The organism is Spongisporangium articulatum (assembly GCF_044465595.1).
In the GTDB taxonomy this organism is placed as follows: Bacteria; Actinomycetota; Actinomycetes; order Actinomycetales; family Kineosporiaceae; genus Spongisporangium; species Spongisporangium articulatum.
The window spans coordinates 321,472-377,554 of the sequence record NZ_JBITLV010000006.1; the positions used below are offsets into that span (position 1 = coordinate 321,472).

Genomic DNA, 56,083 nt, shown 5'->3' on the forward strand with positions numbered 1-56,083 from the left:
GAGCGTCAGGCCGGCCACGGCCACGGGGGCCAACGGCCACCACCCGAGCGAGGGGAAGGCGGCGGCGAGCAGGGCGCCGGAGGCGACGGAGAGGGCGAGCCGTCCGAGCCATAGCCGTGTGCCGTCTGCGCCCATCGGCGAAGCGTACGACAGCGAGATGGGGCCGCGGACCCGGCCGAGACCCGACCGGGACCCGACCGAGACCTGACAGGGACCCGACCGGGCCCGCCCAACCCTTCGGACCACCGTCCGACGCACAGGCTGCACGCCGCACGGTGTTGTCTACTGAGCCGGCGGGCCCGGTCAGAGTCCCTGGCCGGTGGCCCCCCAATGCGTCGCCACCACCCCCACGGCTCTGGCCGCAGCGGAAACGTTAGCCACCCCGCGCGCGGCACCTCAAGTGACCTCCGACCTGCGGCGTTTCACGTCTTCGCAGGTCAGACGGGACCCTTCCGAGGGACAGCCGCGCTCGTCCGAACGGCGGGTTATCGATGCACCTACGGCGCGTCGGCGCGACAGGTTCGGAGCGAAACGGGCAAGCCGTCCGCGCCGCCGACGGCCCACAAACGCACCAAGGGGCATCGGGCTGTGGAGCCGACCGTCAGGGTGTGGTGGCTGAGAAACCAAACCGAAGCGGGCATCGGGCTGTGGAGCCGACCGTCAGGGTGTGGCGGCTGAGAAACCAAACCGAAGCGGGCATCGGATCGGCGACCGTCAGGGTGTCGCCGAGCCGATGCCCGCGCCCCCCGGCGGTCCACGTGTGCCCCGTCACGAGCCTGTGACCTGGACCACACGATTTGGCTACTGAATAGTAACCTCGGCGCGCACCGCTGTAAAGACTCCCGGAACCGGCATGTCGCCCTCACCGTCGGACGTCAGCAACTCCTCCAGATCGGACTGCGGGCGCCGCCCGATCACGCCCGTCACCGAGAACTCCTCGGGCATCTCCCAGGCCACGAGGTCGGCCGGGGCCCCGACCCGCGGGACCAGCCCGACGCCCGGCGTGACATGTGCCCGCAGGGCGTCGCCGAGCGCGATCCGGTGCTCCTCGGTGCCGTGGCGCACGGCGGCCCGCACCGTCTGCCAGGGCGCGAACGGCGTCACCGGACTGTCCGACCCGAAGAGCACCCGCACCCCGGCCCGAACCATCGACGCGAACGGGTTCAGCCCGGCCGCCCGCTCGGGGCCCAACCGCTGCGCGTACATCCCCTCCGGACCGCCCCAGCGCTCGTCGAACCCGGGCTGGACGCTGGCGGCCAGCCCGAGGCGGGCCATGGTCTGTACGCCGCGCTCGTCGATCGCCTCGACGTGCTCCACGCGGTGCCCGGCGTTGCGGATCGAACGCTCCCCCGTGATCGCGGCAGCGGCCTCGAACCCGGCCAGCACGCACGCGACCGCGTCGTCGCCGATCGCGTGGAACCCGGCCTGCAAGCCGGCCAGGGTGCAGGCCACGACGTGGTCGCGGACCTGCTCCTCGGACAGGTAGCGGTGACCGCGGTGCCCGGGGGCGTCGGCGTAGTCGGAGATCAGCGCCGCGGTCCGCGACCCGAGGGAACCGTCGGCCATCAGGTCACCGGCCAGCCCGGCCACCGGCCCGAGGCGGGCCACCAGGTCCTGGGCTTGCAGGACCGACGTGACCGCCTCGCCGTGATAGCCGACGACCCGGGGCAACCCACCCCCGGTCAGCGACATGGCCCCGCGCAGGTCCTCCTCGGGGGCCACGTGCGGCGCCGACATCTCGTGCACCTCGGTGATCCCGGCGGCGGCCGCCGCCCGCAGGGCGAGGATCTGCAGCCGGCGCCGCTCGTCGGCGCCGATCGAGTAGCGGGTCAGTCGCCGGACGACGTGGTGCGCGTCGCGCTCGACCCGCCCGGTGTCGTCCCAGCCGTCCTGAACGGGGGCCCCGGCGCGCTCGGCGAGCGCACTCGAGACGACGGCCGAGTGGACGTCGACTCGGGCCAGGTAGACCTCTCCCCCGTCGGCGGCGCGGTCGAGCTCCGCGCGGGACGGCGGGCGCTCCTCCGTCAGCCGCAGCTCGTCCCAGCCGTGTCCGAGCACGGTCCGGCCCCTCCCCGAGCGCGCGGCGGCCGCGACGGCGTCCAGGATCTCGGTCACCGACCGCGCCCCGGTCAGGTCGAGACCCTCCATCAGGAGCGCGGTCTCGGTCAGGTGGACGTGCGCGTCGACGAAGGCGGGCAGGAGCAGGCGCCCGGCGACGTCGACCGCCGGCAGATCCTCGACGGCGACCGGTTCGCTGTCGGCCGGGCCGATCCAGGCGACCGTCCCGCCGTCCACGACGAGGGAGGCCAGCCGCCCGTCGAGCAGGCGGGCGTTGCGCAGCAGCTGTGTCACACCGGCGTTTGTCTCACACCTGGGTTCACACCGGCAAGCGTCACCCCGGCTCGCGTCATACCGGCAGGGACCGCGCCTCGAAGGACGTGCTGAGGACGATGGTGGTGCGGGTGGTCACCCCGACGTCGGAGCGGATCCGTCCGAGCAGGAGTTCCAGTGCCGCCGTGTCCCGGGCGCGCAGCTTGATCAGGTAGCTCTCGTCGCCGGCCACCGAGTAGCAGGCCTCGACCTGCTCGAACTCGGCCAGCAGCTTCGGCAGGCCGTCGTGCGCGGCCGGGTTGAGCGGGCTGACCGCGACGAACGCGGTCAGCGGCAGGCCGAGGCTGCCGGGGTCCACGTCCGCGTGGTAGCCGCGGATCACCCCGCGTTGCTCCAGCCGGCGCACGCGCTGGTGGACCGCCGAGGTCGACAGGCCGGTCTGGCGGCCGAGGTCGGTGAAACTCATGCGGCCGTCGGCGGCCAGCAGCCGCAAGATCTGACGGTCGAGGTCCTCCACGCGCGAAGGTTATCCGCGCGTTTGCTACCAACCAGTAGCCGAATTCGTTACCCACGTCACGTCTGCGACATCCCCCGTGGGGCTGGCAGGATCGCCGCGTGCCCGGACTGATGCTGCTCGACTCGGCCTCGCTGTACTTCCGCTCGTTCTACGGCGTGAAGGGTGAGGTGGTCTCCCCGCAGGGGGAGCCGGTGAATGCGGTCCGCGGCTTCCTCGACACGATCGCGTACCTGGTCTCGACCCGGCGCCCGGCCCGGTTGGTCTGCTGCTGGGACGAGGACTGGCGCCCGGCGTTCCGGGTCGCGGCGATCCCGTCGTACAAGGCGCACCGGGCCACGTTCCCCGGCGGTGACGTCGAGCTGGTGCCGGACGAGCTGGCCCCACAGATCCCGGTCATCGTGGAGGCGCTGGAGCTGCTCGGCCTGTGCCGGACGGGCGCCGCCGGGTACGAGGCGGACGACGTGATCGGCACCCTGGTCGCGCAGGAGGTGACGGCGGGGCGCTCGCCCGTGGAGGTGGTCACCGGCGACCGGGACATGTTCCAGGTGGTGGACGACGCCGCGGGCGTCACCGTCGTCTACGTGGGCAAGGGGGTGCGCAACGCCGAGGTCGTCGACCAGGCGTGGCTGCGGGCGAAGTACGGGGTGCCCGACGGCCGCGGCTACGCGGACCTGGCCGTGCTGCGCGGCGACCCGAGCGACGGGCTGCCCGGCGTGGCGGGCATCGGCGAGAAGACCGGGGCCGGGCTGCTGTCCCGGTTCGGGGACCTCGACGGGCTGCTGGCCGCGGTGGCCGACCCGGCGACGGACCTCTCCCCGGCCCAGCGCCGCAAGCTGGTCGAGGCCGCCGACTACCTGGCCGTGGCGCCCGCGGTGGTACGCGTGGCGCCGGACGCTCCGGTCGAGGCGACCCTGGACGACGACACGCTGCCCGACACCCCGCCGGACCACACGGCGCTGGTCGCGTTCGCCGAGCGCTGGGGCCTGAACAGCTCCGTCACCCGGGTCGTGCAGGCCCTGGGCCGCTGACCCACAACCGCGTCAGACGAGGGATGAGTAGGCGATGACCCCGCGGCGCACCGCGTCGACGGCCTGCTCGGCGGTCCGGCGTAGCGGCGACTTCGGGTCGGCGGCCAGGGACAGCTGACCGAGCAGGTCGACGACCTGCTTGCCCCAACGGACGAAGTCACCGGCCGCGAGATCGGCGTCGCGCAGCACGTGCTCGAGGGACTGGCCGCTCGCCCAGCGGTGGATCGCCCAGGCCAGCCCGGCGTCGGGCTCGGGCGTCACGTCGAGCCGGTGGGCCCGTTCCTGGTCGTCGAGCTGCGACCAGATCCGGTCCATCTCCTGCAACGCGCCGCGCGGCGCTCCGGCCGGGACCCGGGGCGTGAAACCCCGATCGTCGCGGCGGGATTCGTACACGACCGCGCTGACGACGGCGGCCAGCCCGGCGGCGTCCAGCCCGTCCCAGACGCCGGTGCGCAGGCATTCGGCGATCAGCAGGTCGGACTCCGAGTACAGCCGGCGCAGCCGGGCCCCGGCGGGGGTCACCGTGTCCCCGGCCAGGTAACCGCGTTCGGTCAGCACGTCGCAGACCCGGTCGAACACCCGGGCGATCGTGTTGGTGCGGCCCTCGATCCGGGAGACGAGCGAGTCGGTCTCGCGGCGCAGCTTCCACCAGCGTTCGGCCCACCGGGCGTGGTTCTCCCGGTCGGCGCAGCCGTGGCAGGGATGCGACCGCAGCTGCCGCCGGAGGCGGTTCAGCTCCTCGTCGTCGGCGGCGTTGGACCGTCGCTTGCCCCGGGGCCCGTGGCTGCCGGTGCGCGCGACCCCCGCGTCGTCGTCCGCGAACGCCCCCAGCGCCGCGCGCAGCGCGGAGGCCAGGTCCCGGCGGGCGGCCGGGTCGCGGCCGGTGAAGTTCTTCGGCACGGTCACCTTGCCCGCGGCGGCCACCGGCACCGGGACGTCCATCAGGGACAGCCGGCGCACCTGCCGGCCGATGGTGAGCACCGTCGTCCGCGGGCCGTCCGGACCGTTCGATACTCCCGGGTCGATCACCACGGCCCAGCCCGGACGACGCCCGCCCGGCACCCGGATGATGTCGCCGCGGCGCAGCTTCTCCAGCGACTCGATCACCTCGGCGCGCTGGTCCCGCCCGGCCGAGCGGGACAGCGCCGTCTCGCGTTCGCCGATCCGGCGGCGCAGGGCGGCGTACTCGCGGAAGTCGCCGAGGTGGCAGGTCATGGCCTGCGCGTACCCCTCGAGGGCCTCCTCCTGCTTGCGGGCCTGCTTGGCCAGCCCGACGACGCCCCGGTCGGCCTGGAACTGCGCGAACGACGTCTCGAGGATCTCCCGGGCCCGGGCCCGGCCGAACTGTCCGACCAGGTTGACGGCCATGTTGTAGGTGGGCCGGAAGCTGGAGCGCAGGGGGTAGGTACGGGTCGAGGCCAGCCCGCCCACGGCCTCGGGGTCGAGGCCCGGCTGCCAGAGGACGACGGCGTGCCCCTCGACGTCGATGCCGCGCCGCCCGGCCCGGCCGGTCAGCTGCGTGTACTCCCCCGGCGTGATGTCGGCGTGGGTCTCGCCGTTCCACTTGACCAGCTTCTCCAGGACGACGCTGCGAGCGGGCATGTTGATGCCGAGAGCCAGGGTCTCCGTGGCGAACACGACCTTCACGAGGCCGCGGGAGAACAGCTCCTCGACGACCTCCTTGAAGGCCGGCAGCAGGCCCGCATGGTGCGCCGCAATGCCCCGGCTGAGCGCCTCGACCCACTCCCAGTAGCCGAGGACCGTCAGGTCCTCCTCCGGGATCTCGGCGCACCGGGCGTCGACCAGGCGGCGGATCTCCTCCTGCTCCTCGGGCGTCGTCAGCCGCAGGCCGGAGTACAGGCACTGGGCGACCGCCGCGTCGCAGCCGGCCCGACTGAAGACGAACTCGATCATCGGCAGGAGCCCGGCCGCGTCGAGCGTCAGCACGGTGTCGGCGCGGCTGGCGGTCGGCGGCCGGCCCCGGCGCGGGCGGTCGGCCCCGCCGCGGCCTCGCGGGTGCCGCCGTCCCGGGCCGCCGCGCGAGGCCATCCGGTCGCGTTGGGTCGCCTCGCGGGCCAGCCGGACGAGTGCGGGGTTCACGTCCTCGTCGGCGAACAGGTCGTACAGCGTGCGCCCGACCATGACGTGCTGCCACAACGGGACGGGCCGCTCCTCCGAGACGACGATCGCGGTGTTGCCGCGCACCGTGTCGAGCCAGGCGCCGAACTCCTCGGCGTTGCTGACGGTCGCCGACAGCGAGACCAGGAGGACGTCGTCCGGCAGGTGGATGATGACCTCCTCCCAGACCGCACCGCGGAACCGGTCGGCGAGGTAGTGCACCTCGTCCATCACCACGTAGCCCAGCCCGGCCAGCGCGGGTGAGCTCGCGTAGAGCATGTTGCGCAGCACCTCGGTCGTCATCACCACGATCGGCGCGTCGCCGTTGACGCTGTTGTCCCCGGTCAGCAGGCCGACGTTCTCGGCGCCGTGCGCCTTGGCCAGGTCGGCGTACTTCTGGTTCGACAACGCCTTGATCGGCGTGGTGTAGAAGGCTTTTCGACCCGTGCTCAGGGCGAGGTGGACGGCGAACTCGCCGACCACCGTCTTGCCCGAGCCGGTGGGGGCGGCGACCAGGACGCCGCGGCCGGCCTCGAGGGCCTCGCAGGCCTCGAGTTGGAAGGCGTCGAGCTCGAACTCGTACCCGGTCCGGAACGCGCCGAGCGCCGTGTCCGCCGAGCGACGCGAAGCCGCATAGCGCTCGGCCGGGGAGGGTTCGCCGCTCACCCCCTCACGCTACCCGCCGGGTGTGACGGGTGCGCGCTTCACGCCAGGACGGTCACCGCGCCCGGGTGGGTGATGCAGGTCAGGGGCAGTTCGGCGATCCGCTCGCCGTCGGCGTAGGCCACGATCTTGCGCCCGCGCACCGGTTCCACGTCCAGGCGCACACGCCGGGCCCGGTGGACGACGACGCGCGGGTCGCGCACGTGGCTGCCGGAGTAGACCCGGGGGAAGATCCGCAGGAACGTCGGGACCGGCACCTCCCGGACCAGCACGACCTCGGTCAGCCCGTCGTCCATGGAGGCGTCCGGGCAGACCCGCATCCCGCCGCCGTAGCTCGGCCCGTTGCCGAGGGCCACGAGCATCGCCTTCTCGACCGCCGCCGCCTCGTCGTCCAGGGTGACGGTGTACGTCCGGGCCGAGAACCGGGGCAGTTCGGCGAGCATGGCCAGCACGTACTTGGCGCGCCCCCGCGGCCGGTTCCAGCCGTTGGCCCGCTCGTTCACCACGGCGTCGAACCCGGCGGCCAGGACTCCGGCGAACCACCGCGGCGCGCCGTCCCCGGCGGTCTCCTCCGGTCGCACCTCCACGGCGTCGATGCGCCGCCCACCGGTGGCCAGCTTCTCCAGCAGGACGGTGGCGGCGGCCTGCGGGTCACGCACCGGCAGGCCGAGGGTGCGGGCGATGTCGTTGCCGGTGCCCGCCGCCACGATCCCGAGGGGGACGTCGGTCCCGACCACGGCGGCCACCCCGAGGTGCACCATGCCGTCCCCGCCGACGACCACCAGGGCGTCGACGTCCTCGTGGTCGAGCGACGCCGCGATGCGGGCGGCGAGGTCGGCGGCGCTCGTCCCCTCCAGCCGTTGCACGCTCGCGCCGAGGGTGCTCAGCGCGGCCACCGCCGCGTCACCGAGCGCGGCCCCGCGGCCCTGCCCGGACGTCGGGTTGACCGCCACCGCGATCCGAGAAGCGTTCAACGCAGGCTCATTTCCCGTGCGGCGCTCGCCGTCGAGCGCGGAGGTGAGTCGAGCGGAGGTGGGTCGAGCGGAGGTCAGGTCGCGTCGTCGTCCACGCGGGGGTCGAAGCCCGAGTCGTCGTCCGGCGTGAATCTCTCGCCGGAGCCAGGCTCGAAGTCGCTCCTCGCCAACGGGGAGGACTCCTCGTCCCCGAGGTCGAAGATCTCGTGGTCGGCCATCGCCCGCCGCCGGCGCCGGTCGTTGAGCAGTCCGATCCCGGCCGCCGCCAGGTACAGTCCGATCATCGGCAGCGCGAGCGCGAGCATGCCTCCCGGGTCCGGCGACGGCGACACGATGGCGGCGAAGAGGAACACCAGGAAGACCGAGATCCGCCAGTGCTTGATCATCACGGCACCCGGCAGGACGCCGACGAAGTTCAGGGCGACCAGGAACAACGGCACGACGAACGCCAGACCGAAGGCCAGCATCAGCCGGGTGACGAAGGCGAAGTACGACTGGGCGTCGAGGTAGTTGGTGCCGCCTTCGGGGGTGAACTCGGTCAGCAGGATGACCGCCCGGGGCAACCAGATCCAGCCCAGGTAGATGCCACTGCAGAAGAGCAGTGCGCCGGTGAACGTGAACCCGAGACCGTAGCGCTTCTCGCGCTTGGTCAGGCCGGGCACCACGAATGCCCACATCTGGTACAGCCAGACGGGGCTGGCCACGATCAGGCCCAGGTAGAAGGCGAGTTTGATCTTGAGGTTCAGGAATCCGAGGACGTCACCCGAGTTGATCGAGGTGCTGTTGTTGCCCCGCTCCTTGGCGATCTCTTTGAGCGGCTCGATCAGGTAGTTGAGCACCTGGTCCCCGAGATACCAGCCGAGCACCGCGCCGAGCGTGATCGCCAGCAGGCTGATGGTCAGCCGGCGGCGCAACTCCTGCAGGTGGGCGCGCAGGGGCATCCGCCCCTCGGGGTTCTTCGGTTTGCGGCGCGGCACGGTCACGGCCATACGTCTGCGGCTTCCGGGCCGGTCGGGTCAGGGCCTGTCAGGGCTGCGGCCGGGGTTCAGGCGTCGCGGTGCGCGTCGGCCTGCTCCGGGCGGGTGGCCGAGGTGGCTGAGTGGTCGGTGTTGTCGGTGTTGTTCACGACGCGGCCTTCGACCGGTGCATCCGTGTTGGCGGGCTTCTTGCCGGCCGAGGGGTTGTCGTCCTTCATCTGCTGCATCTCGGACTTGAAGATGCGCAGGGAACGACCCAGGCTGCGAGAGGCGTCGGGCAACCGGCGGCTGCCGAAGAGCACGATCACGACGATCGCGACGATCAGCAGGTGCGACGGCTCACGAAGGAAGCCCATGGTTTCGTTCCTCTCGGTCTACCGGGCGGACGCCAGGCGCCGTAGCCCGCTGCCGACCCGGTCGGGTCCCGGCCATCGTACGACCTTCTGCACGAAGCGGAAGTCGCTCAGGCCCGCTTGTCACCCTGTGAACGACGGCGGGCCAGGAATCGCTCCTGGCGCAGCTTGCTCGGGCTCTCGAACACGGCGGGCTCGGCCTGGCGTTCGGCCAGCTCCTGCAGCTGGTCGTTCAGCAGGGTCAACCGCTCCCCCGCCTCGCCCAGCGCGGTGAGCAGCGCGGTGGCCTTGCGCCACAGCGACCGGCCGATCAGGAAGAACAGCACGGCCGTCGCGGCGAGCAGGACGAGCCACACCGTCACCCAGATCGCGACCTCGAGCATCCCCCGAGGCTACCCGCCGAAAACAAGATCACCGCATCGACGTCGTTCCGCCGGGTTGGACCCGCCGGAACGCCGCGATTGCGGTGATCTTGGAAAGTCGTGCTCAGGCAGCGGTCTCGGGCGTGGAGGTCCGCGGCCGCGCGCTGGTGGTGGCCGCAGCCGCCGCCAGCATGTCCGCCTGCTCCAGCCAGAGCGCGAAGTCGAGCACGTCGTCGTAGTTCAGCGCTGCGCCGTCGTGCTCCTCCAGAGCCTCGGCCGGCACGTTCCACGGTTCCGCCACCACTCCGCCGGAGATCAGCAGGGCCACGACGTCCCGGCCCGCAGGCTTGCGGACCTCCTCGTGGCACGCGGTGCAGACGAACGCGTAGTACGACCACGTCTTCACCGAGCAGACGACGAGTCGCACCTGCTGCGGGGTCAGTTCCACATCACCGCAACTTGGGCACGACGCCTTAATCGTCGTCATCGCCGATCCACCTCCATGCAGAGCCACCATTCACCGTCGACCAGTTCATCGGCCGCGCTCAGTGACTCCTTAAGCACCGACGGTAGCCCCTAGGCCGTCATAGTGACATCGGCTTTCGAACCTTGCCCCTCACCTGCAGCGGCGTGTCGCCCCGACCGGCGGCCAAGATCGTGCGAACGGTCGCCGCGGGGTCGGGCAGCCGGACGAGAGACGTGGATTTTGCTCCCGCTATAGGCGTTTTCGCGCTACACCGGCGTCAGGTGGCGTCAGTAACTGGCCAGCGCCTCGCGGGCCGCCTGGGCGGTACCCGTGACCAGCTCCGGGGGCGAGACGACCCGCCCGGCACCCCCGAGCCGCAGCACCAGCCGCGGCACGAACGCCCGCGTCGCCACGCGCAGCGTGATCCGCAGGCCACCGTCGGCCAACTCCTCCGTGCTCTCCACCGGGTAGTACTCGGCCACCCAGCGACCGCGCGGGTCCACCTCCAGGGTCACCTGCAGGTCGTCCGGGGAGGCTGTGAAGAGGGCCGCGTCGTCCTCCCGCGACTTGGCCTGCGGCGGCGGCGTCCCGTCGACGTCCAGCAGCTGCGCCGAGGCGACCCGGTCGACCCGGAACAGCCGCACGGCCTCGGCCCGGTGACACCACGCCTCCAGGTACCAGCGGCCGTCAACGCTGAGCACCCGCATCAGGTCGACGTCCCGTTCGGTCACCTCGTCCCGGTTCGGGACGACGTAGCGCAGGTGCAGCCGCCGGCGGGCGGCCAGCGCCTCGCGGGCGGTGCGCAGCACCCCCTCCTCCGCTCCGCCCGACAGGTCGACGGCGAGCCGGGCGGCGGCCGGGGCGGCGTCCTGCGCGGCCGCCGTCAGCTTCGCCAGGGCCGACTCCACCGCGGAAAGCTGCGTGGAACCGTCCGTTTCACGTGATTCATCACCCGAGGTGACCGCCGCGTCACCGGCCAGCCCGGGCACGTCGGCGAGCGTCCGCAACCCGGCGATCAGGGCCACCGCCTCGTCCGGCTCCAGCCGCAGCGGCCGGGCGATCGGGTCCGCGTTGCCCAGGTAGACCTGGCCGGAGTCCCACTCGGCCTCGATCAGGTCGTCCGGCATGTGGCCCGGGGTCCCGCACACGAAGAGCAGCTCCAGGTCCTTGACCAGCTGCTCCTCGCTGATCCCGAACCGCTGCGCGGCCTCGGCCAGCTCCACGCCCTGCCGGTTCACCAGCCAGGGCACCATGGCCAGCAGCCGGGAGAGGCGTTGAGTCGCGGCGACGGTCACCTGATCATCCTCACGGGACCACCAACTCCTCGCCGGGCCCGGATGCTTCCCCGGGCAGCTCCCCCGTGAGGTCCACCGCCGTGTCGGGCGCCCCGGCCTGCACGTCGAGCGCCGCCCGCAGCCGGCGCACCACGCCGTCCCGCACGTCCGCCGGGGCCAGCGCGACGACGTCCGGGCCGTACCCGGCCAACTCGTCGGCGAGGCTGCCGACGTCCCCCACCCGCACGTCCACCTCGTCCCAGCCGTCCGCGACAGCACTGCGCACGCCCAGCGCCCGGCGCCGCAGCCCGGCACCGTGGCCCACGCGGACCCGGACGGTCGCCGTCCGCTCGTCCTGGGCCCGCTGGCCGCCGAGCAGGAGCCGCGGATCGAGGTCGTGTTCGTCGGGCACCGTGTACGAGCCGGGCCGGCCGGTGCGCCGGACCTTCCCCTCCACCCGCGACAGCCGGAACACCCGCGAATCGTCCCGGTCGAGGTCGAACCCGATCAGGTACCAGCGGCCACCGCGGCTGGCCACCATCCACGGCTGGACGTGCCGCAGCGAGGCCTCCCCCGACGGCTTCCGGTAGGTGAACTCGACCGGCTGCCGGTCGCGGGTGGCGGCGTAGAGCGGCTCGAAGGCCGGCTCGGCCGTGCGCACGCGCGGTTCGAGCCCGGCCGGCGCCACGTCCTCGGTCTCGACGCCCATCGAGGTCAGCTTCACCAGGGCGCGGGCGGCCGGCCCGGCCAGGGACGCCTGCTGCCAGACCCGGCTGGCCAGGCCGACGACGGCCAGTTCCTCCCGGGTCAGGTGCACGGGCGGCAGCGCGTAGGCCTCGCGGTCGATGCGGTAGCCGACCTCGTCCTCGAAGGCGGAGGACGAGGCGCCGGTCACGACGGGGATGCCGAGCTCGCGCAGGTCTTCCTTGTCGCGCTCGAACATCCGGTCGAAGGCCTCGGCCGACTCGCAGTCGGCGTACTGGGGCACCGCGGCGCGGATCTGCTCCTTGGTCAGCCAGCGCCGGGTCGCGAGCAGGCAGATGACCAGGTTCAGCAGGCGTTCGGTTCGACGCGCGGACATCGGGGCCACGCTATCCCAGGTAGCCTCGCCGCGTGATCCAGTGGCGCGAGGCGCGGGTACGTTCCCTCGGCCGGGAGTGGCAGGTCGGGCCGGGCTCCGCGCTCGAGCTCGAGGTGGATCTGCTCGGACCGCACGGCGGCGGTTCGGCGCGCGCCCTCGCCTATCCGGGGCTGGTGGGTCGCCCGGAGCCCGGCGACCGCGTGCTGCTGAACACCACGGCCCTGGAACGCGGACTCGGGACGGGCGGCTACGCGCTCGTGATCGCCGTCCCCGACCGGCTCCCGCAGGCCGGCCCGACCGGCCCCGGACACCTGGTGAAGGCCCGGTACACGCCGCAGCAGGCCATGGTGCTGGGGGTCGACGAGCAGGAGTCGCCGCACCACGACGTGCTGGCCGGCGCCGACGACCTCGACGGCCTGCCGGTGGTGGTCGCCGACCTGCACAGCGCCGTACCGGCCGTCGTGGCCGGGATGCGCGCCGTCCGCCCCAACGCCCGCGTCGCCTACGTGTACACGGACGGCGGCGCCCTGCCGGCCTGGTTCTCCCGCACGGTCGCCGGGCTGCGCGCGGCCGGCTGGCTGGACTCGTGCCTCACGGCCGGCCAGGCGTACGGCGGCGACCTGGAGGCGGTCAGTCTGCACAGCGCGCTGCTGGCGGCCCGGCACGTGGTCGGCGCCGACCTGGCGATCGTCGCGCAGGGCCCGGGAAACCTGGGAAGCGGTACGCGGTGGGGGTTCTCGGGAGTCGCGGCGGGCGACGCGATCAACGCCGTCGCGGCCCTGAACGGCCGCCCGGTGGCCTCGCTACGGGTCAGCGGCGCCGACCCCCGCGAGCGGCACCGCGGCATCTCGCACCACTCGCTCACCGCCTACGGGCGGGTCGCGCTGGCCCCGGCGGACGTCGTCCTGCCCGAGCTGGCCGGGCACGCAGGCCTCGCCGAACTGGCCCGGCTGACGGAGGCGCAGGTCACGCAGCTGGTCGCCCCGCAGGGGCGGCACACCCTGGTCAGAGTGCCGGTCACCGGCCTCGCCACGGCCCTGGCGGCTTCACCGGTCGGCCTGTCGACCATGGGCCGGGGGCTGGACGACGACCCGGCCGCCTTCCTGGCGGTCGCCGCGGCCGGCGTCCACGCCGCCTACCTTCTCGCCGGGGCCGGGACGTAGGTCTCGCCCGGGGCGCGCGGGACCGGCAGGCGGGCCGGAGCCGCCGCCCGGTGTCGCGCCGCGCTCACCCGGGCCGGCCGTCGGAACGACACGTCCCGCAACCGGAGCGCGGGCGCCTCGACGTAGTGCCAGGACAGCCAGGCCAGGGCCGCGGTCACCCCGACCCCGGCCACGACGAACACGAGCGCCCCGGCGCCGCTGAGCCCGGCGACGGCGAGGACCTGGAAGACCGGCCAGTGGTAGACGTACACGCCGTAGGACAGGTCACCGGTCGACCCCCGGGGCCCGGCGCGGCGCAGCGTCGCGGCCGCCAGCACGAGGTAGGCGAGCGCCGGCCCCGCGACCGGGCGGTAGTCGCTCGTCAGCGCCAGGCCGCCCAGCGCCAGCAGGACGGCGAACAGCACCAGGGCCGGACGCACCGGGATCCGGTCGCCGAACCGGTGCCCGCAGGCCCCGAGCAGGAACATCAGCAGGAGGGCGGCAGCCTGGTCGTGCCCGACCGCCACGCCGACGAGCGGCAGAGCGGTCACAGTCCAGGCGAGCGCCAGGCCTGCGAGCAGCGGCCAGCGCCGCCGCCGTCCCAGGAAGGCCACGACACCCAGCACCAGATAGCAGCCGGCCTCGTAGAACAACGTCCACAACGAGCCGTTGAGCACGCCCGGGTACGGGACGTCGACCGGCAGCGCGGTCACGCCCCACTGCCGGATCAGGAGCCCGGCGTTGCGGACCAGGTACGCCCAGGACGAGTCGTCGCCGGTGAACACCGACGTCGCCGAGCGGCCCCGGAGGACGGCGAGGAGCGGGGCCACGACGAGCGCCGTCAACGCCAGGCAGACCCAGAACCCGGGCAGGATCCGCAATGCCCGGTGCCAGGCGTAACGCCCCAGGCCGGGGTTGCGGCTCAGACTGCGACAGAGCAGGAACCCGGACAGGACGAAGAAGCCGTCGACCGCCAGCCCGCCGACGTCCCGGCCGAGCAGCTCGAACGACCCACCGAAGCCGAGCACGGCCGCGTGCGCGAAGCAGACGAGCACCGCCAGGGTCAGCCGCAGGCCTACGAGGGTGCTGCGGGCCGCCTCGAAGCGGGACGACAGCGTGGACGGGGTGCTCGGTGTGGTGCCCGGGGCCGCATGCATCGTCGACCAGCCTGCCCGCCCGGGGCTGACGCGCGGCTGAGCCGACCTGAGTGTCACCTGAGTCGGCCCGGTCTCAGCGACCGGACCGACCCGGGTCAGCGGGCGTCGACCAGGTCGACGACGAAGATCAGGGTCTCGTTCGGGCCGATCGCCGACCCCGCGCCGCGGGCGCCGTAACCCAGGTGCGGCGGGATGACCAGCTTGCGGCGGCCGCCGATCTTCATGCCGGTGATGCCCTGGTCCCAGCCGGGGATGACCTGGCCGACGCCGAGCCGGAACGACAGCGGCTGACCGCGGTTCCAGGAGGCGTCGAACTCCTCACCGGTCGAGAACGCGACGCCGACGTAGTGCGCGGTCACGGTCTGGCCCGGGGTGGCCTCGCCGCCGTCCCCCTCGATCTCGTCGACGACGACCAGCTCGGCGGGCGGCTCGCCCTCCGGGAAGTCGATCTCGGGGCGGGTGCGCTCGGAACTCACGGGCGGTTCTCCTTAGAAGCGGGTAGGAGCGGGTAGGTCAGCTCGCGGCGTCGAGGATGTCGACGACGAAGACCAGCGTGTCGGTGCCCTTGATCTGGAGCTCCGGCTGTCCGGTGGCGCCGAATCCCTTGTCGGGCGGGACGACGACGAGCACCTGGCTGCCGACCGTCTGCCCGACCAGGCTGGCGTCGAAACCGGCGATCAGCTTGCCCTCGCCGACCACGTAGGTGAGCGCGGCGTCGTCCTTCTTCCACGAGTCGTAGAAGACCCTACCCGTCCCCCACACGACGCCCACGTTCTTGACGAAGATGGACTGGCCCTTCTTGACCGGCGCGCCCCGACCCTTGATCAGGACCTGGGTGACCAGCTTGGTGGGGGCCTTCTTGCCCTTCGGGATGGTGACCGTGGGGGCGCCGTCCTTGGCCAGCTTCACGGTCGGCAGCCCCGACTTGGGCTTCACCGCGTCGCCGGTGGCCCGTGACAGCACCGAGTGGGTGCCCTCGACGTCGATGACGAACACCAGGGTGTCCTTGGAGCCGATCCCGACCGAGGGCTGCCCCCCGACGCCGTAGGCGTCCTTGGGCGGGACGGCGATCAGCACCCGGGAGCCGACCGGCACCCCCGACAGGGCCGAGATCCAGCCCGCGAGCGCGCTCGGACGCTTCAGCAGGAACTGGTTGCGGTCGCTGCGCCCGAAGGAGGTGTCGAACTCGACCCCGTCGGCGCCGTTGACGCCCACGTAGTCGACCTTCACCCGCTGGCCGGGGGCCACGAGGGCGCCCTTGCCCTGGCTGATCACCCGGCGCTCGGTCTTCTCGACCTGGAACGGGGCCGGCACCGTGACCGCGGGTCGCTCACCGACCTTGCCGGAGACCTGCACGGCGTCGAGGTCCGTGGTCACCTTGTCCGCCCCGGCGTCGGCGGTGCAGCCGGCCAGCAGGGTGGCGGCGACCAGAGCGCTCAGCAGGGCGAACAGCGAGCGGTTACGGGGTAGCACGCGCGCCACCCTAACGTGCACGCCTGGGAGCGCCTCACATGCTCTGGATGAGCCGTTCCACCCGCTCGTCGACGGCCCGGAACGGGTCCTTGCACAGGACCGTGCGCTGGGCCTGGTCGTTCAGCTTCAGGTGCACCCAGTCGACCGTGAAGTCCCGGCGTCGCTCCTGGGCCCGCCGGACGAAGTCGCCCCGCAGCTTGGCCCGGGTGGTCTGCGGCGGCACGGACGTCGCCTGGAACACCTCGATGTCGGCCGCGACCCGCTCGACCAGACCGCGGTTGGCCAGCAGGTAGTGCAGGCCGCGCTTGCGGTGGATGTCGTGGTAGGCGAGGTCGATCCGGGCGATCCGCGGCGAGCTCAGGGACAACCCGTGCTTGGCCCGGTAGCGCTCGATCAGCCGGTACTTGATCGCCCAGTCGATCTCCCGGTCGATCAGGCTCAGGTCGCCGGTGCCGACCGCGCGCAGGCCCCGCTCCCACAGGTCGAGGACCCGCTTGATGACGTCGGTGTGCAGGCCGCGCGAGTCGACGAAGTCCTTGGCGCGGTCGAGGTACTCCTGCTGGATCTCCAACGCGCTCGCCTCGCGGCCGTTGGCCAGGCGCACCTTGCGCCGCCCGGTCAGGTCGTGGCTGATCTCGCGGATGGCCCGGATCGGGTTCTCCAGCGTGTGGTCGCGCATCACGACGCCGGCCTCGATCATGCGCAGCACCAGGTCGGTGGCGCCGACCTTCAGCATGGTCGTGGTCTCGGACATGTTCGAGTCGCCGACGATGACGTGCAGCCGGCGGTAGCGCTCGGCGTCGGCGTGCGGTTCGTCGCGGGTGTTGATGATCGGGCGGGAGCGCGTCGTCGCGCTCGAGACGCCCTCCCAGATGTGGTCGGCCCGCTGGGACAGGCAGAACACGGCCCCGCGCGGGGTCTGCAGCACCTTCCCCGCGCCCACCACGACCTGGCGGGTGACCAGGAACGGGATCAGCACGTCGGACATCCGGCCGAACTCGCCGTGCCGCGACACCAGGTAGTTCTCGTGGCAGCCGTAGGAGTTGCCGGCGCTGTCGGTGTTGTTCTTGAACAGGAAGACGTCGCCCGCGATGCCCTCCTCGTGCAGCCGGCGCTCGGCATCCACCAGCAGGCCCTCGAGGATGCGCTCACCGGCCCGGTCGTGGACGACCAGCTGGCGCACGTCGTCGCACTCGGGGGTGGCGTACTCGGGGTGGCTGCCGACGTCCAGGTACAGGCGGGCGCCGTTGCGCAGGAAGACGTTGCTGGACCGGCCCCAGGACACGACCTTGCGGAACAGGTAGCGCGCGACCTCGTCGGGCGACAGCTTGCGCTGCCCCTCGAAGGCACACGTCACGCCATATTCCGTCTCCAGCCCGAAAATTCGGCGATCCATCCACTTACTGTAAGTGGACGGCTGCCCGATGGCACCTCCCCCAGCGGTACCCATTTCGCGCTCGCCCTAGCCTTCGGTGCCCGGGTGCCCGGGCTCCTGCTCGGGCTCCTGGGACGCCGGGTCGCCGGGCCCCGGGGCGGGCTGCGGGTCGACGGGCTGGTGGTCGACGCCGGTGAGGGTGTCGTGCCGGCCCGGGACCGTCTCGTCGGACGACGGAGCGTCCTGCGTCGGGTCGCTCTCGGTCAGCAGCGCCTCCAACAACGGCCCGACCAGGCGCCGGAACGCGCGCCGCGGCCGGTTCCGGTCGAGGATGGCCACCTCGAGCTGGTTGGCCTCGAGGGTGCGGGGGTCGCCGCCGTTCGGGTCGCGGGACAGCACCTCGACCGCCAGCCGCAGCGCCGCGGACAGCGACAGCCCCGCCGTCCACCGCTCCTGCAGCGCGGAGGTGATCTGGTCGGCCTGCCCGCCCATCGCGACGAAACCCTGCTCGTCGGCGACGGACCCGTCGTAGGTGAGCCGGTAGATCTGGTCGCCCTCGGGCGTCGTGCCGACCTCGGCGACGACGAGCTCGACCTCCATCGGCTTCGACTCCTGGGTGAACATCGCCCCCAGCTGCTGCGCGTAGGCGTTGGCCAGCCCGCGCGCCGTGACGTCGGCCCGGTCGTAGGAGTACCCGCGCAGGTCGGCGTAGCGGACGCCGGCCACCCGCAGGCTCTCGAACTCGTTGTACTTGCCGGCCGCGGCGAACCCGATGCGGTCGTAGATCTCGCTGATCTTGTGCAGGGCCCGCGAGTGGTTCTCCGCGACGAACGCGATGCCGTTGTCGTAGGCCAGGACGACGACCGGGCGGCCGCGCGCGATGTTGCGCCGGGCGTAGTCGGCCCGGTCCTTCATCTGCTGCTCGGGCGGGACGTAGAACGGCATGCTCATGCGGACTCACCCCCGCCCGTGCCGAGGCCCAGTCTGGACACCACGGCGGCGAGGTCGCCGTCCGGGATGCGGGCGTAGCCCTCGGCGGTGACGGTGGCCACGACGGGGTAGATGCCGCGCCCGGCGTCCGGACCGCCGGTGGCCGAGTCGTCGTCGGCGGCGTCGTAGAGCGCCTCGACGGCCACGTCGATCGCGCCCGCCGCGTCGAGGCCGGGGCGCCAGCGCTTCTTCAGCGACCCGCGCGCGAAGATCGACCCGGAGCCGACGCTGTGGTGCTGGTGCTCCTCGTAGCGCCCACCCGTCACGTCGTAGCTGAAGATGCGCCCGACGCCGCGCTCGAGGTCGTAACCCGCGAAGAGCGGGACGACGGCCAGGCCCTGCATGGCCATTCCCAGGTTGCCGCGCAGCATGCTCGACAGCTTGTTGGCCTTGCCCTCCAGCGACAGCAGCGTGCCCTCGATCTTCTCGTAGTGCTCGAGCTCGACCTGGAACAGCTTGACCAGCTCGATCGCCAGGCCCGCGGTGCCCGCGATGCCGACGGCCGAGTAGTCGTCGGCGGGGAACACCTTCTCGATCTCCCGGTGGGCGATCATGCTGCCCATCGTGGCGCGGCGGTCGCCCGCGAGGATCGCGCCGCCCTCGAACGTGACGGCGACGATCGTCGTCCCGTGCGGGACCGCCGGCACCGGGCCGGGCGGCAACATCGAACCGGAGACGCCGTGCTGCCCGCCGGGCAGCAGGTGGGCGGCGTGGGTGGTCAGGAAGTCGGTGAAGGACGACGTGCCGGGCGCCAGGAACTCGGAGGGCAGCCGGCCGGACGGGTTGGAGCTCACTGGCCACCCTTCTGGACGAAGCCCTTCACGAACTCCTCGGCGTTGTTCTCCAGCACCTCGTCGATCTCGTCGAGAATCGCGTCCACGTCCTCGTCGACCGTGCTCGACTGCGCGGCGGGGGCGGCGGCGGGCGGCGGGGCGTCGTCGGGCTCTTCCTCGTGGCGCGTGGTCCGCTGCTGTTCCTGACCGGCCATGGCCGCCTCCCTCTGTCTGGTGCTGCTGACTAGATCCTGACCCCTGGACCGGCTCCCGTCCAGCGACCAATCGTGACGATTGGATCAACGCGCTGTGATCGCGTCGACCAGATCCGCGGCCGTCGGCGAGTTGTTCAGCAGGGTCTCCACGTGCTCCTTGGTGCCCCGCCAGGGGTCGAGCGTGGGGACCCGCTGCAGCGCCCCGCGCCCGGGGATGTCGAAGATCACCGAGTCCCACGAGGCGGCGGCCACGTGCTCGCCGTAGCGGGACAGGCAGCGGCCCCGGAAGTAGGCCCGGGTGTCGGTGGGCGGTTCGTGGACCGCGGCCGAGATCTCCTCGTCGGTCAGGAGCCGCTCGACCTGACCACGCTGCTCGAGCCGGTGGTACAACCCCTTCTCCGGCCGCACGTCGGCCCACTGCAGGTCGATCAGCTGCAGCCGGGCAGCGTCCCAGGACAGCTGCTCGCGGTCCCGGAAACCTTCCAGCAGGCGGAGTTTCGCGACCCAGTCGATCTCCCGGGCGAGCAGCATCGGGTCCTGCTCGAGCCGGGTGAGCACCGACTCCCAGCGGCGCACGACCTCGGCCGTGCCGTCGTCCACGTCGGTCCCGTACCGGTCGGCCAGGAAGGCGTTCACCTGCTCCAGGTACATCCACTGCAACTGCAGCGCCGTGACGTCGCGCCCGTCGCGCAACCGCAGGGTGTGCTTCAGCGACGGGTCGTGGCTGACCTCGTGCAGCGCGTTCACGGGCTGCTCGACGGACAGGTCCGTGGTGAACCCGCCCTCCTCGATCAGCTCGAGAACCAGCGCTGTGGTGCCCATTTTCAGGAATCCGGCGACCTCGCACAGGTTCGCGTCGCCGATGATCACGTGCAGCCGGCGGTACCGGTCGGCGCTCGCGTGCGGCTCGTCGCGGGTGTTGATGATCGGCCGCTTGAGGGTGGTCTCGAGGCCGACCTCGACCTCGAAGAAGTCGGCCCGCTGGCTGACCTGGAACCCGACGCCGGAGCCGTCCTGGTTGGTGCCGACCCGCCCCGCCCCGCAGATCACCTGACGGGTGACGAAGAACGGGGTGAGGTACCGGACGACGTCCGCGAACGGGGTCTCCCGGCGCATCAGGTAGTTCTCGTGGGTGCCGTAGGAGGCGCCCTTGTTGTCGGTGTTGTTCTTGTAGAGGTTCACCGTGCCGAGGCCGGGGTTGGTCGCGATCCGCCGGGCCGCCTCGAGCATCACGCGCTCCCCCGCCTTGTCCCACAGGACGGCGTCGCGCGCGTTGGTCACCTCCGGCGAGGAGTACTCGGGGTGGGCGTGGTCGACGTACAGCCGCGCGCCGTTGGTCAGGATGACGTTGGCCAGGCCCGGGTCCTCGGGCGCGTCGGTCAGCTGGCTGGGGTGGGCGCCGTCCCGGCTGATCTCCCAGCCCCGCGCGTCACGCAGCGGCGCCTCGTCCTCGTAGTCCCACCTGGCCCGGCCGGCCCGGCTGCCGAGCGGGGCCGCGTAGGCGTTGACCACCTGGCTGGACATCATCATCGCGTTGGCCGCGGGGTCACCGGGCGCGGAAACCCCGTACTCCGTCTCGATCCCCATCACGCGCCGTGCCGTCATGCTCCTACCCTACGAGGCGCAGGTTTCGACGCGCTGCGAGGCGGCTATCCACCTATCGTGAGTGCTCAGCAGTCGCGACCCGGCGGAGTGTTGCTCGTGGACCACCACCGACATCGACAGCGGTTCAACTCGTACTCGGCCCTGGCCTGCTTCGGCGCCGACGCGGCCGTCGTCCTCCTGTTCGTGGCCCTCGGCCGGTACAGCCACGACGAGCGGCTCTCCCCCGGCGGCATGCTCGAGACCGGCTGGCCCTTCGCCGTCGGGCTGCTCGGCGGCTACGTGGCCGTCGTCTTCACCCGCTGGCCGGCGGTCTCGCTCGGCGCCGGGCTGATCTCCTCGGTCAAGCTGGTGATCGTGGCGATGGTGCTGCGGTACGGCATCGCGCGGGACGACGTCCCCCTTGCCTTCGTGGTGACCAGCACCGTGTTCCTCGTCGGGGCGATGGTCGGGTGGCGCGCGCTGGCCCTGCGCCAGGCCAACGGTGACTGGCCCACCCACCTGCGCACCGGCGTCCGGCAGCGCTCCAAGATCACCGCCTCGGTGCAGAGAATCCGAGCGAGACTCGGGATCAGCGCACCGAGACGGTGATCTTGAAGGGCTCACCAGGGGCCCGCCCTCGGGGAAGCCGGGATGGGGAAGGGCCTCAGAACCGGACGGGATCGCCGGGGAGTTCGAAGCCGGACAGCAGGCCGGTGTACGGCTTGCCCGGAGGCCTGGCGAACTCCCCCGTCGAGGCTCCACGCAAGCCCATCCGGGCCAGGGCCTCGACCATGACCACGGCGGCCGAGACACCGTCCACGACGGGCACCCCCACCGCGTCACTGATCCGAGCGCACAGGTCAGCCATTCCGGCGCAGCCCAGAACGATCGCATCGCACCCGTCGGAAAGCATTGCCGCCCGGCAGCTCTCGACGATGGTAGCGAAGGCGTCGGGGTCCGTCTCGAGCTCGAGTACCGGGATCTCGCAGGCGTGCACCCCGAGGCACACGCGTTCGAACCCGTAGGACAGGGCCAGGTCATGGGCTCGGCCGACGGTGCGCCCCAACGTCGTGACGACGCTGAAACCACGCCCCAGCATCGAGGCGGCGTGCATGGCCGCCTGCGCGATCCCGAGAACGGGTGCGGTGGCCAGCTCGCGGGCGGCGTCCAGTCCCGGGTCGCCGAAACAGGCGACGACGTAGCCGGCCACTCCCGCCCGTTCCCCCGCCTGGATCTCGGCGAGCAGGCCGGGAACGCTCAACGCCTCGTCGTAGTGGCTCTCGATGGATGCCGGGCCCATCGGGTTGCTCACCACCTCGAGCCGGGTGCCCGGGCCGGCGACGGCCCGGGCACTCCGCTCGATCGTGGCGGTCATCGACGCAGTGGTGTTCGGGTTGATGACCTTGAGGAGCATCGTCAGGCCTCGGTGGCCTCGGCCGTCGCCCCGACCTTCAGCGCCTCCTGCGTGGCCGAACCCTTCCGGGTGGCCAGGAGGTAGTACAGGCCGAAGCCGACGCCACAGCCGATGAACCAGCTCCAGTTGCTGATCCACTCCACGTGGTGGACGTTCGGCGGCACCAGCACCGAGGCGATCGAGATCGCCCCGGCGACGGCCGTGGCCCAGACGGCGTCGGGATTGAATCCGCCCTTGTACCAGTAGGCCCCGGCCTCGGACGTGGTGAAGAGGTCGTCGACGATGATCTTCTGGTCCCGGACGCGGTAGTAGTCGGCGATCAGCACCCCGAACAGCGGGCCGATGAGGGCCCCCAGGATGCTCAACGAGTACATGATCGCCTTCGGGTCGTCGTACCAGTTCCACGGCGTGAGCAGGACCGACCCGACGGCGGCGATCATGCCGCCGGCCCGCCAGCTGATCCGCTGCGGGTCGACGTTGGAGAAGTCGAACGCGGGCGAGATGAAGTTGGCCACGATGTTGATGCCGACCGTGGCGATGGCGAAGGTCAGAGCACCGAGCACGATGGCGAACGTGTTGTCGATCTTCGACACGGTCTCGACCGGGTCGGTGATGAGCTCGCCGAACACGGGGACGGTGGCCGAGGCGGTCAGGACCGTCAGGAGCGAGAAGAGCACGAAGTTGACCGGCAGGCCGAGGAAGTTGCCCTTCTTGACGGCGTCGAAACTCTTTCCGTAGCGGGAGAAGTCGCCGAAGTTGAGCATCGGCCCCGAGAAGTAGGAGACGACGACCGCGATCGCCGTCAGCATGGTCGTGAACACGTGGTAGCCCGTGAGCTGCTCCTCCGAGAGGTTCAGGCCGATGTGCCAGTCGGACTTGTAGAGCAGGTAGCCGCACAGGATGAACATGACGACGTAGACCGCCGGCCCGGCGAAGTCGATGAACTTCCGGATGGTGTCCATGCCGCGCCAGAAGAGCAGCGCCTGCAGCACCCAGAGCACCGCGTAGGTGCCCCAGCCGACCGTCGAGAGGCCGAGGAAGCCGTGCTCCGACGCGGTCGCCCAGTCAGCCAGACCGGGCCAGAACCGCAGCAGCACGATGTCGAGCGAGCCCGCCGCGAGGAAGGTCTGGACGCCGTACCAAGCGATGGCGATCGACCCACGGATGATCGCCGCGATGTTGGCGCCGTACACGCCGAACGGCGCCCGCGACACCACGGGATACGGGACTCCCGCCACCTGGCTGGGTTTCGCCACCAGGTTGCAGAAGAACTGGACGATCACGATGCCGACGATCAGGGCGATGAAGACCTGCCAGCTCGTCAGGCCGAGCGCGAACAGGCTGCCCGCGGTCAGGTAACCACCGACGCTGTGCACGTCGGACATCCAGAACGCGAAGATGTTGTAGGAACCCCATTTCTGCTCGGCGAGCGGGGCAAGGTCCTCGTTGGTGAGACGCGGGTCGTAGGTGTCCTTGATGACGCTGAGGCCCGCGGCGTGCGGGCCCTCCACCGCCACGGGGGCAGGCGTGACCACCTCTTCGGACATGACGAAACTCCTTATACGACAAGGGAAAGCGCGAGGTCAGAGAACGGCGGCTACCCGGGATGACGCCGCAGGAGTGCTCACTCAAAGGTAGGAAACTCCTGTTGCGTCCCGATATCGCGACGCATATATCCGCTACGGCACGCGTAACCCACGCGCAATGCACTGACGAACGGGGAGAGTCAGTCGACCAGCAGCCCGGCGTCGTCCGGCAGCCGCCCGATGACCCCTTCGAGCCGCTTGTGGTGCACGGCCGCGCAGTCGACCAGACGCTCGGCGTCCCCGCTCGCGAACGCCGCGAGCATCTCGGCGTGGTCCTCATGCAGCAGACGCCGGTCCTCGCCCGAGACGTACCGCATGGGCTGGAACGGTTCCGTCACGTTCCAGGCCGCCTCGAACATCCGCATCAGCCGCCGCATCCGGCACGGCCCGATCAACGCCAGGTGGAAGGCCCGGCTGTGCACGTGGTACGCCCGCGGGTCGGCCACAGCGATCGCCTCGGAGAGGGCACTGTGTGCTGCGGAGGCCACCCCTACATCGTCCGGGGTGGCCTCGAGGACCGCCGCTCTCAGGGCGGCACCCTCCAGAACACCCCGCACCACGTAGATCTCGCGCAGCTCGGCGCGGGTCAGCTGGGCGACGACGTAGCCGATGTTGGGCCGGTGCTGGACCAGGTTCTCGCCGACCAGCGTCTTGAGCGCCTCCCGGACCGGGATCGGGCTGACCCCCAGCAGCTGCGCGAGGTCGGTGACGGGGATCGGCGTCCCGGGCGGCGCCCCGCCGTCCAGGATGACCCGGCGCAGCTCCTCCAGTACGGCCGCGGGCGACCCGAGCCGGGGCCCCGCGGCGAGGCGGTCCAGCAGCACCGAACGGTGCCGCGGTGACCGCACCACTGCGTGGGCCCCGGTCTCGTCGCTTACAGGTACTGGCCGGTGTTGGCGACCGTGTCGATCGTCCGCCCCGGCTCGGTGCCCTGCTTGCCCTGGATGATCGTGCGGATGTAGACGATCCGCTCGCCCTTCTTGCCGCTGATCCGCGCCCAGTCGTCGGGGTTGGTCGTGTTCGGCAGGTCCTCGTTCTCCTTGAACTCGTCCACGCAGGCGGTGATCAGGTGGTCGAGCCGGATGCCCTTCTGGTTCAGGGTCAGCCAGTCCTTGATCGCAGCCTTCTTGGCCCGGTCGACGATGTTCTGGATCATCGCGCCCGAGTTGAAGTCCTTGAAGTAGAGGATCTCCTTGTCGCCGTTGGCGTACGTGACCTCGAGGAACTGGTTCTCCTCGGTCTCCGAGTACATCCGCTCGACGGTCCGCTGGATCATCTCCGTCACCGTGACCGACTTGGACCCGCCGTTGGCCGCGACGTCGTCCTCGTGCAACGGCAGGTCGTCGGTCAGGTACTTGGCGAAGATGTCCTTGGCCGACTCGGCGTCGGGCCGCTGGATCTTGATCTTCACGTCGAGCCGGCCTGGGCGCAGGATGGCCGGGTCGATCATGTCCTCACGGTTCGAGGCGCCGATCACGATGACGTTCTCGAGCCGTTCCACACCGTCGATCTCCGACAGCAACTGCGGCACGATCGTCGTCTCGACGTCGCTGGAGACCCCGGAACCGCGGGTGCGGAACAGCGAGTCCATCTCGTCGAAGAAGACCACCACGGGCGTGCCCTCGGACGCCTTCTCGCGGGCCCGGGCGAAGATCAGCCGGATGTGCCGCTCGGTCTCGCCGACGTACTTGTTGAGCAGCTCCGGGCCCTTGATGTTCAGGAAGTAGCTCTTGCTGTCCTTCACACCACGCAGTTCGGCGGCCTTCTGAGCCAGCGAGCGGGCCACGGCCTTGGCGATCAGCGTCTTGCCGCAGCCGGGCGGACCGTAGAGCAGGATGCCCTTCGGCGGCTTCAGCCCGTGCTCCTGGAACAGGTCGGGGTGCAGGAACGGCAGCTCGACGGCGTCGCGGATCTGGTCGATCTGCGGGCCCAGGCCACCGATGTCGGTGTACTGGATGTCGGGCACCTCCTCGAGGACGAGCTCCTCGACCTCGGCCCGGGGCACCTTCTCGTAGACGAAGCCGGTCCGCGGGTCCATCGTCAGCGCGTCGCCGACCCGGATCGGCTTGCCGCTGCCGTCCCCGGCGCGCAGGGCCTCGCCCAGGTGGACGACGCGCTCCTCGTCGGTGCGCCCGACGACCAGGGCGCGCTCGCCGTCCTCCAGGATCTCCTTCAGGACGACGATCTCGCCGACCTTCTCGTAGGCGCGGGTGCCGACGACGTTGAAGGCCTCGTTGAGCATGACCTCCTGGCCGACCTTCAGGTCGTCCACGGTGATCGAGGGGCTCACGGACACCCGCATCTTGCGGCCCGAGCTGATCACCTCGACGGTGCCCTCCTCGGCGCCGCCGAGGAAGACGCCGAAGGTGTTCGGCGGCTGGGCCAGCCGGTCGACCTCGGCCTTGAGCTGGATGATCTGCTCACGCGCGTCGCGCAGGGTGCCCGCGAGGCGCTCGTTCTGGGTGCTGAGCTGGGAGACCTGGGCCCGCAGGCGTTCGATCTCGTCCGACATGCCACCCGGGCCGCGGACGCTGCGCAGCCGGGACACCTCGTCCTGCAGCCGCGCGATCTCGCGGCGCAGGGCCACCTCGTCCAGCCGGCCCGGCTCCTCGAACCGGCTGCCGTCGCCGTACCTGTCGTCGTGACTGTCGTCGTGAGAAGTCATGGCGGTCACCTCCAGGGCGGCCCAGATGGGCAGGGTCGCTGTCCCGACACTAACTCGACACCCGCCGGTTGTCCCCGATGGGTGCTTCATTGCACGCGCGAGATGTATCTCTCCCCCGCGACCGGCCGGCCTCCACGACGGCAGGTACCCAGAAGCAATGCCCGGTAGGCGTTTACGTCACTCTCCCGACACCTTGCATCACCTTGGGTGGTGCAATAGTCACTTGCTGGCATCTAACAGGGCAAGGGGGTTCCGTCATTCCGTAGCCTGACCTGCGACGTTCTGGGCGCCTGCACCGGGTGCCATTCCCGACGCGGCGCCGGACGAGACCTGACGGCGCACCTGCCGGACCTTCTTCTCGGACACCGGCCGCTCCCCCAGATCGTCCTCGGACCACACCTCGGGCGTGTCGCCCTCCCCACCCGCCCAGCTGCCCCAGGCGTCGGCCACACCCGGTTCGCCCTCGGCGGAGGACTTGGCCGGGCGGCGGCGGCGCTGCGGCGGGGCCACGCCGTCGGCCAGCCGACGACTGGTGACCAGGAACCCGGTGTGCCCGACCATCCGGTGCTGCGGGCGGACGGCGAGACCCTCCAGGTGCCAGCCGCGCACCATCGACTCCCAGGCCTGGGGCTCCGTGAACCGGCCGTCGTCGCGCAACGCCTCGGCCACACGGGACAGCTGTGTAGCGGTCGCGACATAACAGATCACCACGCCGCCGGCGGCCAGCGCACCGGCCACGGCGTCGAGGCACTCCCAGGGCGCGAGCATGTCCAGCACGACCCGGTCGACGGACCCGTCGCGCTCCTCGATGTCCACCGCCAGGTCGCCGACGGTCACCTTCCAAGCCGGGTGCGGGGCACCGAAGAACGCCTCGATGTTGCCGCGGGCGATGTCGGCGAAGTCGGCCCGCCGCTCGTAGGAGTGCACGCTCCCGGCGTCCCCGACGGCCCGCAGCAGCGACATGGTCAGGGCTCCCGACCCGACGCCGGCCTCGATCACCCGCGCGCCGGGGAAGACGTCGGCCATGGCGATCACCTGGCCCGCGTCCTTCGGGTAGACCACGGCGGCGCCGCGCGGCATCGACAGCACGTAGTCGGCGAGCAGGGGGCGCAGCGCCAGGTAGTCGACGCCCGCGGTGTTGCGCACCACCCAGCCCTCCGGCCGCCCGATCAGCTCGTCGTGCCCGAACCGCCCGCGATGGGTGTGGAACTCCTTGCCGGGCTGCAGCGTGATGGTGTGCATCCGGCCCTTGGGATCGGTCAGCTGGACCTGGTCACCGATCTTGAAGGGGCCGCGCCGGTGGTCCGATCCGGTGGGTCCGACGGGGGTGCTCATACCGCTGCTCATACCGCTGCTCACGGCCGTGAGTCTGTCAGGTGGGCTCCGCGACGAAGCGCGCGACGTCGTCCCACTCCAGAACGCCGACCACGCGCTCGGCACCGTCCAGGACCGCGTAGCGGGGGGCGGGCACCGACTGCAGCCGGGCGATGAAAGCCGCGCCGGTCTCCCGGACGTCGAGCACCGCGCCCTCGACCAGGGCCTCGGCGACGGCCGCCGCACGCACCTGCTCGGCCTGCGCGGGCGGCACCTGGCCGGCCGCGCGCTCGTCGACCACGGCCGTCGGCCGGCCGTAGACGTCGAGCAGGACGACGGCGCGCGCCTGGTCGCGGGCCACGGCCAGCAGGGCGTCGGCCACGCTCGCGCCGGACGGTACGGAGACGGCGGGCCGCAGCAGCGTCCCCGGGTCGGCCCGCGCCGCCCGGCGTAACCAGGCGACACCGGCCAGGGCGGCGCCCGCCCCCTGCGCCAGCATCCCGGCGATCAGCAGCAGCCACACCGCGGACGGCAGCCGCAGCCGGTCGGCCAGGAGACCCCCGACGGCGACCACGGCCACGGTCAGCGCCACCCCCCGGCCCGCCCAGCCCGCCACGGTCGCGGCCCGCAACCGGTCGCCCGTGAGCCGCCAGACGAGGGCCTCGAGCACGCGCCCGCCGTCCAACGGAGCCCCCGGCAGCGCGTTGAACAGGGCCACGACGAGGTTCGCGTAGGCGGTGGCCACCAGCAGCAGGCGGGACACGTCACCGCGCTCGGTGGCCGCCACGAAGGGCCGGACGGCGAGCGCCAGCACCAGGTTGGCCACCGGGCCGGCCGCCGCCACCAGCGCAGCCCGCGCCGGGGTGCTGGAGTCCCGGGCGAAGGCGGTGTGCCCACCCCACAGGTCGAGCACGATGTGCGTGGCCGGGGTGCCGGTGAGCCGGGCCACGACCGCGTGCGCGAGTTCGTGCACGAGGACCGACAGCAGGAGCAGGACGGCGAAGGTCAGCGCCACCGCGTAGGCGCCGCCGGCCAGGCCGGTCGAGTTCCGCACCAGGGGCGCGAACAGCACGGTGATCACGAGCGCGACCAGGAGCCAGGACGGTTTCAGGTAGACCGGGACGCCGAGGAGCCGGCCGACGCGCACACCCTCACCCTGCTGGTGGGCGGGCGGCTGCGGGGTCGGCTCGGCCGGCCGCAGGAGCGGATCATCGGACATCAGGGCCGATGTTAAGGGTCGGCCCGTAGGCCCGTAATGGCCTTGCCCCCCGAGCCGGATTTGGAAAGGGTTTCAGGGTCGCCTCAGGGACACCCCGGAGGCGACGGCGGAACGACAACTGCTAGCGTCAACCCGCGGTTGACGCTAGTTGACCGTGGTGTCGGACGGCGGGGAGCAGACCCCGCCGAAGGTGAGGGGCGGAAGTGGCTGCGGTGGCAACGGACGTGATCGCCCAGGCGATCGACCTGCGCAAGATCTACGGGGAGGGCGACGCGCAGGTGCGGGCCCTCGACGGTGTGAGCGTCGACTTCGGCCGCGGTCAGATGACCGCGATCATGGGCCCCTCCGGGTCCGGCAAGTCGACCCTGATGCACTGCATGGCGGCCCTCGACAAGCCGACCTCGGGCGAGGTCGTGATCGACGGGACGACGGTCACCGGCCTGCGGGACAAGCCGCTGACGAAGCTGCGCCGCGACCGCGTCGGCTTCATCTTCCAGTCCTTCAACCTGGTCCCCACCCTGACGGCCGGGGAGAACATCACGCTGCCGCTGGACATCGCGGGCCGCAAGCCCGACCCGGACTGGTACGACCTGGTCATCGACACGGTCGGCCTACGAGACCGGTTGCGGCACAAGCCGAACGAGCTGTCCGGTGGGCAGCAGCAGCGGGTGGCCTGCGCCCGGGCCCTGGTCAGCAAGCCGGCCATCGTGTTCGCCGACGAGCCGACCGGCAACCTCGACTCCTCGGCCAGCGCGGGCATCCTGGAGTTCCTGCAGAAGTCGGTCCGCGAGTTCGACCAGTCGATCGTCATCGTCACGCACGACCCGATCGCGGCGGGCTACGCCGACCGCGTGCTCTTCCTGGCCGACGGCCGGATCGTCGACGAGATGCACGAGCCGACGGCCGACAAGGTGCTCGACCGGATGCGCGGCTTCGACGGCTCCGCCCGCCGGAGCTGATCGACGATGCTCAGGGTCACCCTGCGCGGCATCCGCGCCCACCTCGTCCGGTTCCTGCTCACCGCGTTCGCCGTCACCCTCGGCGTGGCGCTGGTGGCCGGCACCTTCGTCCTCACGGACAGCATCAACCAGACCTTCGACAAGCTCATCGACCAGGGCACCGAGGGCGTCGACGTCACCGTGCGCGGCCAGGAGGGAGCGGCCGGCAACGCCGGCGGTTCGTTCGACGCCGTGCGCCAGGGTTTGCCGCTCAGCCTGCAGTCCCGACTGGCGGCGCTGCCCGGCGTCCAGCGCGTCTCCCCCGACCTTCAGGGTTCCGCGGTCCTGGTCGGCAAGGACGGAACGCCGGTCCGCAACGGCGGCGCGCCCACGCTCGGCTTCCCCTTCACCGCCGACGACCCGGTCGTGCACATCGTCGAGGGCCGCGGGCCCGTCAACCGCACCGAGGTCGCCGTCGAGAAGACGACCCTGGAGAAGTCCGGTCTCCAGGTCGGCGACTCCACCCGCGCCCTCCTGGGCGGCACCCCGGGCCCGGTGAAGATCGTCGGCGAGGCCCAGTTCGACGCCGCCCTCGCCGGCGCCACGATGGTCCTCGTCGACCCGGCCACGGCCCGGGCCGAATGGGCGGCCGACGGCACCACGCCGTCGTTCTCCCTCACCGCGGCGGAAGGCGTCAGCGCCCAGCAGCTCAAGGCGACGGTGCTGAACGCCCACATTCCCGGTGCCGAGGTCGTGACGAGCGCGCAGGTGCGGGAGGAGACCCGCGACGCCATCCACAAGGCGCTGGGCTTCATCACCTACTTCCTGCTCATCTTCGCCCTGGTCAGCCTTCTGGTCGGCGCGTTCATCATCGCCAACACGTTCTCCATGCTCGTGGCCCAGCGCACGCGTGAACTGGCCCTGCTACGGGCCGTCGGCGCCTCCCGCGGCCAGGTGCTGCGGGTCGTGCTCGGCGAGGCCGTGGTGCTCGGGCTGTTCGGATCGGCGCTCGGGCTCGGCCTGGGCATCCTGCTGGGCCAGGGGCTGCAGGCTCTCTTCGCCACCCAGGGCCTCCAGACCGACGGCGCCCCGGTGCTGCCCCGCACGGTGATCGTCAGCGTGCTCGTCGGTGTGCTCGTGACCGTGCTGTCGGCCGTGCTGCCCGGGCTGCGGGCCTCAAGGGTCGCGCCGGTGGCGGCCCTGCGCGACGACGTCGCCGTGCCCGTGGGCGGCGTCCGGCGCCGCGGCATCATCGGCGGGGTCGTCCTCGTCGTCGCCCTGGCCCTCGCCGTGCCCGCCGTGCTGGCCGACCCGGTGAAGTGGCCGCTCGTCGGGCTGGGGGCTGCGCTGCTGGTGATCGGCTCTCTGGTGGCCGCCCCGGTGACCACGCGACCCATCGTGCGGATCATCGCGTGGCCCTTCACGGTACGTGGCGTGGTCGGCAAGCTGGCCCGGGAGAACGCGTTGCGCAACCCGCGGCGCACCGCCACCACGGCCAGCGCGCTGATGATCGGCCTGGCGCTGATGGGCGGGGTGTCGGTACTCGCGGCCTCGACCAAGGCCAGCGTGTCCGACCTGGTCTCCAGCCAACTCAAGGCCGACTACGTCCTCAACGGTGGGAACTCGATCTTCCCGCCCACGGTCGGCACGGCCGTGGCCGAACTGCCGGACGTGGCCCAGGTGGCGAACATCGGGTTCGTCACCAGCAAGATCGACGGCAAGGGGGCCTCGGCCATTGCCGCCGACCCGGCCAGTCTGCTGGCGACGGTGAAGATGGACGTCACCTCCGGCACCCTGGCGGCCGATTCGGCGCGCGACATCTTCGTGTCCAAATCGGCTGCACGGGATCGCGATTGGCGCGTGGGCCAGACCGTCAGCGGTGACATCGGCAGCCTCAACGGCCAGAAGCTGACGATCAAGGGCGTCTTCGCCGACAGTCAGGTGCTCAACGGCCCCCAGGTCATCTTCACCCGGGCGTTGTACCTGAAGGCCGTCCCGCAGTCGATGCAGGGTGACTACCTGCTGTACGTGAAGGCCAAGGACGGGGTCGACCCCGCCGCCCTGCGGACCGAACTGGTGGACGCCGTGAAGCCGTTCATCGTCGTCTCCGTCCAGGACGCGGACGAGTTCACCAGCTCCCAGGCCGACCAGGTCAACCAGATCCTGGGCATCCTGTACGGCCTGCTGGCCCTGAGCGTCATCATCGCGATCCTGGGCATCGTGAACACGTTGGCCCTGTCGGTGTTCGAACGGACCCGGGAGATCGGTCTGCTGCGGGCCGTCGGCCTCAACCGGCCCCAGCTACGCCGGATGATCACGGTCGAGTCGATCAGCACCGCGGTCTTCGGCGCCGTCCTGGGACTCGCTCTCGGTCTGACCTTCGGCCTGCTGGTCCAGCACGGGCTGCGCACGCAGGGGCTGGAGTCCCTGGCGATCCCGTGGGGCACCTTGATCGGCGTACTGATCGCCGCGGCCGTCGCCGGCGTCGTGGCGGCGATCCTGCCGGCCTGGCGGGCCGTGCGGCTCGACGTCCTGCGAGCCATCACGACGGAGTAGGTCAGCAGCGGGTCTGAGCGACATCCCCGTGGGGGTCACCGGATCGTGAGCCTTCGGTCACGACCGGGTGGCCTCCGCGGGGGTCGGCCGGGCTAGGCTGAGGCCTGCTTGAGTCGTCACCGACTGACCACGGTGGCGGCCGGGGCCGAAGGAGGGTCGTGGTGGACGACGCCCGGTACCGGGTCGAGGAGCTGGCACGCGAGACGGACATCAGCGTCCGGAACATCCGCGAGTACCAGGACCGTGGCCTCCTACCGCCTCCCGAGCGTGACGGCCGGGTGGCCATCTACACCGACGAGCACGCCGTCCGGCTGCGCCTGATCGACCGCCTCCTGCGCCGCGGCTACACCCTCGCCGTGATCAAGGACCTCCTCGAGGCCTTCGCCCAGGGCCGCGACCTGCACGACGTCCTCGGGCTGGAGGAGGTCGTCAGCCGCCCCTGGACGGAGGAGACCCCCACCCGGATGACCCTGCTGGAGCTGCGCCGCCTCTTCGGCTGGCAGCTCACCCCGGCGATCATCCGCCGCTGCGTGCGGCTCAACATCCTCGAACCGCACGGCCTGCGCGCCTTCATCGTGCCGAGCCCGGGGCTGATCCGGGCCGGGTCCGACCTGGTCAAGGCCGGCATCCCGCTGCGGACCGTGATCGACGTGATCGAGCACGTGCAGGAAGAGTTCGACCTGCCGGCCGAGCGCCTCGTCCAGATGGTGTTCTCGCACGTCATCCCCGCCGACATCGAGGGCGGGCTGCCGGTCGGTGAGGAACTGCGTCAGCTCAGCGACATCATCGCCACGCTGCGGCCGCACGCGCAGGCCGCTGCGCACGCCCTGTTCGCGCAGTCCCTGACCCGGGCCGTGAACACGGCGTTCGAGCAGGTCACGACCCGGGCCGTGGGTCAGGAGCAGAAGGACGCGCAGCTCGAGGGCGACACGATCGCCTGACGCGCCCGCCCGACGAGGTCAGTGCTTGGGGCGCTCCGACGTGCCGACCGTCTTCTCGTCGCCGGCGACTTCGTGCCCGGTGTCCATGGTGGTCTTGACGGCCTGCCCGACCCGCTGGTCCTCCCAGACCCGTTCGTCGGGCTGCCAGAAGCGCATGACGAACGACAGCAGCGGGATCAGCGCGATGGCCACCCAGTAGTTCCAGACCCCCAGGTCCTGCTGCCACTGCCAGTCCACCAGCGTGTAGGTCAGCAGGATGACGGCCATCGTGAGGATGCCCAGGAACATGATGGCCCCGAACCAGGTCGGGGACGCCGGGCGCACCTGGGCGTGGAGGTAGCGCACGCCGGGTGGATGCTCCTCCACCACCGGCTCCGGGGTGTGGGCCCCGGCGTACTTCGCGTGGTCCTCCATGCCGGCCGCCGAGGCCCGCCCGTGCGGGTCGTCCTCGTGGGCGTCGGTCAGTCGCGCGTCGGTCGCCATCGGCCTCGCTCCTGGTATCTCTCGGATCTGTTGTCCGGGTCACACCGCTGGTGTACCGTCCAGATCGTTCCATCAAGCGGTGGAATCGTCCAGAGCAAAGCATCGCAGAGGCGAGGAGGCCCTGATGAGCGCCGCTGCCGGATTCCTGTCCGACGCCCGTGCCCGCGCGTGGCGTGACACCAAGCGTTTCATGTGGCCGTCGGCCCTGTTCGTGCCGGTCCTCCCCTACGTGGGTTACGGCATCGCCAGTCACTCGGGCCGCGGGATCTTCTGGTACCTGACGCCGGCCATCGTGTTCATCCTCATCCCGGTCATCGACGGCTTCGTCGGGGACGACGGCGGCAACCCGCCCGAGGAGCTCGTGGCGGCACTGCAGGAGGACCGCTACTACCGCTGGATGACGTTCCTCTACCTGCCGCTGCAGTACGGCGGGCTGGTGCTCGGCACCTGGGTCTTCGTGCAGCCCGAGACCACCTGGTTCGCGCGGGTGGGGATCATCCTGTCCTGCGGCACGGTCAGCGGCATCGCCATCAACACCGCCCACGAACTCGGCCACAAGCGCGAGGACCTGGAGCGCTGGCTGTCCAAGATCGCGCTGGCCGCCTCCTGGTACGGCCACTTCTACGTCGAGCACAACCGCGGCCACCACGTCCGCGTCGCCACCGTCGAGGACCCGGCCAGCGCCCGCATGGGCGAGAGCTTCTACGCCTTCTGGCCCCGCACCGTGTGGGGCAGCCTCCGCTCCGCCGTCAGCCTCGAGTGGAAGCGGTTCCGGCTGCGCGGGCGTAACCCCTGGACGATCAAGAACGACGTCCTCAACGCCTGGCTGATGAGCCTCGTGCTCTACGCCGTCCTCGTCGGCTTCTTCGGCCCCCTGGCCCTGGTCTTCCTCATCCCCCAGTCCATCATCGGGTTCTCCCTGCTGGAGGTCGTCAACTACCTCGAGCACTACGGCCTGCTGCGCAAGAAGAACGAGGCCGGCCGCTACGAGAAGGTCAACCCGCTGCACAGCTGGAACAGCAACCGGCTGGCCACCAACCTGTTCCTCTACGAACTGCAGCGCCACAGCGACCACCACGCCAACCCCACCCGCCGCTACCAGGTGCTGCGCCACTTCGACGAGAGCCCGCAGCTGCCGGCCGGTTATGCTCGGATGATCGTGTTCGCCCTGGTGCCGCCGCTGTGGTTCCACAGCATCAACCCGCTCGTCGTCCAGCACTACGGCGGCGACCTGACGCAGGCGAACATCCACCCGCGCAAGCGGGACAAGATCCTGGCCCGCTACGCAACGGCGGGCCCGGTGGCCGGTTCAGGCTCAGCAGCCTGAACCGGTCGGCCTCCGGAAGGGAGACCACCGGCCCCGTTTCGGTCAGGGGGCGGAGGTCGGTGGTACTCCCCCGGGCAGCAGCCCGGCCAGGCGTTGCGGCGTCCACCCGCTGAGGGTGTCCTCGACCGTGCGCAGCGGCCCCGGCTCGATCGGCACGATGTGGGCGACGGCCAGCACCGCCGCCCCGGCCGCCTCGGCCGAGGCCACCCCGGTGGGGCTGTCCTCGATCGCCACGCACTCCTCGACCGGCACGCCCAGGCGCGCGGCCGCCGTGAGATACGGCTCGGGGTGCGGCTTTCCGTGCGTGACGTCGTCTCCCGCCACGACCGTCGCGAAGGTCCCCGGCGGCAGCGCCTCGACCACGGCCTTGGCCAGGCGCTGGTAGGACATCGTCACCAGCGCGCACGGGACGTCGGCCGCGCGTAGCTGCCGCAGCAGGGCCTCAGCCCCCGGTCGCCACGGTACGTGCCCACGCACCCGCTCGATCACACCGTCCAGCAGCGTCTCGACGATCTCCTCGGGCGGCAGCGGCACCCCGCCGTGCTGCGCGATGTACTCCGCCGAGACGATCAGCGGGTTGCCGACGAGCGCGTGCGCGTGCGCGTCGGACCACGTTCCCCCGTACTTCTCGACCAGCGCGTACTCGCACTCGATCCAGTACGGCTCGGTGTCGACCAGGGTGCCGTCCATGTCCCACAGCACGGCTGACGGCAGGGTGGCGAGCGTGTCGGTCACGTGTTGAAGTACTTCGCTTCCGGGTGGTGGACGACGATCGCGTCGGTGGACTGCTCGGGGTGCAGCTGGAACTCCTCGGACAGCTCGACGCCGATCCGTTCCGGGCGCAGCAGCTCGACGATCTTGGCACGGTCCTCCAGGTCGGGGCAGGCCCCGTACCCGAGCGAGAACCGGGAGCCGCGGAACTTCAGCCGCAGGATCTCGTCGAGGTCGTCGCTGTCCTCGGCTGCGAAGCCGAGTTCGGCCCGGACGCGGGCGTGCCAGGTCTCGGCCAGCGCCTCGGCCAGCTGGACGGACAGGCCGTGCAGCTCCAGGTAGTCGCGGTAGGAGTTCTGCGCGAACAGGTCGGCGGTCACCTCGGAGACCCGGTTGCCCATGGTCACGACCTGGAACCCGACGACGTCGAGCTCACCGGAGTCCTTGGCCCGGAAGAAGTCGGCGAGGCACAGCCGCCGGCCGCGCTTCTGGCGCGGGAACGTGAAACGCAGCCGCTCGGTACCGGGCGTCCCGTCGGTGCCGTCGCCGTCGAAGTGGGCCACGACCAGGTCGTTGCCCTCCGACCAGCACGGGAAGTACCCGTACACGACAGCCGCTTCCAGCATGCCCTCGGTCTGCATCCGCTCCAGCCACATCCGCAGCCGGGGGCGGCCCTCGGTCTCGACCAGCTCCTCGTAGGAGGGCCCCTCGCCGGAGCGGGCGCCCTTCAGCCCCCACTGGCCCATGAACGTGGCCCGCTCGTCGAGGTAGCTGGCGTAGTCGGCCAGCTGGATGCCCTTGACCACCTTCGAACCCCAGAACGGCGGGGTCGGCACCGGGTTGTCGGTGGCGACGTCGGAGCGGGTGTCGGGCAGCTCCTCCTCCTCGACGGCGGCCTTCGCCCGGACCCGGCGCGGGCGCAGCTCCGGCAGGGCCGGACCGTCGGTGCCGCGACTGACCGCGACGAGCGCGTCCATCAGCCGCAGCCCCTCGAACGCGTCGCGGGCGTAGCGGACCTCACCCTCGTAGATCTCGGCCAGGTCCTGCTCGACGTAGCCCCGGGTCAGCGCGGCCCCGCCCAGCAGGACCGGGTACTTCGCGGCGATCCCCCGGGTGTTCAGCTCCTCGAGGTTCTCCTTCATGATCACGGTCGACTTGACCAGCAGGCCGGACATCCCGATCACGTCGGCCTCGTGTTCCTCGGCCGCCTCGAGGATGGCCGATACCGGCTGCTTGATGCCGATGTTCACGACCGTGTAGCCGTTGTTCGACAGGATGATGTCGACCAGGTTCTTGCCGATGTCGTGCACGTCGCCCTTGACCGTGGCCAGCACGATCGTGCCCTTGCCGGCGTCGCCCTCGACCTTCTCGATGTGCGGTTCCAGGTGCGCGACGGCGGCCTTCATCACCTCGGCGGACTGCAGCACGAACGGCAGCTGCATCTCGCCGCTGCCGAACAGGTCGCCGACCACCTTCATCCCGGCCAGGAGGTCGTCGTTGATGATCTCCAGCGCGCTCTGCCCGGCGGCCATCGCCTCGTCGAGGTCCGCGCCGAGCCCCTTGCCCTCACCGTCGATGATCCGCCGCTGCAGCCGCTCCGACAGCGGCAGGGCGGCCAGCTCGGCGGCGCGCCCGGCCCGCACGGAGGCCGCGTCGACGCCCTCGAACAGCTCCAGGAACCGCTGCAGCGGGTCGTACGTCGTGTTGCCCTCGGCGTCGAACGTGCGCCGGTCGTAGACCAGGTCGAGGGCGACCTGGCGCTGTTCCTCGGGGATCCGGGCCATCGGCATGATCCGGGCCGCGTGCACGATCGCCGAGTCCAGGCCGGCCTCGACCGCCTCGTGCAGGAACACCGAGTTCAACACGTAGCGGGCGGCCGGCGACAGCCCGAACGAGATGTTCGACAGACCGAGCGTGGTCTGCACGTCGGGGTAGCGGCGCTTGACCTCGCGGATCGCGTCGATCGTCGCGATCCCGTCGCGACGGGTCTCCTCCTGACCGGTCGCGATCGGGAAGGTCAGGCAGTCGAGGATGATGTCCTCGGTCCGCATCCCCCACTGCCCGGTCAGGGTCTCCACCAGCCGGACGGCGATCTCCACCTTCTTCTCGGCGGTGCGGGCCTGGCCCTCCTCGTCGATCGTCAGGGCCATCAGGGCCGCGCCGTGCTCCCGGACGAGCGGCATGATCCGCGCGTAGCGGGAGTCGGGGCCCTCGCCGTCCTCGAAGTTCACGGAGTTGACCACCGGGCGGCCGCCGCACAGCTCGAGCCCGGCCTGCAGCACCGCGGGTTCGGTCGAGTCGAGCACCAGGGGCAGGGTCGAGGCGGTGGCGAAGCGGGACACGACCTCGCGGGCGTCACCGGCGCCGTCGCGGCCCACGTAGTCGACGTTCACGTCGAGCAGGTGCGCCCCGTCCCGGGTCTGGCCGCGGGCGATGTCGACGCACTCCTCCCAGTTCTCGGCCAGCATCGCCTCGCGGAACGCCTTGGAGCCGTTGGCGTTCGTACGCTCGCCGATGGACAGGTACGACGTGTCCTGGCGGAACGGGACGTGCTGGTAGAGCGAGGCCACGCCGGGTTCGGGCTGCGGGTCGCGGGCCGTCAGTTCCCGGCCCCGCACCCGCTCCACGACCGCCTTCAGGTGCTCGGGCGTCGTCCCGCAGCAGCCGCCCACCAGCGACAGCCCGAACTCCCGGGTGAACGTGTCGTGCGCGTCGGCCAGCTCGCCCGGCGACAGCGGGTAGTAGGCGCCGTCCTTGGTCAGCACCGGCAGGCCGGCGTTCGGCATGCAGGACAGCGGGACCCGCGCGTGTCGCGCCAGGTGCCGCAGGTGCTCGCTCATCTCGGCCGGGCCGGTGGCGCAGTTCAGCCCGATCGCGTCGATGCCGAGCGCCTCCAACGCCGTCAGGGCCGCCCCGATCTCGCTGCCCAGCAGCAGCGTGCCGGTCGTCTCGACCGTGACCTGGACGATGAGCGGAACGGTGATCCCCTCCCGCCCCATCGCCAGCTTCGCCCCGGAGACCGCCGCCTTCGCCTGCAGCAGGTCCTGCGCGGTCTCGACCAGCAGCGCGTCGGCGCCGCCGCGGACCAGGCCGGTCACCTCCTGCGCGTAGGCGTCCTTCAGCGCCGCGTACGTGGTGTGCCCGAGCGACGGCAGCTTGGTGCCGGGCCCGATCGAGCCGATCACGAACCGCGGCTGCTGCGGGGTGCTCCAGGCGTCGGCGGCCTCCCGGGCGACCCGGGCACCGGCCTCGGCGAACTCCGTGATCCGGTCCTCGATGCCGTACTCGGCCAGGTTGGCCAGGTTGGCCCCGAAGGTGTTCGTCTCCACCGCGTCGACGCCGACGGCGAAGTAGGCGTCGTGGACCGAGCGGACGACGTCCGGCCGGGTCACGTTGAGCACCTCGTTGCAGCCCTCGTGCCCCTGGAAGTCCTCCAGGGTCGGCTCGGCGGCCTGCAGCATCGTGCCCATGCCGCCGTCCGCCACCACGACGCGGGTGGCCAGGGCCTGGGCGAACTGCTCTGAACGCTGGGTCATCGTCAGGAGATCTCGAATCCGTGTGAGGGTCACGTGTCGGGGAAGGCGGCAACAAGGATAGGCCGTCCGGTATGCCAGGCACCGGGCCCCGGTCACCGTAGGCTGGGGCGTGGCCGCCGACCGGCGGAGAAGAGGGAGAACCACGAGTGACTGAACAGCCCGAGGTCCCGGCGCTGCGCGACCCCGTCATGGTGGCCGCGTTCGAGGGCTGGAACGACGCCGGGGAGGCCGCCAGCGGTGCGGTCGCCCACCTGCGCGAGGTGTGGGACGCGCAGCCCGCGGGCGAGTTCGACCCCGAGGACTACCACGACTTCCAGGTCAGCCGCCCGACCGTCTCGATCGGCGAGGAGGGCCGCCGGAAGATCACCTGGCCGACCACCCGCCTGTACTGGGCCCGGCCGCCGGGCGCCAGCCGCGACGTGATCCTGGTCGCCGGCATCGAGCCGTCCATGCGCTGGCGGCAGTACACCCGGGAGCTGCTCGGCCACGCCGACCGGCTACGGGTGGGCACGCTGGTCACGCTGGGCGCCCTGCTGGCCGACGTCCCGCACACGCGTCCGATCCCGGTGACCAGCACGAGCGACGACGAGGACCTGATGCGTCGCCTGGCCCTGGAGCCGTCCCGCTACGAGGGCCCGACGGGCATCGTCGGGGTCGTCCAGGAGGCGGCCGGCACGCTCGGTCTGCCCTGCCTGTCGCTGTGGGCCGCCGTCCCGCACTACGTGGGCCAGTCGCCGTCCCCGAAGGCCACCCTGGCCCTGCTGCACCGGGTCGAGGAGATGCTCGAGGTGGCGATCCCGCTCGGCGAGCTCCCGGAGGACGCGCGGGCCTGGGAGACGGGGGTCGACCAGCTGGCCGAGGAGGACGCCGAGATCGCCGACTACGTGCGCCAGCTGGAGGAGGCCAAGGACACGGCCGACCTCCCCGAGGCGACCGGCGAGGCGATCGCACGCGAGTTCGAGCGCTACCTGCGTCGCCGCGGGGACGACGAGCCGCCGGGCAAGGCGGGCCCGGGCCGACTGCCCTAGGCGATCGGCCCGGCCCCGCCGTCGCCCGGCTGGTCGTGATCAGTTGGGGGGCTTAAGCGCGGCGTGGGCCGGCCACGCCCCTGAGGCATGACCGGCCCACGCATGCCCACCCCACGGAGGTGGACATCCGGCTCGGTGACGGGAGCACGCGACGAGGGCCTCCGGACGCCTCGCCCCGGCATCGCCATCGGGCCGGACACGCCCTCAGAGCCTGACAGCGAAATCAGCGCTGGTCAGCGGCGCCCCAGGCCAGCCCGTTGTCAGTTCCGGCCAGCTAGTCCGGGTCGAGGGCGTTCTGCCGCCGCCAGGCCTCCGGCGGCATCCCGGTCCAGCGCCGGAACGCCCGGCTGAAGCCCGTGACGTCGGCGTAGCCCAGGGAACGGGCGATCTGCGCGTGGGTGAGCCCCGCACGGAAGGCGCGGCGGACGTCGTCCAGCCGCTGCTCGTCCTGCAGGGACCGGAACGACGTGCCCTCGTCGGCCAGGTAGCGTCGCAGGCTGCGCGCCGAGACGGACAGCACGGCCGCGGCGGCGTCCAGCCCCGGCGCCCGGCCGTCGGCCAGCAACCCGCGCACGCGCGTCGTCCAGCTGGGACCCGCGGCCAGCAGGTCGACCTGGCGGCGGCACTCCTCGACCGTCTCCCGGTGCAGCCGCTCGTTGCGGGTCGGCAGGGGCCGGGCCAGCACCTCCCCGGCGATGACGATCCGGAACTGCCCGGCGTCCCACCGGATCGGGATCCCGGCCAGGCTCTCCAGGACCGCGGCGTCCGCGGAGCGCGGGAAGTCGACGCAGACCTCCTGCAGCGGCACCGGGACTCCGGTCAGCTGGCGACCGATCACGGCCATGGCGGCGGCAGCCCGCACGACGTAGAAGATGCGCAGTTCGCCGGGGGCCACCACGTTGCGCACGCTCAGGTGGACGTCCCTGCCGACCACCTCGGGCGTGATCAGCGTCAACGTCCGGGTCAGGGACATGAACGACAGCCCGGTCAGGATCCCCTGGCCGAGCGTGGCGCTGGACGAGATCGCCGTGCGCCAGGCCCCGAGGTCCGACAACGACGCCAGGTGGGTGCCGAGCCCGACCTCCACGCCGAGCGCCACCGGCCCGGGCCCGACCCGCTCGCGGCTGAGCCGCAGCAGCGAGCGCACCACGGCGAACTCGGCGGCCACCTGGATGGTCTCGGAGGCGTTGGGGAGGTCGTACGTGTGCAGGCCGGTACCGGCCAGGAGTTCGTCGTCGAAGAACCCGTGCCGGCGCCCGACGTTGATGATGTCGAGCAGCATCCCGGTGGCGGGCAGGGGCTTCGAACCCGCGGGGACGGTCATCCGGCCGGGGTCAGAACCGGACGCCGAGCAGGGCGTCCACCGCGCGGCTCAGGACGCCGGGAGCCCCCTCGACGGTGCCGCCGCGGGTCAGCTGCAGCTCGGCCCAGCGGTCCACGGCGGCGAGCGCCCCGGGCGCGGCCAGGTCGTCGGACAGGTGCTCGCGAACGCGCTGCAACGTCTCGTCGGGGGCGGGACCCGCGGCGCGGGCGAATGCGTCCCGCCAGCGGTCGAGGCGGGCCTGGGCGGCGGCCAGGACGTCGTCGGACCAGTCCCAGTCGGTGCGGTAGTGGTGGGCGAGGATGGCCAGCCGGATCGCCGCCGGGTCGACGCCGGCGGCCCGCAGCTTCGCGACGAACACCAGGTTGCCGCGCGACTTGCTCATCTTCTCGCCGTCGTAGCGGACCATCCCGGCGTGCGCGTACAGCCTGGCGAACGGCCACTTGCCGGTCAGCGAGTGGGCGTGCGAGGCGCTCATCTCGTGGTGCGGGAAGACCAGGTCGGACCCGCCGCCCTGCACGTCGAAGGCCATCCCGAGGTGCTCCAGCGCGATGGTCGAGCACTCGATGTGCCAGCCCGGCCGGCCGCGCCCCAGCCGCCCGCCGTCCCAGGAGGGCTCCCCGGTGCGTTCGACGCGCCACAGCAGCGGGTCGAGCGGCTGCCGCTTGCCGGCCCGGTCCGGGTCGCCGCCCCGTTCGGCGAACACCGGGCGCATGGCGGTCTCGTCGAGGCCGGACACGGACCCGAAGCGGCGGTCCGAGGTGACGTCGAAGTACACGTCCTGGGCGCCCTCGACGGCCGCGTCGGGGGTGGCCACCGGGTAGGCGGCGCCGGAGTCGACGAGCCGCTCGACGGCGTCCACCACCAGCGGTACGACCTCGGTGACGCCCAGGTACTCCTGGGGCGGCAGGACGCCGAGGGCGGCCATGTCGTCGACGAACCCGGCGATCTCGCGGGCCGCCAGGTCCTGCCACTCGACGCCCGTGGCGGTGGCCCGCTCCAGCAGCGGGTCGTCGACGTCGGTGATGTTCTGCACGTAGTGCACCGTGTGGCCGGCGTCGAGCCAGGCCCGGTACAGCAGGTCGAAGGCGACGTAGGTGGCGGCGTGCCCGAGGTGGGTGGCGTCGTAGGGGGTGATGCCGCAGACGTACATCCGGGCCTCGGGGCCCGCCGAGACGGGCAGCACGCGGCCCGAGGAGGTGTCGTGCAACCGCGGCGGCAACCCGGTTCCGGGCAGCGACGGGACGGAAGGGGCGGGCCACGGCTTCACGACGGGAGCCTAACCGCCGTGCGGGTCGAGTCTCGCCAGCAGGGCTCGCATCCCGGCCAGTTCGGCCGCCAGCGCCGAACGGCCCTGTCCGGTGATCGTCACCCAGGTCCGGGGGCGGCGGCCCTCGGTGTCCTTGCGTTGGCGCACCAGCCCGGCCTCGGCCAGGACGGCGAGGTGGCGGCCCAGGTTGCCGTCGGTCAGCCCGAGCGTGCTCTTGAGGAAGCCGAAGTCCGCCTCCCCCGCCTCGGCCAGGACGGCGAGCACGGCGAGCCGGGCCCGCTGGTGCACCACCTCCTCGAACCCGAGGGCCGGGTGGGCCGGGTGGGCCGGTTCAGTCTCCGGCACGGACGGCTCCCTCCCGCAGACGGGCGACGACGCCGAGCGCGACCGTCAGGAGGGCCAGGGTCAGCATGATCGCGTGGTGGTACCACCAGACGTAGTCGGCCTCGGGCAGCCGGTTGGTCAGCCAGTACGGGCCTTCCAGCACCCCCAGCAGCCCCACCGTCAGGGACCACACCGTCAGGGCGCGGACCTTCTCGGCCAGCCCGATGAGCAGCAACCCCGGTGCGGCGGCCAGGAACGGTCCACCGATGGACAGCACGATGGCCAGCGGCGGCAGCACCGCGAAGGTCACGGCGCCGGCGGCGGCCGCTCCGGCCGGGCGGGAGACGCCCATGCCCTGGCCGCGACGGGCCCGCCGGCGCAGCCACCAGAGCACCGTGAAGGCCAGCGGTACGACGACCCAGCCGACGATCTGAACCGGGGTCGACCCGAAGAAACCCGGGTCGTACAGGCCTTCCGACGGGCCGCTCGGGGCCAGCACCCGATCGGCCAGGAAGTCCTGGCCCTCCGCGATCGTCAGCCCCGCCCCGACCACGAGGAGCGGCACGGACGCCGCCCGCCGGGTCGCACGGACCCGCCCCTGCAGTGCCGTGAGGCTCGCGTAGTCGGCGAACGCCGTTCCCGCGTCGGTGCCGTCCATGGCCGTACCCCCTCGCATCATTTACTCTGCGGTGCAGAGTTCGTTGTGACGCTTACTCTGCATCACAGAGTGAACGCCACGCAAGAGGGTCGGTGACCGGAGTTCAGAACGGCGGCCAGGGGATCGCGGGCCAGTCCCCGGGCTGGCGGGGGTACCGGCCGCGCCGGACCAGCCGCCGGGCCCGCTCCGCCGTCCGGGCCACCTCGTCGGCGTCCAGCAACTCGCACAGGTCATCGAAAAGCCTTGTGTCACCGGCCAGATCGGTCTCGACCCGGGTGAGCCGCGCGAGCTCCTCGTCCCCCAGCGGGCGCCCCCGGAAACCCCACAGGACCGTGCGCAGCTTGTCGTCCAGGTTGAACGTGAGGCCGTGATCGACGCCGTAGAGGGCGCCGCCGGCGTGCCGCAGCACGTGCCCGCCCTTGCGGTCGGTGTTGTTGGCGACGGCGTCGAAGACGGCCATCCGGGCCAGTGTCGGGTCGTCGGCGTGGGCCAGGACGACGGGACGCCCGGCGGGGCCCTCGGCGTCCAGCACCCTCAACCAGCCCTCGGGCAGGCGGCCGGGCTCCACGATATCGATCAGCCCGCCGCCCGGTTCGGGGATCTCCTCGGGCTCGCCCACCCACCACTGGACGCTGCCGGGGCCGCTGGGGCCGTCGCGCAGGACGGTGGGCGGGACGACGTCCCAGCCGGCGGCCGCGCTGAGCCGGTAGGCGGCCACCTCCCGCCGGGCCAACGTCCGCGCCGGGAAGTCCCACAGCGGCCGCTCCCCCGCGACCGGCTTGTAGACGCACGGCACGGTCGCGCCGTCCAGGGTGACCGTGGCGTAGAGCGTGGCGTTGCTGGCGTCGGTGATCCGGCCGAGCACCTCCAGCCGCCCGAAGGCCAGCAGCTCGAGCAGCTCCGCCTGCCCGGGGGCCGGAGCCGGTCCCTCGCTCAGCGCCGGTACCCGTTCGCCCGCGGGCAGATGTGCCCCTCGGGGTCGAGCGGGTTGGCGCAGAACGGGCACGGCGGGCGACCGGCGGCCACCACGGCCAGGGCGCGCCTGGCGAACGCCCGGGCCACCGCCCCGCTCAGGCTGACCCGGAGCACCGCGCCCTCGGCATCGTCCTCGACGTCGGGCAGTTCGTCGTCGTCCTCGCCGGCCGGCCCGGCCTCGAAGCACTCGATGACGACCCGTTCGGTGTCACCGTCCCAGGCCAGGCTCATGGTGCCGACCCGGAACTCCTCCTCGATCGGGACGTCGAGGGGCCCGGAGTCCTCGTCGCCGACCGGGGCCAGGGCGGGCACGGGGGCCTCGCCGCCGGTGCGCCGCACGACCTCGTCGAGCAGTTCGTCGACCCGTTCGGCGAGCACCGAGACCTGCTGCTTCTCCAGCTGGACCGTCGTCAGCCGCCGGCCCGCGCGAGCCTGCAGGAAGAACGTGCGTGACCCGGGCTGACCCGTCGTCCCGGCGACGAACCGCTCGGGCGGGTCGTACTCGAACACCTCACGGGGCATGGACAGTGACCCTACGGCCTCACGTCGGCACCGTGCGAACCACCGTGCGAACCACCCACCACGGCGTCGGAGGAGGCCTCCGCATCATCCGTGGGCCCGTCCGCCGGCTCGCCCTTCGGCCGGGCCGGCGGGACGACGCCGCTCAGGTCGCCGCCGACGTCGTTGACCCGCAGCGCGAACGGTCGCAGCCGGGTGTACCGGACGACGGAGACCGAGCACGGGTCGGCGACCAGCCGCTGGAAGGCGTCGAGGTGCATGCCGAGCGCGTCGGCCAGGATCGACTTGATCACGTCCCCGTGCGAGACGGCCAGCCAGACCGCGTCGTCACCGTGTTCGGCGGCGATGCGGGCGTCGTGCTCGCGGATCGCGGTCACGGCGCGGGTCTGCATCTGCGGGATCGATTCGCCGTGCTCACCGGGGAAGGTCACCGCGCTGGCGTGGGCCTGCACGACCTTCCAGAGTGGTTCTTCGGCAAGCTCTTTCAGCGGCCGGCCGGTCCAGTCGCCGTACTTGCACTCGCCCAGCCGCTCGTCGGTGACGGGGCTCAGCGCGCCGTCGAGGGTCCGGGGATGCGCGTCGAGCAGCAGCTGGGCCGTCTCCTGGCAGCGCTGCAGCGGGCTGACGACGGCTGCGGCCAGGGGGACGGCGGCCAGCCGCTCGGCCAGGCCCTTCGCCTGCGTCCGGCCGGTCTCGTCGAGCCCGATGCCCGGGGTCCAGCCCGCGAGCAGCCCGGTGGCGTTGGCGTTCGTGCGCCCATGGCGGACGAGCAGGACGGTCGGCACACCCCCAGGGTAAGCCTCAGCCCGTGGCGGAGATGACCCCGGAGGCGACCAGGATGATCACTGCGATGCCGGCCCCGATCCGGTAGGGCACGAACGTGGTGATCGGATACTTGGCGACCAGCTTCAGCAGCCAGGCGATCGAGGCGTAGGCGACCACGAACGAGACGAGGGTGCCGACGGCGAGCTCGCCCCAGCCGACGACGTCCGTGTTGACGTCCTTCAGGGACAGCACGCCCGCACCCGTCAGGGCGGGGATGGCCAGGAAGAAGGACAGTCGGGTGGCGGCCACGCGGCTGGCCCCGAGCAGCAGGCCCGCGGAGATGGTGGCCCCCGAACGGGACACCCCCGGCACCAGGGCCACGCACTGGACCAGACCGATGATCAGGACCTGCTTCAGGGACAGGTCCTCCTCGCCGTACTTCTGCGCCGGGTTCCGCTCGGCCCAGACCAGGACCCCGCTCCACACGATCAGCGCGCCCGCGACCACCCAGAGGCTGCGCAGCGGCCCCGTGATCAGCGGCTCGGCGACCAGACCGACGACGGCGATCGGCAGCGACCCGGCGATCACGCACCAGGCGAACCGGTAGTCCGGCTCCTGCCGGGCCTCGGCACTGACCAGGCCCCGGAACCAGACGGCGGCCAGGCGCAGGATGTCCTGGCGGAAATACAGGAACGTGGCGACGATCGCACCGAACTGGATGATCGCCGTCAGCGCCGTCACCGACTTGTCGTCGACGGGCAGGTCGAGCAGGCCCTCGAAGACCGTCAGGTGGCCGGTGCTGGAGACCGGGAGGAACTCCGTCAGCCCCTCGACGACGCCGAGGACGACCGCGTCCACATAGCTGACCGTGCCGCTCACTCGGCCAACCCGCTCGCCTCGAGGATCTCGGCCATCCGCCGGACGTGGTCCAGGCGGGCCTCCAGGGTGGGCGCGAACGGGACGACGGACAGCGTCGTCACCCCGGCCTCGGCGAATGCGTGCATGCGGTCGCGGATCCGATCTGCCGGCCCGATCAGGCTGGTGGCGTCGATGAAGTCGCGCGGCACGGCCGCGGCGGCCTCGGCGTACTTCCGGGCGAGGTACAGGTCCTGCACCGTCGCAGCCTCGTCCTCGAACCCCATCCGGCAGGCGAGCGCGTTGTAGAAGTTCTGCTCGCGGCTGCCCATCCCGCCCACGTACAGCGCCGCGTAGGCGCGGATGCCGAGGGCGGCCTGGTCCAGGTCGTCGGCGATGGCGACCGGGACGGTGGGGACGACGTCGAATCCTGCCATCGGATCCTGAGCGCCGCCTGAAACCTTCTCGCGTCCGGTGCGCACGTGGGCCAGCGACACGTCGGCGTGCTCGGGCGAGAAGAAGATGGCCAGCCAGCCGTCGGCGATCTCGCCGGTCAGCTCGAGGTTCTTCGGCCCCACCGAGGCCAGGTAGACCGGGATCCGTTCGCGGACCGGATGCACGGTCAGCTTGATCGGTTTCCCGGCCCCGTCGGGCAGCGGCAGCGTCCAGTGCTCCCCCGCGTACTCCAGGCGCTCGCGGGCCAGCGCCTTGCGCACGATCTCCACGTACTCGCGGGTGCGGCTGAGCGGCTTCGCGAACCGGACGCCGTGCCAGCCCTCGCTGACCTGCGGGCCGGAGACCCCCAGCCCGAGCCGGAACCGGCCGCCGGACAACGAGTCCAGGGTCGCGGCGGTCATCGCGGTCATCGCCGGGGTGCGGGCCGGGATCTGCAGGACGGCGGCGCCCAGCCCGATCCGCTGCGTGTGCGCACCCACCCAGGACAACACCGTCGGGGCGTCCGAGCCGTAGGCCTCGGCCACCCAGACCGAGTCGTAGCCGAGCTTGTCGGCCTCCTGGGCGAGGACGAGGTTGTCGGCGTCGTTACCGGCGCCCCAGTAGCCGAGATTGAGACCCAGTCGCATGGCTGGCGACCCTACCGGTGCGGACCGGACGATCAACCGCGGACGGTGGGGGCCGCGTGGCAGTGGCCCGCGAGAGGCCCCACGACCAGTAGGTTGAGCCCTCATGGAGCAGCGGTACGTCGGCCGGACCGGGTTGCGTGTCTCCCGGCTCGGCCTGGGCACCCTCACCTGGGGCCGGGACACCCGCGAGGAGGAGGCCGGCGAGCAGCTGCGCGAGCTCCTGGAGGCCGGCGGCGACCTGGTCGACGTCGGCACCGGCTACGGCGACGGAGCCGCCGAGGAGGTCCTGGGCAAGCTGATCGGGCCACTCGCGCACCGCGACGAGCTGGTGATCAGCGCCAAGGCCGTGGTACCCAGCTACGCCACCGGGCCGGACCTGTCCCGCCGTTCGGTGATCGCCGCGCTCGACGCCACTCTGACCCGGCTCGGCGTGGACCACGTCGACCTCTGGACGGCGCCCGGCTGGTCCAGCCACGTCCCGCTGGCGGAGACGCTCTCGGCGCTGGAGACCGCCGTCCGCTCGGGCCGGGCCCGCTACGCCGGGCTGGCCAACGTGGACGGCTGGCAGGCCACCCTGGCCACCGCGACCGCCTCGGGAGGTGCGGTCCCCACGGGCGGCGCCGCGCCCGGCGTCCCGGTGGCCGTGCAGACCGAGTACTCGCTGCTGTGCCGGGGGCCCGAGCGCGAGTTGTTGCCGGCCGCGCGGCACCTGGGGCTGGGCGTGATCGGCTGGTCGCCGCTGGGGCGCGGGGTGTTGACCGGCAAGTACCGGGCGGGGACGCCGGCCGACAGCCGGGCCGCGTCACCGCACCTGGCCCGGTTCGTCCAGCCGTACCTGGAGCGCGGGCCGCGCCGCGTGGTGGACGCTCTCGTCACCGCGGCCGACGGGCTGGGCTGCGACCCGCTGGACGTCGCCCTCGGCTGGGTGCTGAACCGCCCGGGCGTCTCGGCCGTGCTGGTCGGGGCCCGGACGGCGGCTCAGTTCCGGGCGTCGCTGGCGGCCGAGGAGACCGAGCTGCCCGCCGAGATCGTCAACGCGCTGAACGAGATCTCGGCGCCGCCGAGCTGAGCTCGTCCTCGTGCGACTCGTGCGAGTCGTCGGCCGACGTCTCGTCCTCGTCGAGGTAGTCGTCCTCGTCGTCCGGTTCGTCGACGTCGTCCAGTTCGTCGAGCTCGTCCTCGATCTCGTCGTCGAGGTCGTCCTCGTCGAGGTCGTCCAGCTCGTCCTCGTCGTCGAGGTCCTCGTCGTCGAGGTCCTCGTCGTCCTCGTCGTCCTCGTCGTCGTCCTCGCGGGCGTCCGCCTCGTCGTCGAACAGGACCATCGGAGTGGCCTCGTCGTAGGCCTGGTAGAGGGAGTCGTCGTAGACCTCGAAGGCCGCGGCGAGCCGTTCGTAGGCCGTCACGACCGCCGGGTCGTCGTCCCCACGGCGGGCGGCCGCCGCTTCCAGGTGCGCCTCGAGGGCCGCGACCAACCGGTCGAGCGCAGCCCGGGGCTCCGTCGTCATGGCACGACCGTAGCGGTTCGTGATGACATGGAGACACTATGAGCGATCTGGAACGCGAACCGGCGCGTCGCGGGCAGCAGCCCCGCTCGGGCGCCGACTACGAGTACCGGCTCGTCGTGATGCCCCGGGGCACCACTCGGGCCGAGGCCCGGAAGGTCCTCACGGACCACGCCGAGTACGGCCGCTGGGAGCTGGCCCGCGTCCAACTGATGTTCGGCGGCGCCCGGAAGGTCTGGCTGCGCAGAAGGATCATCCGCGTGACCCGCAGCGCTTAGGACAGGTCCAGGAACCGGTCGAAGACCTTCACCCCGAACTTCAACGACTCCAGCGGCACGCGCTCGTCGACCCCGTGGAACATGCCGGGGAAGTCGAGGTCGGCCGGCAGCTGCAGCGGCACGAACCCGTACCCGTTGATCCCGATCTTCGCGAACGACTTGTTGTCCGTACCCGCCGACAGGCAGTACGGCAGGACGGTGGCGCCCGCGTCGGCCTCCAGCAGCGAACGCTGCATGGCCGAGACCAGCGGCCCGGAGAACGGCGACTCGACGGCGGCGTCGCGGTGCACCACCTCGAACCGCACGTGCGGGCCGGCCAGTTCGCGCAGGGTCTCCATCAGGTGCTCCTCGCGGCCCGGCAGGAAGCGGCAGTCGAGCAGCGCGGTCGCCGCGCCGGGGATGACGTTGTGCTTGTACCCGGCGTTCAGCACGGTCGGGTTCGACGTGTTGCGCACCGTCGACTCCAGCCAGCGGGCCGCAGTCCCGAACAACTCGGTCAACGCGTCGAGGTCGACGCCCTCCGTGCCGTCCTCGGCCCGGGTGATCAGCTCTCGCCCGGTCACGTCACGCACCCCGGTGAAGAACCCCTTCACGGAGACCGGCACCTCGACCGGCCATCGGTGCGCCCCGATCCGGCCGATCGCCTCGGCGAGCCGGGTGACGGCGTTCTCGGGGTTGATCTGCGAACCGTGCCCGGCCCGCCCGTCGGCGGTGAGTTTCAGCCAGGCGAGGCCCTTTTCGGCGGTCTGCAACAGGTAGGTGCGGCGGCCCAGCAGGTCGACGGAGAAGCCGCCGACCTCGCTGACCGCGTCGCTGACGCCCTCGAACAGGTCGCGGTGCTCGCGCACCAACCACTGCGCGCCGTAGCTGCCACCCGCCTCCTCGTCGGCCAGGAACGCGACCACCAGATCACGCGGCGGCTTGCGCCCCTGCCGGACCCGCTCGCGCACGATGGACAGCAGGATCGCGTCCATGTCCTTCATGTCGACGGCGCCGCGCCCCCACAGGCAGTCGTCGCGGATCTCCCCCGAGAACGGGTCGACCTGCCAGTCCGCGGCCTGCGCCGGGACGACGTCGAGATGCCCGTGCACGAGCAACGCCGGGCGGGACGGGTCCTCTCCTGCGACCCGGGTGACGACGCTGGTGCGCCCGGTCGCCCGTTCGAAGAGCTGGACGTCGAGCCCGACCTCGTCGAGCAGACCGGCCACGTGCTCGGCCGCCTTGCGCTCGCCGGGCCCCGAGTCGTCCCCGTAGTTGCTGGTGTCGATGCGCAGCAGGTCCTGGCAGATGGTGACGACCTCGTCGGTCGCCGGGGGCGCCGGACGGGGCGCGGGGACGTCGGCGGGGGTCGGCGCCGCAGGCCTTCTCATGCGATTTCCTCCCGAGCCGGAACACCCGGCCAGGTCCGCACCGGGTTGGGGCCACCGTAGTCGTGAACGGAGTCTGAAAGCGCGTCCGTGGCTTCCCACGACGTCTGTCAAGTGGCCTAAGCTGACACCGCTGGGCGGCACTGTCTTCCCCGTGGCGGTGCCGCCCAGTCTCACGACGACGGCTGGGTCTAGGGTTTCCGCCGTGAGTCCAGACCGCGGTGTCGCGCGTGCCGGGCGCGTCACAGCGTTCACCGCCGCCGCTCTCACCCTCGCAGCCACTGCCCACGTCGCCGCCGGCGGACATCTCGACCTCGTCCTGCTGCCCGTGCTGATCCCGCTCGTCGCGGCCCTCGTCGACGTGGCCGCGGCCCGGCGCCTGGGGCCCGTGGCCCTCCTGGCCCTGACCGGGGTGGTCCAACTGGGTTCCCACCTGGCCTTCATGGCCGGGGCGACAGCGCCCGGGTCCAGCATGAGCAGCATGCCGGGCATGCCCGGCATGGACATGCCCGTGTCGACCACGACCGCGCACACGATCGAGCACGCCGCCCACCGGTCAGCCGGTCACGACCTGGTCCTGCCGCTCGACGCGATGACGGCCACCCACGCCGTCGCCGCCGTCGCCCTGGCCCTCCTGCTGGCCCGCGGCGAGTCGGCGCTGTGGGCCCTGGCCGCGCACCTGGCCTGGACCTTCCGCCTCCCCCGCCTCCCGCGGCCGGTGCCGGTCGCCCCGCCGGCCGCTCCCGTCGTCCCGGCCCTGCGGGCGCCGCGCCCGCACCCCTTCCTGCGCACGGTCTCCAGGCGGGGCCCGCCCGGTGGGCCGCGCGCCGCCGTCCGCACGACCTGAACCCTCGGGTGGAGCGGATCGTCGGCGTGCCCGGATCACGTCACGACTTCCCTTACCCATCAGGAGTTCTCGCATGTCCCCACGCATCATCGGCACCGGCCTGCTCACGGCCGGTCTCGTCCTGGTCCCGGTCGCGGCCCAGGCCCACGTCCGGGTGATCCCGGAGTCCACCGCCGCGGAAGGCTTCTCCAAACTGACCTTCCGGGTACCCACCGAGTCGGCGACGGCCAGCACCGTCAAACTGACCGTCGACCTGCCGACGGCGACGCCGCTCTCCTTCGTCTCCGCGCAGCCCGTGCCGGGCTGGACGGTGAAGGTCACGGAGTCGAAGCTGGCCACCCCCGTCACGGTCGAGGGCACCACGCTGACCCGGGCGCCGTCGGAGGTGACCTGGACGGCCGAGAAGGGCCAGGGCGTGAAACCCGGCGAGTTCCAGGAGTTCTCGCTGTCGGCCGGCCCGCTGCCGGCAGCCGGGACCCAGCTGGCGTTCCCGGCCACGCAGACCTACTCCGACGGCACGGTCGCGCAGTGGGATCAGCCGCAGGCCGACGGGGCCGCGGAACCGGAGCACCCGGTGCCCGCCTTCACGGTCACAGCGGCTAGCGGCGACGGTCACGACGCCGCGGCGCCCGCCGCGGGCTCGTCGGGCTCGTCGGGCTCGTCGGGCTCGTCGGACGACGGGGGCGACGGTCTAGCGGTCGGTCTGGGGGCCGGCGGCCTGGCGGCGGGTCTCTTCGGCCTGGTGCTGGGCGTGGTGGCGTTACGCCGCTCGGGCCGGAAGGCCCAGCCGGGGAGTCAGGAGGCCTGATGCGTCTCGTCCGCCTCCTGCTGGCGGCGGGTCTCGCGGTGGGGACGCTGCTCGTCGGCGCCCCCACCGCGTCCGCGCACGCCACGCTGCTCGGCACCACTCCGGCCACCGGGTCCACGGTCGCGAAGGTGCCGGCCCAGGTCACGCTGCATTTCAACCAGCCCGTGCTCGGCATCGGCGCGACGGTGCTCGTCGTCGGCCCGGAAGGCGACGAGGAGTTAGGCAAGCCCGCCCTCGTCGACACGGACGTCACCGAGGCGATCCGGCCCGGCGCCCCGGCCGGCTCCTACTCCGTGGAGTGGCGGGTCACGTCGAACGACGGGCACCCGATCGGCGGGTCGTTCTTCTTCACCGCGACGAAGGCCGGCGGCGGGGACGGCACCGCGGCCCGCGCCCCGGCCGGGCAGCCGGAGCCGGCGGGGAGTTCGGTTGCCGCGCCGCAGGTCTCGACCGCCGGCGAGTCGGGCGGCCTGCCCCGCTGGGCGCTGTGGGCGCTCATCGCCGTCGGGGTCCTGGGCGTGGTCGGAGCGGCCGTCGTCTCGGTGTTGACGCTCCGGGACACGTAGGCCTACGGGGCGGTCGGCTGGTAGCCCCAGCCGATCCGCTCCGTGCCCACGACCGTGCCGTCGTCCTCGATCCGGCGGGTCACGTAGATGCTGAAGCCGCCGTTCTCGCGCGGGATCCGCGGGCCGGTCGTGGAGGTGACGGTGCGTTCACCGGTGTGCCCGTACAGGGCGACCGTCACCGACGTGGCGGTCGTGGCGGTGCGGATGACGACCGGGGTGTCGGTGGTGTTGGTGAAGATGTTCTGGATGGTGTCGTAGTCCAGCGTCGCCTCCCGACCGGGCGGGTACCGGGAGATGTACTGGCTGTGGGGCTGGTGCGCGTCGGATCTCAACCCGGCGAACCAGACGGCGTTGAACAGGGTCGTGGAGAACTGCGAGACGCCGCCGCCCACCTGCTCGACGTGCTCGCCGTCGGCGATCGCGGGCGCGTAGACGAAACCGTTCTGCGTGGTGCGGCGCCCGACCTTCTGGTTCAGGGAGAACTTCGCCCCCGGCGCCACGACCGTCCCGTCCACCAGCTCGGCCATCCGGTGGATGTTGGTCACCCGGGCCTGGCAGCACGGGTGCTCGGTGGTGAAGGTGCCGATGAGCTGGTCGACCCTCTCGGCCTGCGAGTCGTCGACCTTCGGCTCGGTCTCCCGCACCGCGACGGTCGCTGTGCCGGAACGTTTCTCGACCGCGGCCCGGACGGCGGAGAAGGCGGCACCGACGTCGACCGAGCGACCACCCTCGGCCGGTTCGTAGCTGACGTCGGCGTCGCGCGCGGTCCACGACGTCGTGCCCTTGTCCAGCAGCAGGGGCTTGGGCTTCGGGGTCTTCAGCTCCGCCTCGTGCGCCACACGCTGGTACCCCGCCAGCTGCTTGGTGAGTTCCGCACGGCCGGCCTGCGGGTCGACGTCCAGCACGGGTTCGACGTCGGTGCGGTGTCCGAGCAGCGCCCGCACGGGCGAGAAGAGGTCGCCCGCGCCCAGGTCGAGCAGCTTGTCCACCGTGGCGTCGACGTCGAGCCGGATGCCGATCGTGGCCGGGTCGACCTGCTCGGTGCCGATCGTGCCCACCGTCAGGGTGACCGTCTTCTCCACCGTGCCGCGCACCGCCCCCGCCACGGTGCGCCGCGCCTCGGCCTCGTCCATCCCCCCGACGTTCACCCCGGCCACCCGGGTGCCCGGCATGACCTCGCCGCGCAGGGCACTGAACGCCGCCGCCCCGCCGACGCCGAGCACCATCAGGAAGACGACCCCCGCCGCCGCCTGGACGGCCCGTCGACGGCGCCGGTGGCCCGCCGACTCGAAGAGCTCGGACTCGTGCGGTCCGTCGCCGACCGCGTCGTCCTCGGCCACCTCCAGCACGGCCTCGTCGAGATCTTCCTGCGGTTCATCCCCCGCCGGTTGGCCCTGCGGTTCCGGGTCGACGTCGGCGCTCATGATGTCCATGGTGCCGCATAGCTTGAATGCTCAAGCAGGCGGCGCTCCGGGCCGGGCCCAGGGGACCTTGGTCCCTGGCCGGTCGTGAACGGGGCGACCTAGCGTCTGCGGGTGCGCCTGTACTGGATCCCGCTCGGCGCCGGTGGCCACGTCGTGCGCCGCAGCGGGCTCCTCTACGAGGCGGCCGCGGCGGCCTGGGCGCGCCGGCCCCGGCAACCGCTGTTCCACACGGCCCTGACGGTGCCCGGCGGCGGCGCCGTCTACGCGGTGGAGCTCGCCCCGGCCTGGCAGGCACCCGGCCCGGGAGCCGAGGGGCCGGTCGGGTCACGGCTTCTCGGGCGCTCCTCCCTCTTCCGCTACCGGGTCCGCTGCGAGCCGGGCGGGACCATCCCCGACCTCGACTACGCGCGCGGCGGGCCAACCCTGCTCGAGGGGGCCGGCCTCGACGAGCGCGTGCTGCGCCTCGTCGCGGAACTCCCGCTGCTCACGTGGGGGCGCGACGAGTCGGGGGCCGGGGAGATGTGGAACAGCAACTCCGTCGTCTCGTGGCTGCTGACCCGGGCCGGGGTGGACACCGGCGTCCTGGGCCCACCGGACGACGGGCGCGCCGGGCTGGAGTGCCGGGATCACCGTGGCGCGGTCCGGGCCCCGAGCCTGAGACACCGAAGGCCGCCGTCCCGGAGCGGGACGGCGGCCTTCGACCAGGTGGAACTCAGACGGTCAGCGGCTCCTCAGCCGGCGCCTCCGAGGGCGGGGCCGGAGTGAGCAGCCGCTCGGCCATCGGCGCGAACAGCACGCCGATCGTGGCCCAGAGGATGACCTGCGCACCCACCGCGTAGAGCCGGAACGCGGCCAGCACGTCGGCCGGGAAGCCCGGGAACACGATCGTGCCGTCGGGCGCCGTCAAGGGCTGCGGCGTCTCGGTCGCGAAGTCCCCGAACGTCTCCCGGT

The 56,083-nt window shown here is 72.0% G+C and carries 55 protein-coding genes (2 of these 55 running past the window's edge); 14 read left to right on the forward strand and 41 right to left on the reverse strand.

What is annotated here, in order from left to right; all coding sequences use genetic code 11:
• From lnt to ACIB24_RS18705, 3 genes are all read right to left on the reverse strand, one after another.
• A protein-coding gene (lnt, locus tag ACIB24_RS18695; RefSeq protein ID WP_398283448.1) for an apolipoprotein N-acyltransferase crosses the window boundary here: on the reverse strand, positions 1–135 show its 5' portion. Its footprint begins 1,515 nt before the window's first position; 135 of the gene's 1,650 nt are visible here — the first part of the coding sequence; it begins with the start codon at positions 133–135; the stop codon falls past the left edge of the window.
• Positions 136–801: 666 nt separating this feature from the next.
• Complete coding sequence (locus ACIB24_RS18700) at positions 802–2,352, reverse strand: amidohydrolase (protein ID WP_398283450.1); 1,551 nt, start codon at positions 2,350–2,352, stop codon at positions 802–804.
• A gap of 55 nt (positions 2,353–2,407) precedes the next feature.
• Positions 2,408–2,848: an Lrp/AsnC family transcriptional regulator gene (locus ACIB24_RS18705; RefSeq protein WP_398283452.1), complete on the reverse strand. Its 441-nt coding sequence runs from the start codon at positions 2,846–2,848 to the stop codon at positions 2,408–2,410.
• A gap of 110 nt (positions 2,849–2,958) precedes the next feature.
• On the opposite strand from ACIB24_RS18705, the gene ACIB24_RS18710 reads away from it, so the two are divergent.
• Positions 2,959–3,876, forward strand: a complete 918-nt coding sequence (locus tag ACIB24_RS18710) for a 5'-3' exonuclease (RefSeq protein WP_398283626.1) — start codon at positions 2,959–2,961, stop codon at positions 3,874–3,876.
• Between the two features lie 12 nt (positions 3,877–3,888).
• On the opposite strand, the gene ACIB24_RS18715 is transcribed toward ACIB24_RS18710, so the two are convergent.
• The 8 genes from ACIB24_RS18715 to ACIB24_RS18750 all read right to left on the reverse strand — a co-directional run bounded on the left by ACIB24_RS18715 (position 3,889) and on the right by ACIB24_RS18750 (position 12,144).
• Positions 3,889–6,660, reverse strand: a complete 2,772-nt coding sequence (locus ACIB24_RS18715) for a DEAD/DEAH box helicase (RefSeq protein WP_398283454.1) — start codon at positions 6,658–6,660, stop codon at positions 3,889–3,891.
• Between the two features lie 38 nt (positions 6,661–6,698).
• On the reverse strand, positions 6,699–7,631 hold the full coding sequence (locus ACIB24_RS18720; RefSeq protein ID WP_398283456.1) for a diacylglycerol kinase family protein: 933 nt from the start codon (positions 7,629–7,631) through the stop codon (positions 6,699–6,701).
• Positions 7,632–7,705: 74 nt separating this feature from the next.
• Positions 7,706–8,620, reverse strand: a complete 915-nt coding sequence (tatC, locus tag ACIB24_RS18725) for a twin-arginine translocase subunit TatC (protein WP_398283458.1) — start codon at positions 8,618–8,620, stop codon at positions 7,706–7,708.
• A gap of 56 nt (positions 8,621–8,676) precedes the next feature.
• Positions 8,677–8,964: a Sec-independent protein translocase subunit TatA gene (gene tatA / locus ACIB24_RS18730; protein ID WP_398283460.1), complete on the reverse strand. Its 288-nt coding sequence runs from the start codon at positions 8,962–8,964 to the stop codon at positions 8,677–8,679.
• A 107-nt stretch (positions 8,965–9,071) separates the two neighbouring features.
• Positions 9,072–9,344 carry a hypothetical protein gene (locus ACIB24_RS18735; RefSeq protein ID WP_398283462.1) on the reverse strand — a complete coding sequence of 91 codons (273 nt, stop codon included), beginning with the start codon at positions 9,342–9,344 and terminating at the stop codon, positions 9,072–9,074.
• Between the two features lie 103 nt (positions 9,345–9,447).
• Positions 9,448–9,810, reverse strand: coding sequence for a hypothetical protein (locus ACIB24_RS18740; protein ID WP_398283464.1), 363 nt, complete (start codon positions 9,808–9,810; stop codon positions 9,448–9,450).
• Between the two features lie 266 nt (positions 9,811–10,076).
• Positions 10,077–11,084 carry a helix-turn-helix transcriptional regulator gene (locus ACIB24_RS18745; RefSeq protein ID WP_398283466.1) on the reverse strand — a complete coding sequence of 336 codons (1,008 nt, stop codon included), beginning with the start codon at positions 11,082–11,084 and terminating at the stop codon, positions 10,077–10,079.
• A 10-nt stretch (positions 11,085–11,094) separates the two neighbouring features.
• The gene (locus ACIB24_RS18750; RefSeq protein ID WP_398283468.1) at positions 11,095–12,144 is read right to left on the reverse strand and encodes a helix-turn-helix transcriptional regulator; all 1,050 of its coding nucleotides are present in this window, start codon (positions 12,142–12,144) and stop codon (positions 11,095–11,097) included.
• 32 nt (positions 12,145–12,176) lie between these two features.
• On the opposite strand from ACIB24_RS18750, the gene ACIB24_RS18755 reads away from it, so the two are divergent.
• Positions 12,177–13,307 carry a DUF3866 family protein gene (locus ACIB24_RS18755; protein WP_398283470.1) on the forward strand — a complete coding sequence of 377 codons (1,131 nt, stop codon included), beginning with the start codon at positions 12,177–12,179 and terminating at the stop codon, positions 13,305–13,307.
• Here ACIB24_RS18755 and ACIB24_RS18760 read toward each other — a convergent pair.
• From ACIB24_RS18760 to dop, 8 genes are all read right to left on the reverse strand, one after another.
• Positions 13,280–14,443 (reverse strand): acyltransferase family protein, encoded by a 1,164-nt coding sequence (locus ACIB24_RS18760; protein WP_398283472.1) that lies wholly within the window; start codon positions 14,441–14,443, stop codon positions 13,280–13,282. The genes ACIB24_RS18755 and ACIB24_RS18760 overlap by 28 nt on opposite strands.
• Positions 14,444–14,538: 95 nt before the next feature.
• A complete protein-coding gene (locus tag ACIB24_RS18765; RefSeq protein ID WP_398283474.1) occupies positions 14,539–14,919 on the reverse strand; it encodes an FKBP-type peptidyl-prolyl cis-trans isomerase in 381 nt (126 codons plus the stop codon).
• A gap of 37 nt (positions 14,920–14,956) precedes the next feature.
• Complete coding sequence (locus tag ACIB24_RS18770; RefSeq protein ID WP_398283476.1) at positions 14,957–15,916, reverse strand: FKBP-type peptidyl-prolyl cis-trans isomerase; 960 nt, start codon at positions 15,914–15,916, stop codon at positions 14,957–14,959.
• 34 nt (positions 15,917–15,950) lie between these two features.
• Entirely contained in the window at positions 15,951–17,312 is a 1,362-nt protein-coding gene (gene pafA / locus ACIB24_RS18775) for a Pup--protein ligase (protein WP_398283478.1), read from the reverse strand.
• Positions 17,313–17,378: 66 nt separating this feature from the next.
• Positions 17,379–18,242 carry a proteasome subunit alpha gene (prcA, locus tag ACIB24_RS18780; protein ID WP_398283480.1) on the reverse strand — a complete coding sequence of 288 codons (864 nt, stop codon included), beginning with the start codon at positions 18,240–18,242 and terminating at the stop codon, positions 17,379–17,381.
• Positions 18,239–19,075 (reverse strand): proteasome subunit beta, encoded by an 837-nt coding sequence (gene prcB / locus ACIB24_RS18785; protein WP_398283482.1) that lies wholly within the window; start codon positions 19,073–19,075, stop codon positions 18,239–18,241. Before prcB ends, prcA begins: the two co-directional genes overlap by 4 nt.
• Positions 19,072–19,269 carry a ubiquitin-like protein Pup gene (locus ACIB24_RS18790; protein WP_398283484.1) on the reverse strand — a complete coding sequence of 66 codons (198 nt, stop codon included), beginning with the start codon at positions 19,267–19,269 and terminating at the stop codon, positions 19,072–19,074. The genes prcB and ACIB24_RS18790 overlap by 4 nt, the downstream gene beginning before the upstream one ends.
• A gap of 84 nt (positions 19,270–19,353) precedes the next feature.
• The gene (gene dop / locus ACIB24_RS18795; protein WP_398283486.1) at positions 19,354–20,874 is read right to left on the reverse strand and encodes a depupylase/deamidase Dop; all 1,521 of its coding nucleotides are present in this window, start codon (positions 20,872–20,874) and stop codon (positions 19,354–19,356) included.
• A 57-nt stretch (positions 20,875–20,931) separates the two neighbouring features.
• Here dop and ACIB24_RS18800 point away from each other — a divergent pair, with 57 nt between their 5' ends.
• The gene (locus ACIB24_RS18800; protein ID WP_398283488.1) at positions 20,932–21,462 is read left to right on the forward strand and encodes a DUF3054 domain-containing protein; all 531 of its coding nucleotides are present in this window, start codon (positions 20,932–20,934) and stop codon (positions 21,460–21,462) included.
• 55 nt (positions 21,463–21,517) lie between these two features.
• On the opposite strand, the gene ACIB24_RS18805 is transcribed toward ACIB24_RS18800, so the two are convergent.
• From ACIB24_RS18805 to ACIB24_RS18830, 6 genes are all read right to left on the reverse strand, one after another.
• The gene (locus ACIB24_RS18805) at positions 21,518–22,267 is read right to left on the reverse strand and encodes an aspartate/glutamate racemase family protein (RefSeq protein WP_398283490.1); all 750 of its coding nucleotides are present in this window, start codon (positions 22,265–22,267) and stop codon (positions 21,518–21,520) included.
• A gap of 2 nt (positions 22,268–22,269) precedes the next feature.
• Entirely contained in the window at positions 22,270–23,814 is a 1,545-nt protein-coding gene (locus tag ACIB24_RS18810) for an NCS1 family nucleobase:cation symporter-1 (protein WP_398283492.1), read from the reverse strand.
• A gap of 179 nt (positions 23,815–23,993) precedes the next feature.
• The gene (locus ACIB24_RS18815; protein ID WP_398283494.1) at positions 23,994–24,677 is read right to left on the reverse strand and encodes a GntR family transcriptional regulator; all 684 of its coding nucleotides are present in this window, start codon (positions 24,675–24,677) and stop codon (positions 23,994–23,996) included.
• Positions 24,678–24,727: 50 nt separating this feature from the next.
• On the reverse strand, positions 24,728–26,518 hold the full coding sequence (gene arc, locus ACIB24_RS18820) for a proteasome ATPase (protein WP_398283496.1): 1,791 nt from the start codon (positions 26,516–26,518) through the stop codon (positions 24,728–24,730).
• A gap of 255 nt (positions 26,519–26,773) precedes the next feature.
• Entirely contained in the window at positions 26,774–27,853 is a 1,080-nt protein-coding gene (locus tag ACIB24_RS18825) for a tRNA (adenine-N1)-methyltransferase (RefSeq protein WP_398283627.1), read from the reverse strand.
• 37 nt (positions 27,854–27,890) lie between these two features.
• Entirely contained in the window at positions 27,891–29,051 is a 1,161-nt protein-coding gene (locus ACIB24_RS18830; RefSeq protein ID WP_398283498.1) for a M50 family metallopeptidase, read from the reverse strand.
• 212 nt (positions 29,052–29,263) lie between these two features.
• Here ACIB24_RS18830 and ACIB24_RS18835 point away from each other — a divergent pair, with 212 nt between their 5' ends.
• From ACIB24_RS18835 to ACIB24_RS18845, 3 genes are all read left to right on the forward strand, one after another.
• Complete coding sequence (locus ACIB24_RS18835) at positions 29,264–30,010, forward strand: ABC transporter ATP-binding protein (protein WP_398283500.1); 747 nt, start codon at positions 29,264–29,266, stop codon at positions 30,008–30,010.
• 6 nt (positions 30,011–30,016) lie between these two features.
• The gene (locus ACIB24_RS18840; protein WP_398283502.1) at positions 30,017–32,545 is read left to right on the forward strand and encodes an ABC transporter permease; all 2,529 of its coding nucleotides are present in this window, start codon (positions 30,017–30,019) and stop codon (positions 32,543–32,545) included.
• Between the two features lie 161 nt (positions 32,546–32,706).
• Entirely contained in the window at positions 32,707–33,486 is a 780-nt protein-coding gene (locus ACIB24_RS18845; RefSeq protein ID WP_398283504.1) for a MerR family transcriptional regulator, read from the forward strand.
• 18 nt (positions 33,487–33,504) lie between these two features.
• Here ACIB24_RS18845 and ACIB24_RS18850 read toward each other — a convergent pair whose 3' ends face one another.
• The gene (locus ACIB24_RS18850; RefSeq protein ID WP_398283506.1) at positions 33,505–33,969 is read right to left on the reverse strand and encodes a hypothetical protein; all 465 of its coding nucleotides are present in this window, start codon (positions 33,967–33,969) and stop codon (positions 33,505–33,507) included.
• Positions 33,970–34,093: 124 nt separating this feature from the next.
• Between ACIB24_RS18850 and ACIB24_RS18855 the strand changes: the two genes are divergently transcribed.
• Positions 34,094–35,296 (forward strand): alkane 1-monooxygenase, encoded by a 1,203-nt coding sequence (locus ACIB24_RS18855; protein WP_398283508.1) that lies wholly within the window; start codon positions 34,094–34,096, stop codon positions 35,294–35,296.
• A 42-nt stretch (positions 35,297–35,338) separates the two neighbouring features.
• Here ACIB24_RS18855 and ACIB24_RS18860 read toward each other — a convergent pair whose 3' ends face one another.
• Both ACIB24_RS18860 and metH read right to left on the reverse strand, forming a co-directional pair.
• The gene (locus ACIB24_RS18860; protein WP_398283510.1) at positions 35,339–36,031 is read right to left on the reverse strand and encodes an HAD family hydrolase; all 693 of its coding nucleotides are present in this window, start codon (positions 36,029–36,031) and stop codon (positions 35,339–35,341) included.
• Positions 36,028–39,543, reverse strand: coding sequence for a methionine synthase (gene metH, locus ACIB24_RS18865; RefSeq protein WP_398283512.1), 3,516 nt, complete (start codon positions 39,541–39,543; stop codon positions 36,028–36,030). Before metH ends, ACIB24_RS18860 begins: the two co-directional genes overlap by 4 nt.
• 146 nt (positions 39,544–39,689) lie before the next feature.
• On the opposite strand from metH, the gene ACIB24_RS18870 reads away from it, so the two are divergent.
• Positions 39,690–40,571 (forward strand): PAC2 family protein, encoded by an 882-nt coding sequence (locus tag ACIB24_RS18870; protein ID WP_398283514.1) that lies wholly within the window; start codon positions 39,690–39,692, stop codon positions 40,569–40,571.
• 274 nt (positions 40,572–40,845) lie between these two features.
• On the opposite strand, the gene ACIB24_RS18875 is transcribed toward ACIB24_RS18870, so the two are convergent.
• The 9 genes from ACIB24_RS18875 to ACIB24_RS18915 form a co-directional block, all read right to left on the reverse strand.
• Positions 40,846–41,895 (reverse strand): AraC family transcriptional regulator, encoded by a 1,050-nt coding sequence (locus ACIB24_RS18875; RefSeq protein WP_398283516.1) that lies wholly within the window; start codon positions 41,893–41,895, stop codon positions 40,846–40,848.
• Positions 41,896–41,905: 10 nt separating this feature from the next.
• On the reverse strand, positions 41,906–43,162 hold the full coding sequence (mshC, locus tag ACIB24_RS18880; RefSeq protein ID WP_398283518.1) for a cysteine--1-D-myo-inosityl 2-amino-2-deoxy-alpha-D-glucopyranoside ligase: 1,257 nt from the start codon (positions 43,160–43,162) through the stop codon (positions 41,906–41,908).
• Positions 43,163–43,171: 9 nt separating this feature from the next.
• On the reverse strand, positions 43,172–43,507 hold the full coding sequence (locus tag ACIB24_RS18885) for a winged helix-turn-helix domain-containing protein (RefSeq protein WP_398283520.1): 336 nt from the start codon (positions 43,505–43,507) through the stop codon (positions 43,172–43,174).
• A complete protein-coding gene (locus ACIB24_RS18890; RefSeq protein WP_398283522.1) occupies positions 43,494–44,144 on the reverse strand; it encodes a hypothetical protein in 651 nt (216 codons plus the stop codon). The genes ACIB24_RS18885 and ACIB24_RS18890 overlap by 14 nt, the downstream gene beginning before the upstream one ends.
• A 103-nt stretch (positions 44,145–44,247) precedes the next feature.
• Positions 44,248–45,150 carry an SCO1664 family protein gene (locus ACIB24_RS18895; RefSeq protein WP_398283524.1) on the reverse strand — a complete coding sequence of 301 codons (903 nt, stop codon included), beginning with the start codon at positions 45,148–45,150 and terminating at the stop codon, positions 44,248–44,250.
• The gene (locus ACIB24_RS18900; RefSeq protein WP_398283526.1) at positions 45,078–45,641 is read right to left on the reverse strand and encodes a DUF3090 domain-containing protein; all 564 of its coding nucleotides are present in this window, start codon (positions 45,639–45,641) and stop codon (positions 45,078–45,080) included. Before ACIB24_RS18900 ends, ACIB24_RS18895 begins: the two co-directional genes overlap by 73 nt.
• 11 nt (positions 45,642–45,652) lie before the next feature.
• A complete protein-coding gene (locus ACIB24_RS18905; RefSeq protein ID WP_398283528.1) occupies positions 45,653–46,423 on the reverse strand; it encodes a histidine phosphatase family protein in 771 nt (256 codons plus the stop codon).
• Between the two features lie 16 nt (positions 46,424–46,439).
• Positions 46,440–47,282, reverse strand: a complete 843-nt coding sequence (locus ACIB24_RS18910; protein WP_398283531.1) for an undecaprenyl-diphosphate phosphatase — start codon at positions 47,280–47,282, stop codon at positions 46,440–46,442.
• On the reverse strand, positions 47,279–48,340 hold the full coding sequence (locus ACIB24_RS18915; protein WP_398283533.1) for an LLM class F420-dependent oxidoreductase: 1,062 nt from the start codon (positions 48,338–48,340) through the stop codon (positions 47,279–47,281). The genes ACIB24_RS18910 and ACIB24_RS18915 overlap by 4 nt, the downstream gene beginning before the upstream one ends.
• 103 nt (positions 48,341–48,443) lie before the next feature.
• On the opposite strand from ACIB24_RS18915, the gene ACIB24_RS18920 reads away from it, so the two are divergent.
• Positions 48,444–49,409 (forward strand): aldo/keto reductase, encoded by a 966-nt coding sequence (locus ACIB24_RS18920; RefSeq protein WP_398283535.1) that lies wholly within the window; start codon positions 48,444–48,446, stop codon positions 49,407–49,409.
• Here the strand turns inward: ACIB24_RS18920 and ACIB24_RS18925 are convergent.
• Complete coding sequence (locus ACIB24_RS18925; RefSeq protein WP_398283537.1) at positions 49,372–49,845, reverse strand: DNA primase; 474 nt, start codon at positions 49,843–49,845, stop codon at positions 49,372–49,374. The two genes, ACIB24_RS18920 and ACIB24_RS18925, sit on opposite strands and share 38 nt — an antisense overlap.
• A 38-nt stretch (positions 49,846–49,883) precedes the next feature.
• Here ACIB24_RS18925 and ACIB24_RS18930 point away from each other — a divergent pair, with 38 nt between their 5' ends.
• The gene (locus ACIB24_RS18930; RefSeq protein ID WP_398283539.1) at positions 49,884–50,120 is read left to right on the forward strand and encodes a DUF5703 family protein; all 237 of its coding nucleotides are present in this window, start codon (positions 49,884–49,886) and stop codon (positions 50,118–50,120) included.
• On the opposite strand, the gene ACIB24_RS18935 is transcribed toward ACIB24_RS18930, so the two are convergent.
• Positions 50,117–51,490: a M20/M25/M40 family metallo-hydrolase gene (locus tag ACIB24_RS18935; protein ID WP_398283541.1), complete on the reverse strand. Its 1,374-nt coding sequence runs from the start codon at positions 51,488–51,490 to the stop codon at positions 50,117–50,119. The genes ACIB24_RS18930 and ACIB24_RS18935 overlap by 4 nt on opposite strands.
• A gap of 202 nt (positions 51,491–51,692) precedes the next feature.
• On the opposite strand from ACIB24_RS18935, the gene ACIB24_RS18940 reads away from it, so the two are divergent.
• The 3 genes from ACIB24_RS18940 to ACIB24_RS18950 all read left to right on the forward strand — a co-directional run bounded on the left by ACIB24_RS18940 (position 51,693) and on the right by ACIB24_RS18950 (position 53,708).
• Entirely contained in the window at positions 51,693–52,334 is a 642-nt protein-coding gene (locus ACIB24_RS18940) for a hypothetical protein (RefSeq protein ID WP_398283543.1), read from the forward strand.
• A 73-nt stretch (positions 52,335–52,407) separates the two neighbouring features.
• Positions 52,408–53,142, forward strand: coding sequence for a YcnI family protein (locus ACIB24_RS18945; protein ID WP_398283545.1), 735 nt, complete (start codon positions 52,408–52,410; stop codon positions 53,140–53,142).
• Complete coding sequence (locus tag ACIB24_RS18950; protein WP_398283547.1) at positions 53,142–53,708, forward strand: copper resistance protein CopC; 567 nt, start codon at positions 53,142–53,144, stop codon at positions 53,706–53,708. Before ACIB24_RS18945 ends, ACIB24_RS18950 begins: the two co-directional genes overlap by 1 nt.
• A 2-nt stretch (positions 53,709–53,710) precedes the next feature.
• Here ACIB24_RS18950 and ACIB24_RS18955 read toward each other — a convergent pair whose 3' ends face one another.
• Positions 53,711–55,132: a VanW family protein gene (locus ACIB24_RS18955; RefSeq protein WP_398283549.1), complete on the reverse strand. Its 1,422-nt coding sequence runs from the start codon at positions 55,130–55,132 to the stop codon at positions 53,711–53,713.
• A 111-nt stretch (positions 55,133–55,243) separates the two neighbouring features.
• Here ACIB24_RS18955 and ACIB24_RS18960 point away from each other — a divergent pair, with 111 nt between their 5' ends.
• Positions 55,244–55,897 carry a hypothetical protein gene (locus ACIB24_RS18960; protein WP_398283551.1) on the forward strand — a complete coding sequence of 218 codons (654 nt, stop codon included), beginning with the start codon at positions 55,244–55,246 and terminating at the stop codon, positions 55,895–55,897.
• Here the strand turns inward: ACIB24_RS18960 and ACIB24_RS18965 are convergent.
• Positions 55,845–56,083, reverse strand: the end of a protein-coding gene (locus ACIB24_RS18965) for a CbtA family protein (RefSeq protein ID WP_398283553.1). The gene runs 619 nt beyond the window's last position; only the last 239 of its 858 coding nucleotides appear in the window; its start codon lies off the right edge, out of view; the stop codon is at positions 55,845–55,847. The genes ACIB24_RS18960 and ACIB24_RS18965 overlap by 53 nt on opposite strands.

Excerpts from the sequence above, each read along its gene's own strand:
- ACIB24_RS18840 (WP_398283502.1), top strand. The coding sequence starts at position 30,017 with ATGCTCAGGGTCACCCTGCGCGGCATCCGCGCCCACCTCGTCCGGTTC.
- prcA (WP_398283480.1), bottom strand. The coding sequence starts at position 18,242 with ATGAGCATGCCGTTCTACGTCCCGCCCGAGCAGCAGATGAAGGACCGG.
- ACIB24_RS18900 (WP_398283526.1), bottom strand. The coding sequence starts at position 45,641 with ATGCCCCGTGAGGTGTTCGAGTACGACCCGCCCGAGCGGTTCGTCGCC.
- ACIB24_RS18915 (WP_398283533.1), bottom strand. The coding sequence starts at position 48,340 with ATGCGACTGGGTCTCAATCTCGGCTACTGGGGCGCCGGTAACGACGCC.
- ACIB24_RS18735 (WP_398283462.1), bottom strand. The coding sequence starts at position 9,344 with ATGCTCGAGGTCGCGATCTGGGTGACGGTGTGGCTCGTCCTGCTCGCC.
- tatC (WP_398283458.1), bottom strand. The coding sequence starts at position 8,620 with ATGGCCGTGACCGTGCCGCGCCGCAAACCGAAGAACCCCGAGGGGCGG.
- ACIB24_RS18850 (WP_398283506.1), bottom strand. The coding sequence starts at position 33,969 with ATGGCGACCGACGCGCGACTGACCGACGCCCACGAGGACGACCCGCAC.
- ACIB24_RS18875 (WP_398283516.1), bottom strand. The coding sequence starts at position 41,895 with ATGACCGTCCCCGCGGGTTCGAAGCCCCTGCCCGCCACCGGGATGCTG.
- pafA (WP_398283478.1), bottom strand. The coding sequence starts at position 17,312 with ATGGATCGCCGAATTTTCGGGCTGGAGACGGAATATGGCGTGACGTGT.
- ACIB24_RS18750 (WP_398283468.1), bottom strand. The coding sequence starts at position 12,144 with ATGTCCGCGCGTCGAACCGAACGCCTGCTGAACCTGGTCATCTGCCTG.
- ACIB24_RS18925 (WP_398283537.1), bottom strand. The coding sequence starts at position 49,845 with ATGACGACGGAGCCCCGGGCTGCGCTCGACCGGTTGGTCGCGGCCCTC.
- ACIB24_RS18950 (WP_398283547.1), top strand. The coding sequence starts at position 53,142 with ATGCGTCTCGTCCGCCTCCTGCTGGCGGCGGGTCTCGCGGTGGGGACG.
- dop (WP_398283486.1), bottom strand. The coding sequence starts at position 20,874 with ATGACGGCACGGCGCGTGATGGGGATCGAGACGGAGTACGGGGTTTCC.
- ACIB24_RS18935 (WP_398283541.1), bottom strand. The coding sequence starts at position 51,490 with ATGAGAAGGCCTGCGGCGCCGACCCCCGCCGACGTCCCCGCGCCCCGT.
- ACIB24_RS18920 (WP_398283535.1), top strand. The coding sequence starts at position 48,444 with ATGGAGCAGCGGTACGTCGGCCGGACCGGGTTGCGTGTCTCCCGGCTC.
- ACIB24_RS18945 (WP_398283545.1), top strand. The coding sequence starts at position 52,408 with ATGTCCCCACGCATCATCGGCACCGGCCTGCTCACGGCCGGTCTCGTC.
- ACIB24_RS18740 (WP_398283464.1), bottom strand. The coding sequence starts at position 9,810 with ATGACGACGATTAAGGCGTCGTGCCCAAGTTGCGGTGATGTGGAACTG.
- ACIB24_RS18760 (WP_398283472.1), bottom strand. The coding sequence starts at position 14,443 with ATGCATGCGGCCCCGGGCACCACACCGAGCACCCCGTCCACGCTGTCG.
- tatA (WP_398283460.1), bottom strand. The coding sequence starts at position 8,964 with ATGGGCTTCCTTCGTGAGCCGTCGCACCTGCTGATCGTCGCGATCGTC.
- ACIB24_RS18805 (WP_398283490.1), bottom strand. The coding sequence starts at position 22,267 with ATGCTCCTCAAGGTCATCAACCCGAACACCACTGCGTCGATGACCGCC.
- ACIB24_RS18790 (WP_398283484.1), bottom strand. The coding sequence starts at position 19,269 with ATGGCCGGTCAGGAACAGCAGCGGACCACGCGCCACGAGGAAGAGCCC.
- ACIB24_RS18955 (WP_398283549.1), bottom strand. The coding sequence starts at position 55,132 with ATGAGCGCCGACGTCGACCCGGAACCGCAGGGCCAACCGGCGGGGGAT.
- ACIB24_RS18930 (WP_398283539.1), top strand. The coding sequence starts at position 49,884 with ATGAGCGATCTGGAACGCGAACCGGCGCGTCGCGGGCAGCAGCCCCGC.
- ACIB24_RS18890 (WP_398283522.1), bottom strand. The coding sequence starts at position 44,144 with ATGGACGGCACCGACGCGGGAACGGCGTTCGCCGACTACGCGAGCCTC.
- arc (WP_398283496.1), bottom strand. The coding sequence starts at position 26,518 with ATGACTTCTCACGACGACAGTCACGACGACAGGTACGGCGACGGCAGC.
- metH (WP_398283512.1), bottom strand. The coding sequence starts at position 39,543 with ATGACCCAGCGTTCAGAGCAGTTCGCCCAGGCCCTGGCCACCCGCGTC.
- ACIB24_RS18825 (WP_398283627.1), bottom strand. The coding sequence starts at position 27,853 with ATGAGCACCCCCGTCGGACCCACCGGATCGGACCACCGGCGCGGCCCC.
- ACIB24_RS18855 (WP_398283508.1), top strand. The coding sequence starts at position 34,094 with ATGAGCGCCGCTGCCGGATTCCTGTCCGACGCCCGTGCCCGCGCGTGG.
- ACIB24_RS18810 (WP_398283492.1), bottom strand. The coding sequence starts at position 23,814 with ATGTCCGAAGAGGTGGTCACGCCTGCCCCCGTGGCGGTGGAGGGCCCG.
- ACIB24_RS18830 (WP_398283498.1), bottom strand. The coding sequence starts at position 29,051 with ATGTCCGATGATCCGCTCCTGCGGCCGGCCGAGCCGACCCCGCAGCCG.
- ACIB24_RS18710 (WP_398283626.1), top strand. The coding sequence starts at position 2,959 with ATGCTGCTCGACTCGGCCTCGCTGTACTTCCGCTCGTTCTACGGCGTG.